The sequence below is a fragment of the Ohessyouella blattaphilus genome (assembly GCF_024721265.1).
GTDB lineage: Bacteria > Bacillota > Clostridia > Lachnospirales > Lachnospiraceae > Aequitasia > Aequitasia blattaphilus_A.
Window position 1 is genome coordinate 1 of record NZ_JAMXOC010000005.1, and the last position, 56,674, is coordinate 56,674.

Here is a 56,674-nt window from a genome sequence, read left to right on the forward strand (position 1 = left end):
TCATAAATGATCGCTAGATAACGTTCGCCACAATGAATCGTCCAGTTCGCCATGTGTGATTGCAGTTTTAGCAATCGGTACTTGCACAATAGATGTTTGCTCTTCGGCATCGATACCATTTGCCAGATAAGCTTGTCGTACTTTCTTTAGTCGATAGTAATAATTTGCCTTTGTAATTCCGTTAGCGTCGCACCAATCCTCAACGGTCACCTTATAAGGGCGATTGTTACAATCTTTAATCTGCTCGGCCCATTCCTGCAAACGGTATTGGCGAGCAATCATTGCTTCTGATTTTAACATAGACTGTTCTCCTTGTAGTCGGTCTAAAAAGTTAAGTTTCAACTATTTAGACTTAGTATTAAAAGTTCAGTCTATTGTCTCAAATATATACAAAACTGGCTAGGTACCGACTATGGAGCATTTACATACAATTGCCGATTATTTTGTATAACTTACTTTATTTTATATAATTTATCATAAATACACCTACTGTTCTTAGTAAATATGCTCATACCTTTTTAGATAAAAAGGAGCTACCATCACATCGGGTAGCTCCTAGTCTAGTCAAAATCATATGAAATTACTCACCAAATATTTCCATAAAATCCTTTACATTTTTCATAGCATCGCCCTTAAAGACCGCCGAGCCGGCCACGATTACATTAGCACCTGCGGCTAGGACTTCTTCAATGTTGTGAAGATAGATGCCACCATCCACTTCAATATCTATCTGGCGCGCATTCTTTTCCATTATTTCTCGCGCTTCTTTAATCCGCTCCAAGCTTTCTGGAATAAAGGACTGGCCGCCAAAGCCAGGCTCAACTGTCATTATCAGAAGCATATCGATATCCGTTAAGAACTCTTCAATGACTGTAACTGGCGTTCCTGGTTTAATAGATACGCCTACTTTCTTACCGACTGCTCTGATTTTAGCAATGGTTTCCTTAAGATTCTCGCAGGCCTCATAGTGAACCGTAATAATGTCCGCGCCAGCACTAGCAAAATCTTCTACGTAGCGAATTGGCTCCTGAATCATTAGATGTACATCCATCACTTGATCGGTATACTTTTTGATTGACTGTAACACAGGCATTCCAAAGGAAATACTTGGTACAAATAAGCCGTCCATCACATCAAAGTGAAGGTAGGCGGCACCGGCAGCGCTGGTTTTTTCGATTTCCTCTTTCAGGTAACCGAAATCCGCTGCCAAGATTGATGGTGATAATATTTTTTTCATTTCTTCCTCCAACGTATATTAAGTGTTGTCCACATTATACCAGTTTCTGTCTTGTACGCAAGACGTACTTCCCGTTTTTTGTCTTGCTAATAAGACAAAAAACACCCTAGGATCTTTCGTAGGCAATAAGCCGCGTCTCCTAGGGTATTTTTATACTATATTTACTTCTTTTGCTTTAGATAAGCTTCTCTTCCTTCTTCGTAGAGGTTATTTCCTTCGGTATCGATAATTACCACTAAAGGCATGTCTTCTACGTAGAGTTCCCGGAGCGCTTCCGCACCGAGATCCTCGTAAGCTACAAGTTCAGCTTTTTTAATACTCTTTGCCAGTAATGCGCCGGCACCGCCAATGGCACCAAAGTATACACCGTTGTATTTTTTCATCGCCTCTATGACTTCTGGAAGTCTTGCGCCTTTACCAATCATGCCTCTAGCGCCTACGCTCATCATCGTGGGGGCGTAAGCATCCATTCGCCCACTAGTGGTGGGGCCTGCCGAACCGATAACTTGGCCTGGCTTGGCTGGTGTTGGTCCAACGTAATAAATCGTAGCGTCTTGAGGGTTAAAAGGAAGTTCTTCGCCTCGCTCTAGGGCTTCACACATCCGTTTGTGACCCGCATCTCTTGAGGTGTAGATGGTTCCTGTTAGATAAACCGTATCCCCAGCTCGCAAAGTTTTTGCTTTTTCTTCCGTTAAGGGTAATTGAATATGCTTTTCCATTAGATCACCTCCGACGCATGTCTCGTTACGTGACAGTTGATATTAACAGCACAAGGCATGCCCGCAATATGAGTTGGCATGGTTTCGATATTAAGACCGATCGCCGTGGTCTTGCCGCCAAAGCCTTGAGGGCCTATTCCCAGTTCATTGACTTTATCTAGCATTTCCACTTCTAGATCCGCGTAATAAGGATCCGGATTTGCCGTATCAATCGGGCGCATCAAAGCTTTCTTTGCTAAAAGAGCGGCTTTATCAAATGTACCGCCAATCCCTACACCCACTACCATGGGAGGGCAAGGGTTCGGGCCAGCCGTTTCCACCACTTCAAGGATAAAGTCTTTAATTCCCTGTAAGCCGGCGGAGGGTTTAAACATCCGAATCATACTCATATTCTCGCTACCGAAGCCTTTCGGTCCCACGGTAACATTGATTTTGTCACCAGGAACGATTTCCGTATAAATCATCGCTGGGGTGTTATCGCCGGTGTTGCCACGGCGTACTGGATCTTTTACCACCGATTTACGGAGATACCCTTTATCGTACCCTCTTCTTACACCTTCGTTGATGGCTTCACTTAGGTCGCCACCAGTGATATGAACATCTTGGCCAATTTCTAAGAAAACACAGGCCATTCCTGTATCCTGACAAATCGGTACATTTTGTGCATCGGCAATCTCGTAGTTCTCGACGATTTGGTCTAAGACGCCTTTGGCAATATCCCAGTCTTCTCTAGAGCGGCAACATTCAATGGCGTTTTTCACATCCCCTGGAAGATGTTCATTGGCTTTAATACAAAGTGTTTCTACTACCTCTGTAATCTGACTTGCATTAATCTCTCGCATAGCTATTCCCTCTTATCTTTCGTGACGAGCATACCGCGGAAGCAAAAGTGGTGATACGTCATCGGTCTGAACCTGGGCTTCCTTAAGTTCCTCTTCATATGCTTGCAAATGATCGAGATTTAAGTTGCCAAGTGTAACCTCACCAGCTTTTTTCGCTGCTGCCTTACCCGCATTTCTACCGAATACTATTATATCTAATAAGGAGTTCCCCATCAATCGATTTCTTCCGTGAATACCGCCTACGGCTTCACCGGCTACTAAAAGGTTATCTAGAGCTGCGACAAAACCGTCACCGTTAATCTCTAGACCGCCGTTTTGGTAGTGAAGGGTAGGGTAGATTAAAATCGGCTCTTTACGCATATCGATGTCGTAGTTCATAAACATCCGTAGCATCGCCGGAATCCGCTTTTCAATGGTGCCCTCGCCCCCTAGCATTTCAATCATCGGCGTATCTAGCCAGATACCTTTGCCAATCGGCGTATCGATGCCTTTGCCATTAGCGCTACATTCGCGAATAATCGAAGCTGCTGAGACATCTCTCGTTTCAAGAGGGTGCATAAATGCTTCCCCTTCGCTATTTACCAGCATCGCTCCCAGTGAACGAACTTTTTCCGTTACTAGGGCGCCAAAAATCTGGGCCGGATAGGCTGCACCTGTAGGGTGATACTGAATGGTGTCCTGATAAAGAAGCGGTGCCCCGGCACGATACCCCATTACCAGACCATCGGCAGTAGCGCCGTAGTGATTAGAGGTGGGGAAGTCCTGATAGTGCAAGCGTCCAGCACCACCAGTAGCGATCACTACTGTCTTTGCCCGAGCTATGCAAAAGTCTCCCGTCTCCATATTTAGAAGAACGGCTCCTGCCACTTGGCCTTTATCGTCTTTTAAAAGCTCAATCGCTGAGGTAAACTCTACCACCGGGATCCCTAAGTTTAACACTTCGTCGCGAAGTGTCCGCATAATCTCTGCGCCTGAGTAGTCCTTACAAGCGTGCATCCGTTTTCTAGACGTACCGCCGCCGTGGGTAGTAACCATGTTACCTTCTGAGTCTTTATCGAACATAACCCCCAGCTCATTTAACCATTCAATGGCATCTGGTGCTTCCATAACCAGTCTTTTAAGAAGTTCTGGACGGGCGGCAAAGTGTCCGCCACCGAAAGCATCAAGGTAGTGCTGAACTGGTGAGTCATTCTCTTTGTCGGCCGCTTGGATACCACCTTCTGCCATCATCGTGTTGGCATCACCGATCCGTAGCTTCGTTACCATCATCACATTAGCGCCAGCTTCTTTGGCTTCAATCGCCGCCGAAGAACCGGCACCGCCACCACCGATTACGAGAACGTCCACATCGTAATCCACTTGGTTTAAATCGATCTTTTCGTTCAAAATACGACTATTGGAATGGAGGAGCTTACCTAGCTCTACGGGAATCTTTTGACCTTTGTTGGGACCTACTTTGATTTCCACAAAGCCTTCTTCCCGGTAATCTGGGTGAAACCCTTTTAAAAGCTCTTCTTTTTCCTCCGCGCTCATCCGCCGAGGCTCATTCTCCATCCGCTGCTGACGCGTCTCTTCAACCTTTTTGATTGATTTTTGCATTTCTTCTGTATACATCCTCGGTCCCCCTACTTTTCGATCTCTCTGCTATTGTAAAGTTCCTTCATCTCCGTAATCGGCTTTTCCATAATCTGCTCAATCAGTGAGTCAAACTCGCCGTGGATCACTTCTTCCACCCGCTTTTTCAGGTGCTCAGATTCGGGAGCGATATACTTACCGGTTAGGCGTCTCGCCAGCACACCTACCATGGGATGAGAAATTCCCGCCGGGCATCTGGTAGAGCAACAGCCACAGCCCACACAGTCAAAAGAAGCTTCTGCACATTTCTCGAACTCACCTCTCTGGGCGTAGGCGATGTACTGCATAACGTCCAAATCCTGGGTACAAGCCTTGGTACAGGCATTACAGCCGATACAGCTATAAATTTCCGGATATAGCTCCATCATGATTTGCTCAGTAGGCTTAATCTTCTCAATATCGTAGGTTCTTTTATCCGTTGGGAAAAAGGGAATACTGGCAACGTACATCCCTTCTTCTACCTGGGTCTGACAGGCGAGACACGTCTTTAATTCGTTCTTTCCTTTTACCCGGTAAATAGTGGCACAGGCTCCACAAAATCCGTGACGACAACCACAGCCCCGATTCAGAGTATATCCTGAATATTCCATGGCGGTCATAATGGTCAAGTCTGCAGGAACACTATATTTTTTTCCGTAAAAATAAACGTTTACCATTTCTTGCATTTTCTCTCCAATCCTTTCTAATACTCGTCAGGCATGCTATCTACTTCGTCACAGCGGAAAACTGGTCCGTCTTTACACACGTATTTGTCACCGATATTACAACGCCCGCATTTACCCACGCCGCACTTCATCCGCAGCTCTAAAGTCGTATACACCTGTTCCTTACTAAATCCTAGCTCTTCTAACGACTGGAGAACGAATTTAATCATAATCGGCGGTCCGCACACAAGGGCAGTTTTATCCGCAGAGAATCCCAGTTCCTTTAGGTAGGTAGGGACGAAGCCAACATTGCCATCCCAACCTTCTTGCTCTCTGTCGATGGTCAAATGGACGTTAACGCCTTCTGTCTTCATCCATACTTCTTGAATCTCTTTTAGCTGTACCAGATCATCCGCCGAACGGGAACCGTAGAGAATATCTACTTTGCCGTAGTTTTCCCGGTTATCCAGCACGTAGTTAATCACCGAGCGTAGAGGAGCCAGTCCAATACCACCTGCGATAAAGAGCAGATCTTTGCCCTTTAATTCTGTCTCTACTGGGAAATTATTCCCATAAGGACCGCGCACGGCGATTTCATCGCCTACCTCTAAGCCGTGAAGGTAATCCGTTAGGACTCCGCATTTTTTAATACTAAATTCCTGAAATTCGGTGTTGGTCGGAGAAGAAGTGATGGAGAACATCCCTTCGCTAATTCCCGGAGCGCAAACCATGGCACATTGACCTGGCATGTGCTCAAAAAGCTTGCCGCCGTCTGGGGCATTGACCCGAAAAGTCTTCACATCCGGAGTTTCTTGCCTGATATCGGTAATCACGCCAATCTGAGGAATCAAAGTATCTAAAGTATAATCTTTTTTACATGTACATTCACTCACTTTACCTACTCTCCTTTCTCCTCAAATTTCTTAATTACTTTAACGATATTAAGGGACGACGGACATTTGCCGACGCAGCGGCCACAGCCCACACAAGAATACATCCCCTCGTTATTGGTAGGGAAATACACCAATTTATGCATAAATCTTTGACGGAATCTCTGCATCTGGGTCGTTCTATTATTTCCATGAGCCATCATGGTAAAATCTGAATACATACAGGAATCCCAGCAGCGATACCGGTGCACGTTGCTTCCCGTATTATAATCCTTGATGTCATAACACTGACAAGTGGGACAGATAAAGGTACACGTTCCACAGGCTAGACAAGAATCTGCTAAGTTTTCCCAAACTGGTGAGTCAAACTTCTCATCGGTCATGCCAGCACCCCAGCCTTTTAAAGAAAGGTCTGCATAAGGAAGTTTCTCCACAATTTCCTGAGTCGCTTTTTTCATCGCCTCTACTTTTTCTTCATCGCCATCGGTAAAGAGCTCACTTATTTTCGCCGTCAGCGCAACTCCCTTTTCACTAACTGGTTGCCAGTAAAGCGCGTCTTTATCTAACCAAGTCTGGATGTCACCACCTGGCGTCGTGCAGTCGATATCAAAGACCTTGCAAAAGCAAGTTTCCTCTGGTTCACTACAGGCCATCGTAATGATCGTACCGTGCTCTCTTCTTGCCTTGTAATAGTTGTCCACCGGATCACTTAAGAAGACTTTATCTAGCACTTCTACGCCTCGGTAGTCACAGGCGCGCATACCGAAGATGACAAAGTCTTGCTCCTTTAAGGAGCCTAGCTCGATAGAAAGCTTCTTGCCGTCTTTCTTTACCGTATATAAATCCTCCCCTTGAGGGAAAAACGCATCTTTTGGCGACTTAACGGAGTTAAGGGCATCAAGACTGACTTCCGCTTCCTCACTCCACAGACCAAAGTTCACTTGATTACCACTGTTAATCGGCAGAATCAGCTCTTGTTCACTAGCTAATAGCTGGAATAATGCCGGTAATTTATCTCTTGCTATCTTATACATACATTATCCCCTTTCTACCGCTTCTTGTGGCTCTGCATCATCAAAGGTAAAGCTAGTAAGTGGCCCTACCGTTTCCGCATCCTCACCGGCTCTGAATTCACCGTATAATTCATCAATATCCTTGATAAACTTCCGGTTAAACAAATGGAGAGGAATGCCTTCTGGACAGACTCTTGAGCACTCGCCACAATCGGTACATCTGCCGGCTACGTGGAATGCCCGAATGATATGGAACATCTTTTCTTCAAAGGAATTGGCATTTAACTTCTGGGCGCTGTCGAATTTATCACTGTCAAACACACACTTCCGACAAGAACAAGCCGGACACACGTTACGACAGGCGTTGCAGCGGATACATTTGCTTAGCTCCTGCTGGAAAAAAGCAAATTTTTCTTCTGGAGACATCTTTTCAAGCATCTCCACTTCCTTAAATTTGTCTCGGTCACTGGTTTCTTTTGATTCGCCAATTAGCTCATCGTAAATCCGGTGCTCTTTTCCTTTGCATACGTGGCAGCGCTCAAGTAAGACGTCGCTGCGATTTAAGCTCTTATCACCATAAAGGGTTGCGATTTCTAGAGTATCACCGTTTGTGGTAATCTTCGTAATTCCCTTGACACCTTGTTCTTTGATTTTGGTGGTACTGAGTTTCCCGCTACAGCCCACACCAACAATATAAGCTTTCTCCCGGTCCACTCTATGTTCTTTTAAAAGCTGGTTGAAGCTATAGGTATCACAAGGCTTTAAGAAAACCAGGGTCTTCCCTTCCTTCTTCGCCGCTTCAATCATAAATTTGCTTAAATTAGCTGCGCAAAAGTCATCATAGATAAAGTCTGCTAGCTCTTCTTCGCTGGTAAAAAAAGCTGGTTCAGGATTATAGGAAAGGTCTCCTGCCTTCCAACCAAGCACCCGATTGATGCTTCCTGATGCTAATAGTTCTTTGCTTTTATTAATTAGTTCTTGCATCTGATATCCCCCAATCTCACATTTTCACCTAGAGAATGGATTTTCTTTGCAAAATCATTCATGGTTGTACTAAATTTCACACCTTCTGCAGCAGACACCCATTCCACTCGGGTACGACCGTTCTCCACACCGATGAAATCAAGCATAGAGAATAATAGGCTCATCCTTCTTCTGGTGTAGTAATTGCCCGTGGTGTAGTGGCAATCCCCAGGATGGCAACCACAGAGGATGACCCCATCGGCCCCTTTTTCAAAGGCCCGCAAAACGAACATGGGATTGACGCGGCAGGAACAAGGAACACGAATAATCTTTACGTCAGCTGGGTAAGCAAGGCGACTGCTACCGGCAAGATCGGCGCCGGCGTAGCTACACCAGTTACAACAAAAAGCCACAATTTTCGGTTTGAATTCTTTATTTTCTATCGACATATGGCATCTACCTCCGCTAAAATCTGTCTATTCGAGAATCCTTGTAAGTCCATCGCTCCTGAAGGGCAGGTTACGGTACAAGCGCCACAGCCCTGACAAAGAGCAGTATTCACAGCCGCCACTCGGCGATTCTCACGAATTCCGTGATCGTTAATTTCTTTTTCTTCATATGTAATCGCCCCGTAAGGACATACATTGGCACAGGTGGAGCAACCATTACAGAGAAGCTCGTCAGCCTTCGCCGTACAAGGATTGGTCATCAGCTTATCCTTTGCCAAAAGACCAATGGCTTTTACAGCGGCAGCGCCGGCTTGGGCTACCGTCTCCGGAATGTCTTTGGGCCCCTGGCATACACCGGATAAAAATACTCCGGCTGTAGGCGATTCTACCGGACGAAGCTTCGGGTGAGCTTCCGTTAAGAAGTCATTGGTATCGATACTAGCGGTTAGCATCGTCGCGATTTTTCTCACTCCCGCTTCCGGTTCGATGGCGGTAGCTAGGACCACCATATCTGCTTCTTTTAATATCTGGCGATTATCGAGAAGGTCAACGCCTTGTACCAACAGCTTGCCGTCAGCCTGTGGCATTACTTTTCCAACTTGACCTTTAATATAATTTACTTGGTACTCTTCTACAGCCCGGCGGTAGAATTCATCAAAATTCTTACCTGGGGTACGCACGTCGATGTAGAAGACGGTTACATTCACATCTGGGTATTTATCCCGAATCAGCATGGCGTGCTTGGCCGTATACATACAGCAGATCTTCGAGCAGTACTCTTTGCCCCTGCAGGTAACATCACGGGAACCTACACACTGAATAAAGACGATTTCTTTCGGTGCTTTGCCGTCGCTTAGTCTCTCTAAATGCCCTTTCGTTGGGCCGGCAGCGTTCATGACCCGCTCTAACTCTAAAGAGGTAATAACGTCTTTACTTTGGTTGTAGGCGTATTCGTCAAAATCATCTAGTTTAATCGTATCAAAACCGGTGGCAACCACGATTGCCCCGTAATTTTCCGTAATAATTTCATCTTGTTGCTCGTAATCAATCGCTCCTGCTTGACAGACCTTAGAGCAAACACCGCACTTTCCGGTTTTGAACATAATGCAGTTCTCTCTGTCAATTACCGGCACGTTAGGAATGGCCTGAGCAAAAGGTGTATAAATGGCACTTCTATTTTCTAAGCCCCGGTTAAACTCACTAGGCGTCTTTTTCATGGGACACTTTTCCGAACAAACACCGCAGCCGGTACACTTATCCATATCCACAGAACGAGCTTTTTTCTTAATATCTACGGTAAAGTCTCCCACAAAGCCACTGACTTTATCCACTTCACTGTAGGTATAAATATTTACCTTCTCATGAGCGGCCGCCTCTACCATCTTCGGAGTCAAAATACATGCCGAACAGTCTAGCGTCGGGAAGGTCTTATCAAGCTGTGACATTCTGCCACCGATACTAGGGGTCTTCTCCACAATGTCTACTTCATAACCGGCATCGGCAATATCAAGAGCCGTCTGAATACCGGCAATACCACCACCGATTACTAATGCCCTTTTCGTTACCCGGCTCTCCCCTGGCTCTAACGGCGCATTTAGATTCACCTTGGCAATAGCGGCTCTAGCGAGAATAACCGCCTTTTCCGTTCCTTCTTCAATATCCTTATGAATCCACGAACAGTGCTCGCGGATGTTAGCGATTTCCACCATGTAGGGGTTAATGCCCGCCCGCTTAGCGGCGTTACGGAAGGTGGTCTCGTGCATTCTCGGAGAACACGAACAGACAACAATCCCTGTTAGATTCTTGTCTTTTACCGCTTCTGCTATCTTCATTTGTCCGGCCTCGGAACACATATACTGGTAATCCTCGGCGTGAACCACCCCTGGCTCTAGCTTCGCATATTCTACTACTTTTTCCACGTCTACCGTCGCCGCAATATTACTGCCGCAATGACAGACAAATACTCCAATCCTTTGCACCCTTATTACCTCCTATATCTTCTAAATGCACTCACGAGTAATTGCTGAGGTAACTCAGGGTCTAATAGCTGGGTTACTTCTTCGGGACTTAGTAGCTCGGCCCCTCTTTTTCTTACTACCATTTGTCTTACCGTATCGATTAGGTTTCCTGGTTTTACGTCTCTTGGACAGCGTTCTACACAGGCAAAGCAGGTTAAGCACTGTTTAATCGATTCCGAGTTTAAAAGTGCTTCTAGATCGTCATTTAACACGTAAGATACAAACTGATGAGGTTTGATGTCCATCTCATTGAACGAGGGGCAGGATGCTGAACATTTTCCACATTTCATGCATTTATAGGGATTGACTCCGCTAATCGTCTTAACTTGTTCTTGCATTATCCTTCTACCTCCTCTTTTACTCCCAGCGCCTCCGCTAATAATTCTGTAAAATAATAGACCGGCATATCTACCTTGCTATTATTTTTATTTAGGTTATATAGACAAAGAGGACAGGCGGTAATGAGACTCTCAGCCTGGGCGCCCCCAGCAGACTCTACAATCTTCGTCACCATATCTTGCGTGCGCTCTTCTTCCTTTAACGAAATATAGCCTCCGCAACACTCGTTACGCAGGGGGTAAACCACTGGTGTGGCACCAATCGCCTTGATAAATTCCTCCATAATTGAGGGATTCTCGGCATTATCAAAAGCCATTACTTTACTAGGTCTTAACAGAAGACAGCCGTAATAGGCACCGATCTTTCTACCAGTCAATGGATTTACCACTTTTTCTTTAATCTTATCAAAGCCCACTTTATCCCTTAATAGCTCTAGGAAATGGATAACGCTGGTCTCGCCCTGATAAGGCTCTTCCAGTTCCATATAATTGTTGGCTCGCATCTGGATGTCGGATACGTTCGCCATGTCATCATTTACACGCTTGATAACGTGATGACAGGCCGAGCACATCGTCACTAGATCTTGTCCTTTTTCTTTGGCCGCGTTAAGCGCTCTGACCGACGAAAGCTTAGAGGCAATCTCATCCGTGGCGAGGGGGTAAACACCCCCGCAGCACTGCCATTCTTCTATTTCTTCTAGTTCTATGCCAAGAGCAATTGCAGCGCGCCTAGCATAGACATCTAAATCTTTTGCTTTTGTTTTCAGTGTACATCCCGGGTAATAACTATATGTCATACTTCCTCCTACCTTAGTCCCTTAGATTTCAATTCCGCTAATCACTTCTTTAAGAGCATTGGCACTGGCGTGCATCTTTTCCATCTCTTCGTCTGAAAGCTCTACCGGAACCTTTCCTTGAACGCCGTTTGGACCAACTAGTGTCAGCATGCTAAGACAGACATCTTCTACACCGTATTCACCATTCATCATGGTTGAAACCGTAGCAATCGAATCTGATGACGATAACAGCATGGCGCAAAGCTTCACGACTGACACGGCGATCGCATAGAATGTGGCTCCTTTATTAGCGATAATCTTTCCACCTGATTTTTGCACGTACTCCAGCATCCCCTCTTGATCCACCGGCTCTGCCTTCTTACCGTAGGCTTTCATAATCTTGGTGTAGTCATCAAAGTGAGCACCACCGATATCGGCACAAGACCAAGGGATAAATGAGGTATCGCCATGCTCACCGAAAACGTAGGCATGGATATTCTTCTGAGCTACTTCATAGTGCTGTGATAGACCAGTCCGCAGTCTAGCGGTATCGAGAAGGGTACCAGAACCGATAACCTGGTTCTCCGGTATACCAGATATTTTCGTAAATACGTACGTCATAATATCAACCGGATTACTAACGATTACGTATAAAGCCTTTGGGGCAACTTTAACAATCTCTGGAGCAATTCCCTTCATAATATTAACGTTTGTTTGGGTAAGTTCGATTCTCGTCTGCCCTGGTTTTCTGGCAATTCCCGAAGTAATTACTACGATATCGGAGTCTTTCGCATCCTCATACTCTCCCGCTACAATTGAAATCGGATCCCTAAAACACGTACCTTGAGCGATGTCTAGCACTTCGCCAGCTACCTTTTGCTTGTTGATATCGATCAACACAATCTCTGATGCCAAACTGTCCATTGATAGCGTATAGGCAATGGTCGCCCCTACACTTCCCGCTCCGATAATCGTAATTTTTCTACTCATAGCACCTTTTCCTCCTAAATTTTCGTTTATTTTTTAACGATTGCGTGGTAAAAAAAATGTTCCTTCCTAAAGAAGGGTTCGATTCACACTGTCCCTATTATTCCTCTTCGATAAAATTTTGTCAATAGGTTTTGCAAAAATAGATATATTTTTCACAGATTAGCCATGCAGAATTAAATATACTCGGTCTGGGGAGCTTGCTCACCAAAGACCAAGTATGTTTAATTCTATAGGGCGGAGCCCTTAAAGCGAGATGTAGCTGCCTCAGCAGCGCAGTCGAGCTGCATGGCCAATCTGTAGCTAATTATTTGCAGGAGCGAGAGGTAGCTTCCTCAGCAGTTGACCGAAATATCAAATACAAAAGACAGCATATAAAGGTACTATTTTTTTCCCATCCTCAAAGCCGAAATTTTTAGCTGAAACCTTAATCGCATAAGCAGGCTTAAAAGTCTCCATATACACCCGTAAGCTCTTAGCCTTCGTGTTGTCTGCTGCCTTAACTTCAATCGGGATAATCTTATAACCGCGCTGAATGATAAAATCAATCTCTGCACCTCGCTCTGACTCCCAATAATACGTTTTATATCCATTGATAGAAAGCTGCACTTCTACATAGTTTTCTGCCATCCCTCCTTTAAAATCGTTTAACTCATCCACCATATAAAGGATGTCATTCGGTGCTAGATTCTTTTTGGCACAAAGCAAGCCAAGATCAGAAACATAGATTTTAAACGCGTCAATATTTCGGTAGTTCTCAAGTGGTTTTTTAATCTGCTCTACCCTGTATATCTGTGAAACAATTCCTGATAATGTTAGCCACTCAATCGCATTTTCAAGCTCTGATGCACGCCCTCCTTTTTTTACTAACTTATACTGGAAGCGAGTATTCTTTCTTGACAATTGAACAGTGATATTATTATAAACAAGCCTTGTTTTTTTTATTTCATTAAGGTTATTATACTTGCTCATATCGTTAAGATAGCTTTCCAAAATAGTGTCCTGGGTATGCCGAATCAAAATATAATCCTTTGTTTCTACAAATTGTGTAACACACTCTGGCATCCCCCCAACAACAAGATATTGGCGATAAAGCTGTATTGCTATATCGTGAAGTGCAGAAGGCATGGGAGTATTGGTTGAAAAACAGTTCCTGATTCGCTCTACTAATTCCTCCTCCCCTAAAGCAAGCATAAATTCCTCTATATCCAATGGGTATAATGTTTTCATATCTACCTTGCCAACAGGAAAAGAAAAACTTTTTCTATTTACCGCCACACCAAGTAGACTTCCTGCCGCAATAATATGATAATCGGGAGCATCCTCACAAAAATACTTTAACGAAGTAAGAGCTCTTTCACAAAGTTGCACTTCATCAAACACGATGAGTGTCTTCTCTCTAATAATCGTTTGTCCAGCAATATGAGACAAAATAGGCACTAGATAGTCGGGGCTAATATCTTCTTCAAAAGTTTCATTTAACTTAGGACTCGTTTCAAAATTAAAATAGGCGACATTTTCATAATGAATACGCCCAAATTCCAAAATAGAATAGGTTTTTCCAACTTGTCTTGCGCCTTGCAAAATGAGAGGCTTTCTATATTTGCTTTCTTTCCAACTCTCTAAATATTCAATTATCTTTCTATACAAAGCGACACCTCCTTCCTAGATAGTATAATTATATTATCTTTCCCCGTAAAAAACCACTATTTTTTTCTTATTTTTACATTAAATTACACGAATAAAAACAAGTTAGCAACACTTTTCCTCGTGAAACTAACTTGTTTTACTATTATTCTCTATTCATTTTGCCATTTTTTCCCTAAATTATAATAGGAGAACGTCCCTTTTGCAAAAATCTTGCCCTCTTCACTTAGGACGGCAACATCATATACCGCTATGTTCTTCCCGTACTTTATTTCCTTGGCCTCACAATATAAAATATCCACGTTCAGTGCCGGCGATAAGAAATGCAAATCTCCAGAAAGGGTCGTCATTCGGTACCCTCTAGAGCTAGAGGCTCCGCCCCCTATCATATCCGCCAAGGTATAAAGGCAACCACCGTGAACCGAACGGAGGGCGTTGTAATGATGCTCTTCCACCTTCATTTCCCCTTTCGCGTACCCCTCTCGCACCTCTGTAGTACGTATGCCTAGAAGCTTCGCAAAAGGGTTATTCCGATAGCGATATTCCTGGATTTCATCAATTGTCATGTCTTTACTCATCGTTTTTCACCTCTTTTTTAGAATCGAAAGCTACTCGTATTCTAACATAAGGTGTTCGCTACTTCAAAAGATATCGACCATTTCCAATCTCCATGGTTTTACCATTCCACCAAATCTCACCTGAAGTATTTGGCGGTAATTTCACTTCCAGTTTCCCACTTTTTTTATCCCAGTCAATACTAATTTCACCATACCGCGACACATAAGATGTCTTCGCCCAGTCAAGGCCACAGTTAATGTCTGGAGCGATTTTAATCTTCCGATACCCGGCCTCCACAGCCTCTAAACCACCTATATGCTTATACATAAACTCACCAACACAACCAAATGCAAAGTGATTATAAGAGGAGTTTGTCCGCGTGCCATCTGGTCTAATTGCTTCCCAATTCTCCCAAATAGTCGTAGCCCCTTTAGTAACCGCATAGAGCCAGGATGGTGATTTTTTTTGAAATAACAGTGTATACGCTAGCTCTTTCTCACCCTCTTCGTATAGTGTTTCTAGCAAAAACGGTACGGATAGGAATCCTGTGTCAAGACAATCGTCATTCTCATGAACTAGGTTGACAAGGTGTCTTACACATGCTTGACGTTTGTGTTCGTCCACAAGTCGCATTCCTAGAGCCAATACATATAAGCCTTGTAAGTCATTGCGCATTCTGCCGTCTGAGCTAATGTACTTTATAGAAAAAGATGTACGGGTTTTTTGATTAAGCGCCAAATAATGTTCCGCCCTTTTCTTTTCTCCTAGCACATTACAGATATCTATCATAATCTCTGTGGTATATGCATACATGGCACTGGCTACTTCCTCTTTCGTTTTCATAGCCGTTTCCATCGGATTCCCAGTAGCTTTCATTATGCTAGGAATCAACCAATCACCAAAGTGAAACCCAGTATCCCACAAGCCCTCTTGTGACACCTTGCTTTCTACATAATCCATCCACCTACACATCATTTGAAAATTATCTTTCAGAACTTCCTTGCTTTGATATGCCTGATAAAGACGATAAGGGACTATTACGCAGGCGTCACCCCACCCCGCTGAGCTAACCTCATCTTGCCCCTCACCATCAATATATTTATTACTATCAATAGCTGGAATTACGTTTGGAATCTGTCCGTCCATCTTCTGCTCTAAACGCATGTCTTTAAGCCACCGTTTAAGAAATGCTAAAACATCCATGTTAAACGTCGCCGTTGGCGCGTATACCTGCATATCACCTGTCCATCCCGCACGCTCTCTTTGTGGACAGTCGGTGGGAACGAACAGCATGTTTCCTTGTTGACTACGATAGATATTTTCTTGTAACTGATTAATATCCTCATTCGAGGTCACGAAACTACCTGTGCGTTCAAGTCCGCCATCAATTACCCATATCTCAAAGTCCTCAGCCTTAGGATCCTTTATCCCTTCCAGTAAAACGTAGCGAAAACCATGAAAAGTAAATTTCGGTTTGTAGGTAATAATCCCTGTTTTATTTGGTAAAATCCTATCCTTTTGATTTTTATGTTGTCCCAGAATATTCTGCTGAAAATTACCATTTTGATCGAGTACTTCGCTGTGTTCAAAGGATATTTCCACCTCTTCCTCGCATGGACCCTCATATCGCGTAAAACCAACAATGTTCGCTCCAGCATCAAGAACAACTTCACCCTTTGGTGTACACAGAATCTCCGGTACAATCTTTTTCACAACCCTTGCTGGTGTTATACTCTGCCCTTGTAAAATATCAAATCCACCGACAGACGCCACTACCTGTTTCCACGAAGAATCATCAAAACCAGTTTTACTGTAACCCGTTAACTCTTTCGCCTGCACATAGTACTCACCCACAAATAAGTCACTGTAACGATAGCCGCCGTAGCTCCACTTAAAAGATTCATCTGTACCCAATAATTCCTTGGTCCCATCGGTATACGTGACTTCTATTTGTAAATAAAAGCTATTTCTTTCTCCGTACTGGTTGCCTACACCCATGAGACCAATCTTGCCAGTATACCAGCCGTCAGCAAGAATAACACCAATACCATGTCTCCCTGGAGTCAGTAATTTAGTCACATCATAAGTCTGATACTCTAGATGTTTGTTATAGGAAGTATACTCCGGCGCAAATAAGTGTGAAACACTCTGCCCATCTATCTGTAAATCATAGATTCCCTTAGCCGTCGCAAAAGCGACCGCGTGTTTTACCTCTTTTTCAATGCCAATCTCTTTTCGAAAATAAACCGGTGAATCTAGCACTTCTTCCGGCTTATCTAGCGACTTAACCGCGCCCGCAAAAATCGCTTCTGCGCTTACACAATCCACAATTTCTTTTCTAGCTTCACCGGTAGATATCCACTTCATCAACCAGCGACTCTCAATATTTCCCGTCTGCCATTTCGCAGTCGTACTACTCGCCTTTTCGCCATAATTATTAATACTTTCAGCTTCCCAAAAATATAACTGACCACTCTTTAGCTTTTCCCCTTGATAAGGAATATCGAAGGTTTTATCGCTTTTGATAAATCCTGTATCCCAGACCATACACTCCTCCAAATACACTCGCAACCGATAAGATACCTGATACGTATCCTGTTGATCAGAATCGAGCTTCCATGAAAACGTCGGCTTTGCATCATCAATACCTTGGGGAAAAGGCATATTATTACATTGCAAATCGTAAATTCTGTACATCTCTATTCCTCTCCTAATTTCCACATCGCTACACAAATGACACCAAGAATTGCTACTCCAGCCGGAATCAATGACCGAGATAAAAGAATTCCTGTAAGTGCTTCTTGAGTTTGTTGGGCATTGGCCACATATCCTGTCGCAGCTAACAAAAAGCTTACCGCTGCACTAGCAAGAGCTTGTCCAACTTTAATTGCAAAGGAATTCATAGAAAAACAAACCCCGTCTGCTCGAATACCTTTCGTACCACTAATATGTGCTGCTGTCTCTGCTAACATAGTGGTAATTGATACCATTAAAAGACCTGTTGCCAGACCGACAATTGCAAAGCACACAAAAACCACGGGAATACTATTTTTACCAGCCATAAAGACAACTACACCTGCTACTATGTTCATCCCGAAACCTACAAAACTAAGCTGTTTAGATGTAACCTTCTTCATAAGTGCCGGTGCTAAAATCGAAGTAATCATCCCTAGTCCCATGCTAATCGCCATATAAAGAGCAATTAGATCCGGTCTACCTAGGTAGTAAATCATATAGTATGTGCCCACCGTCGCCGGTAGAATCATACCGAAGGCACAGCATACCATCGACAAAAGAACCGCAATTAATGGCTTGCACATTACTCGTTTAAAGTTCTTAAATAGATTCGTCTCAACCTCTGCTTCTTGAATATTTACCTCTTTGGTTGAAATAAAGGTAATGACCGCGAAGACAACAGAAATAATGCCTACAATTACCATAAATTTTGGGAAACCAGCCTTTAAATTAGCTGGCTCTGTGCCACCACCTAATTTAATTACCGCATTATATGCCACCGCCGAGGATAAAAATAAGGCTAAGGTAGTAAACGTTCTCGCAACTCCGATTAACTTATTTTTTGTGTTTTGATTGCTTGATAAAGATGGCACCATCGACCAAAGGGGCACGTCATAAGCCGTAAAAATCATCCCCGTAATTGTATATGTTATCGCTGCATATGCCACCTTTCCTGTAGGGCTTAAATCAGGTGCTAGAAAACATAGTACGCAAAAAACAGATAACGGAAGCGCTGCCAGTAGCACATACGGTCTGTATCTCCCAAATCTTGTAACGGGACTTCTATCCGCGATCGCTCCCATCATCGGATCATTAATGGCATCCCATATCTTTGTCAATAAGAAAATCATTCCTGCCGCAGCTGCTGAGATACCAAATACATCTGTATAAAACAATAATAAATAGGATCCCATAACACCCAAAGCAAAGTCTTTTCCCAGGCTTCCCAAACCGTAACCAATAATTTGCAAGCCATTCATGTCTTTCTTTTCCATTTTCATATCCTCCTTGATATCTTTTTTTGAATATAACACACACGTTTTTTTTTGAAATTGGACACGGGGAAGAACTGCATGTGTACTTTGGTAAGATATCAATCACCAGCAATTGTTATTTCCAAAGAATTCTTATATACTGAAAAAAAGGACGGTGAATCTATGAGCCTACGCGCATTCAATCAATATATCGATATGTATTTGAAAGAAAATCCACTCCCTGATGATGCTCATTTTCAAGAGCTCATTCAGGCTAATTTAATTAAGGAAAACGAATCTCTATCCAGTTTTTCCTTGTCTACGTCTGATGACAACATCCTTGTGCAGCTGCATCCTTTTGTGGTAAGTCGCTATGTAGGAATTCATTATCATGACTATTTTGAACTTATCTATATTTCCCGAGGAAGATGTACCCAAACGATAAATGGCGTCTCTAGAGATATGAAAGAAGGGGATTTATGTCTATTAACCCCCAACGATCATCACGCTATCGCCACTAGCCATCCTAGTGATTTACTCTTTAACATTATTATTCGCCCTAGCTTATTTGAAGAATCCTTTTTTTCGCTAATCGCTGAGAACGATGTGATCAGCCGCTTCTTTTTGACGGCTCTTTTTACCCAATCTGCCGAACAATCGTATCTCTACTTTCCAAGGCACGAAAATACGAATTTGGCAAATCACATCCAATCTCTCATAAAAGAATGTTTTGAAAAAAATCTCGGCTACAAAAAATCAATGGAATGTTACCTTGCCCTACTTTTTACAGAACTGACCAGATGCCATAAAGATAGAATTGATAAAGAAAACTATGAAACTATGGGCAACAATCAGCTATCAGAGATCCTGGCCTACATCAACCTCCACAAAAAGGATATTACTCTAAATGCCGTTGCCAAAAAGTTTCATTACCACCCCAAATATCTTTCCGCGCTGATAAAAAAGTACACCAATAAATCTTTTTCTGAATTCCTGCAAGAAGCAAAACTTCATGAAGTCTGTTCCTATCTACGTAACACCACTCTTTCCATCGATGAAATCATTCAAATCATAGGATACTACGACCGCAGTTACTTCAATCGTCTATTTAAAAAAAATTATCATATGACCCCTAGCGAATATCGAGAAAAGGTGAAAAAATAAGCAAGAAAATCTTCAGATTTTCTTGCTTTTCCTTATTCCACCCTCTTAATAACTTTTGCCGGCACACCGCCCACAATCACTCCGCTTGGCACATCCTTTGTAACGACTGCACCTGCTGCCACAATAGCGTTTTCACCGATGGTCACTCCCGAAAGCACAGTCACATTCGCCCCAATCCAAACATTATCCTCAATGTTGATAGGTGCTGGATGAAGGTCTTTGCGCTTATCCGGAGTCATCCCATGGTTTAAAGTAGCTAACACCACATTATGACCAATCAGAACATCATTTCCGATGGTAATTCCCCCTTGATCTTGAAAATGGCAGCCAGAATTAATAAACACTCGCTTTCCTAGAGTAATATTTTTACCATTATCCGTGTAAAAAGGTGGAAACAGAGCAAAAGATTCATCCACCGCCTTACCAGTTAGTTCCGAAAATATCTCTACGATTTCTGCTGGCGTATGATAACTATTATTTAGTTTTGTGTATATTTTGATCGCTTCCTGTGACACTTGGTGCATATAATTATGCACTTCTGAACCACCATTAACAGGCTTTCCTGCGTTAAGGTGATCTAGATATGCCTGTAAATCCATTTGATTTCTCCTCTATTTCTATATATTCATTTACAAAATCCTATCAATATCCCTTGCCCCATATATTAATCTACGAACTTCCATCACGTCGTCAATCACTACATAGTAAACCACATAATTCCTTATATAGATTCGATAATACGGCAAACCACGTTCCCTCACAGATGAGAATGGTTCATAGGCAACAGGATTCTCGAGACGCTCGATTATAGCACTTTCTATATCATCAATTAAACGTACCGCTGCATCCTTGTTTTTCAATACCTCTCCAATATACTCTACACAGGAAAATAAATCCTTTTCAAAAATAGGTAAATATCGAAGCTTATAGGACCTACTTTCCATTCAACGCACTCCTAACATTGCTAAATACAGTTTCGTGAGAAAGCCTTTCCTCAGATATAGCTGCCTGTCTATCTGCTTCATCAAGTTTACGTTCAATGTCATCGACCAAGTTACTATACTCCTCTAAGCTCAAGACTACCATAGTTCCATACCCATTTTTTGTAAGATAAACAGGTTCTCCGCCTTTGACGATATCTTCAATCTCTGGAAATTTGTTCCTCAGATCTGAAACCGGTCTTATTTGTATCATTTAAACACCCCTTTCGTTTATCTGTATTCTATCATTATTTTATCACTTTTTTATCATTTAAACAATATCCCGCCTACAAACTCCGGAAATACTCCGGGCGATAGCTGGCATTTTCCCTTGCCGCTCTTATATCTGCTAACATAAGCTTCCGGTCTTCATTTAAGGTTCCTCGAAGAGAGACGTAGTTGGAGGCGTGATTAGCACGAAAAACCGTCCCCGGCGAATCGATATTCTCAATTAGCAGTTCCAGCTCTGTAAGGATCTCTTCCACATCTAGAAGCTTAAACTCGCCGCTATCTATTTGCGCCTTTAACTGGGTACCCTCTTCAAGCATTAAGGTCAAAAAGCCCACGTAATCTGGTTGCATTTTGCTAATGACTTCGGCGCAACCAAGAGCGTGCTCTTTTAGCCTCTCGCTACCTCCAAGACCAGAGATAAAGGTAACCGAAGTCTGAATTCCCGCTTCTTTAAGTCTTATACCGGCTTCTACTAGTTCGCTAGCGCTTACCCCCTTCTTAACCTGAGCGAGCACCTCTTCATCGCCACTTTCGCAGCCCATATAAACCATTAACAGTCCAGCTTTCCGGAGACGAGTAAGCTCTTCTACCGACTTACCTAGAACATCTGCCGGGGCACCATAGGCACTAACCCGTTCAACTTCCGGAAATAGTTCTTTGATTTTATCAAGAAGCAAAAGTAGGTCTGCCGTCTTAACAATCAAAGCATCGCCATCTGCTAAGAATATTCGTCGGACTTTTGTATTTCGATAGTGGTCTCTAGCCATCTCCAAATCTTGAATCACCTCATCAAGTGCCCTTACACGAAAATTCTTATCTTTGTACATGCTACAAAACGTACACGTATTTCTTGCACATCCCACTGTTAGCTGGATGATTAAGCTTCTCCCTTCGCTTGGTGGGCGGTAGATGGCACCTTCATATCTCATATACTACATACTCCTCTTCTTGCAAACCATTAGATAATACCCTGGTTTTTTTAGTTCTTCCACCTTACACAAGCTACACTTCTGGCAGCTGGCGCAGGCCCTGTCTTTAAAATCGGCAATCGAGCCGTATTCCATAATCAGCTTTATTGTAAGGTCTTTTAGCTCATTTGTATAGTCTACAAAATTCATTACCGCAAATCCATTCTCTTCTAAGAGTCTCGGTAGATCATCCCCTTCCAGGCTGTATAAGTCCGAAAGAATAAGAACCCCCTCAGCCTTTAAGCTTTCTCTTACGTTTCGTAAAATGGAAGCCGGATTCCTACTATCCGATAAAACACACTCCATCAACACCCCATCAAGCTGAGCTTGATAAGCAGATAGACTGGTTGACTCACCTACTTTAATCAGCAACTCTGGATCTAACTTAAGACCTGCAGCAATCATTTCCGGGGAAGCATCAAGACCTTGGACCTCTTCATAACCTGCGTCTCGCAGCCACTTGACTGTCTCGCCGGTGCCACAACCAAGATCGATCATTCTAGCCTTTTTCGTAAGACCGCTTAGTTTAAGCCCCGCCTCTGTTATACGAAAGCCACCTGGGCGAATCGGTCCTCCTGTTAACTCCTTTAAAGGACACACTGTTTCTGCTTTTCGGTAAAGGGGCGTCCCATCCATCGCCGTCAGATTATAGGCGCAGAAAGGCACTAGGTGCCCATCGCTACTGACAATATTGATATAGCACCTAGACAAACGTTCTAAATCCACCGTCCAGACGTCTTGAAAGGCCATGGCAGAAATTGCTAGCGTCTGGTTGTTTCGTTCCTGTAAAAAACGGTCAAGGGCCTCTAACCTAAAGCCCTTTCCGAGGCTAGGTTCACATATATCTTCTCGTTTACTCCACTTATTTGCCACTGCTTCTCTAGCCACATCACTACTGCAACTGCAGCCACAGTCCTGTTCTGGTTTTTTCACCGCCTCCCAGACACCATCCTTGATCCGATAGTCTGCGTTCACAGAACATAAGGGGTGCTCTGCCCGGCCATAGGAAAAATCCGCTGCCGCGACCTGTCCCTTCGTTTGCGCTTCTAGGTGTGCTAGTAATTCCGGTAAACTAATGTGAGCTCTGGCATCGGGTGCCTTCTCATACCGACCAAAGTAGCTAAGCGGTTGGAAGTGCACTCCTTTAACCGTCGGCATCTGGGAGGCTGCAAATTCTAGAATCTCTCCTAAGTGCTCTTCATTGCACCCCCGCATTACGGTGGGCACTAGGACCACCGGTAGCCCTACGGCCCGACAATTTGCTATAGCTGATAGCTTTTCTTTCACAATATCCCGGCCCCGCAATGTAATCACAGCTTCTGTTTGTAGGGAGTCAAACTGCAAGAACACGGTACTTAGTCCCGCTTCTTTAAGCCCTTGCAAATACTCGATATCCTTGCCGATTCGCAGACCATTCGTATTCAGCTGAAAGAACGAAAAGCCTAGCTCCTTCCCCAGCGTAATGATTTGGTCTAAGTCATCGCGCATCGTCGGTTCGCCCCCTGAGAGTTGAATATTAAAAGGGCCTCCGCGCTCTAATAACATCTCGTACCAACCGCGAATCTGCTTTAAAGAGATGGGTTCTTCCTTCCCTGCAGCAGAGGCAAAGCAGGTGGGACAACCTAGGTCACAAGTATCCGTCACTTCTAAAAGGACACAACAAGTAGCCTGTTTGTGATGCTCACACAGGCCACAATCATAGGGACATCCTTTCATTTTTTTATTTGCCGGATTCTTCGGTGGTTGCGGTTCATGAAGCTGCATACGCTCGTTAAAGCTTTGAACGCCGTGCAGGAAGAGGGTTTCGAAGGTGCCGTGATGCGGACACGTTTTTACAAACCAGACTTCTTCGCCTCTGGCTTCATAAGCCGCAGGAACTCTCTTTAAGCAGACGGGACACAAGCTTTTTGTTTGCTGAAGAATTTTACTGTGTTGGGTCAATACCGTGGGCCTCCAATATCTCTATACATTTAAGAAAGGTTTGCTCCATTATCCCTGGACAGACCTTTAAAATTTCCTCTATTTCAAAAGTTACAATGTCCCGGCAATCGAGACTGCCCCACTGAAGGGCGAACCATTCTACTAACTCTGCCCCGCACTCTCGATAGCCGGTGGGCTCGCTTTCCCCTTCCGCTCTTTCAAAGTATGAGGAAAGCATGGCGACGCCGCCAGTTAAGGTTCCACACGTTCGCTGAGCAAACATCCCTCCGCCAAAGGCTCCTAAGGCCCGGATGGTAAAAGGCTCTTCTCTTTCTCGCAGATCTAAAGATAACTGCATCATCACTTGGCTACAATGATAGCCATTTTGAATAAGTTCCATAATGCGTTCGCTTAATTCCACAATTTCCACCTCCTATATTCTCTTGACAACATGATATCATTTTGATATCATAAAAATATAAAATTGTTTACTCTCATAAAGCGAAAGGAGTTGCATATGAATGAAAAAATATTAAACAAGCAAAAAAACGGCATGCTCTGGCTTATCATCTTTACCATACTCTACTTCGTTGCCATTTTAGGTTGTGCCTTTGGTGGCATGATAGTTTCCAAAGGCGGACTTCCCATTTTACTAATTATTAGTATTGTCTGGCTAGCTATCGGCTGGCTCCCCTTCTGTGGCCTAAAAGTAGTTAAACCTCAGGAAGCGTTAGTACTTACCCTTTTCGGAAAGTACATCGGCACTCTTAAAAGCGAAGGTTTTTACTTTGTAAACCCTTTTTGCGTCAGCGTTAACCCAGCCGCTAAGACAAGACTAAGTCAAAGCGGAGACGTAGACGCTAGTGCCCAAAAGGCTTTCTCCTTCACAGTGAAAAACGATGCTACCACTGCAGAGTTAGCCAGTAAGAAAATATCGCTGAAGATTATGACCCTTAATAACAGTCGTCAAAAAATCAATGATTGCCTTGGAAATCCTATCGAAATCGGGATTGCCGTAATGTGGCGCGTAACCGATACCGCTAAGGCTGTCTTTAACGTAGACAACTATAAAGAGTACCTCTCCTTACAATGTGATAGCGCTCTTCGAAATATCGTTCGCCTTTACCCCTACGATGTCGCCACCAATGTTGACACCACCGGCGATGGTGTTGCTGACGATGGTAGTCTTCGCGGTTCTAGTGAAGTGGTAGTTTCAAGAATCCGCGATGAGATTCAGGAAAAAGTAAAAGGTGCCGGAATGGAAATCATCGAAGCGCGGATTACCTATCTAGCTTATGCTCCGGAAATCGCAGCGGCAATGCTACAAAGACAGCAAGCTTCCGCGATCATCGACGCCCGAAAGATGATTGTGGATGGGGCTGTCGGCATGGTAGAGATGGCCCTTTCACAACTTAGCGAAAAGGAAGTAGTGGAACTTGACGAAGAACGTAAAGCGGCAATGGTTTCCAATCTCTTGGTAGTGCTCTGTGGCAATCACGACGCCCAACCGATTGTAAATACCGGAACCTTGTATTAAGCTATGGCTGATACAAAGAAAAAGCAGGTTCCCCTAAGACTTTCGGAGACTCTTTATAACGCCCTTGCCGCGTGGGCTGAAGATGACTTTCGCTCCGTTAATGGACAGATTGAATATTTGCTTACCGAATGCGTCCGCCAACGAAAAAAGGATGGAAAGTACGTTTCCCAGCACTTAGACGAACCGCCAGAACTCGATATTTAGCTTTTCATTTTAAGCCTATCTCGTACCGACGAGGTAGGCTATTTTTTGCGATACCCCTCCTTGCCGCCCGGTAGTTATTCTTGTTCTTTGTTAATCTCACCTTCTAAGATTTGCCCCGTATAGGCGACTGGATCTTTCACCGTCGAATACGGCGGTGAGTAAGCAAGGTCTAAGTGGAACAAATCATCTACTGTCGCTTTGAAAGAAATCGCCGTTACAAAGACATCTAAGCGCTTATCCACGCCTTCGCCGCCAAAGATTTGCACGCCTAACAGTCGCTTCGATTTACGATCCGCCACCCCTTTGATAATCATTTCTTCGCCCCCTAGATAATTCACTTTATTGGGCTTAATGTTATGGCAAACCACTACCTCATAACCAGCTTTCTCTGCTTCTTTTTCCGATAGTCCTGTTAGTCCAATCGTCTTCTCAAAGAGTCTGAAGATTCCCGTTCCGAGAACACCTCTGTAGCTTAAATCGCCACCAGTTACCACCTCGCCGGCAATTCTTCCAGTCTTATTGGCCGTCGTACCAAGTGGGCGATAGACCGGCTTTTCTGTCAGCAGATGAGGCACTTCAATACAATCCCCACAGGCATATACATCTGGTAGATTGGTCATCATCTGGCGATTCACTTTGATGGCTTTCGTCTCTCCTAGCTCTACTCCCATGGCTGCTGCCACCTCAGTATTTGGCCGCACTCCGGTGGAAAGCAGTACAAAATCAGCAGGAATCTCCGTGCCGTCTTCTAAAATCACCGCTGTCCCCGTAATCTCTTTTGCAGAAACTCCTTTATACACCTTCACTTCCTTGGCTTCTAGATACTCTTCTACATAAGTCGCCATATCCACGTCTAACCCAGGCGTCACCGAGGGCAGTCGCTCCACTAAAGTCACCTTTAGCCCTAACGCTTTTAAGCTCTCGCACACCTCTAACCCGATAAAGCCACTTCCTACGATAACCCCTTCTTTAGGGTGACGCTCATCAAGAAAAGACTTGATGCGGTACATGTCTCTAATATTTCGCAAAGTAAATACCTGTTCAAGTTCTGCACCTATTATCGGTGGCATAACTGACCTAGCTCCCGTCGCAAAAATCAATTTATCATAAGTATCCTCGTACTCACGTCCGGTACTTAAGTCCTTAATCTGCAAGCTTTTTGTCTTCCCATCCGCTGCTAATACCTCATGGCGGGTCTTCACCTCAATATTGTACTTTTCCTTAAAGAATTCTGGACCTCTAGGAGTTAACTGCGCTCCGTCCTTTAACTCCCCACCGATAAAATAAGGAATCCCACAACCTGAATAAGAAATGTCTTCATCCTTATCATAGACAATAATCTCTGCTTCTTCGTTATTTCTTCTGGCCTTCGCCGCCGCTGCCGTCCCTGCGGCCACACCACCGATAATTACTATGCGCATATCCGTCCTCCTTCTACTTATCTTCAAGAGATTGCTCCACATGTAACATCCGCCCTCTGGCTAACTCCTCCGGAATATAGACCATCCCACACTTCGGACAGGCTGGTAAGCCTACTGGAAAGGCTGAATCCATATAGCTTAAGGTAACAGATCTAGTCTCTAGAGGTAAGTCACATTTCGCACAGCGCAAATTTACTTCTTCGTCATATTGATAATCTGCCATCACGACCTCCCTTTCGTCAGCGTATCGTCAAGCACAAACTCCATCCGGTGACTGTAGCTATTAAATACTTGATAGCCGGTCCCCTGAGGGAGATACTCTACCCAAAAGGTCACGTTACCGAGGCGGTAATAGGCGGTATAGTGTCCGCTCTCCGGGTCGATCAACCGCTCCTTGGTGGCCTCTGCGTGTCCAATCACTTGACGGATATCACTTTCAAGAATATGCGTCTTTTCTAGCTTATCTGCTAGTTCCTGATTGATGATTAATTCCATTTCTATTTGCTCTTCCACTTCTTCCTCCCACAGCTCCCTTAATAGTTCTATCTTTAACCGGCGCCGATTATCTTGGCGCTCACTATACGTAGGCGGTTCATGACGGGTCTTAGCACTTCCATCATAAAACACTTCCAGTAAATGATACGCTTCCTGACCCTGCATTAAAAAGCGGTCTCGGCAATTGACACAGTATGTAAGTATCGGTAGCTTGTCATCTTCACTTAGCTGCTTGAGAGCTACTTTTGTAATCTTCCCTGCCACCTCTTCGTCTACCACCGGCACCAAGCCGCCATAGCCGCAACAAGGGCTCTCTGCGGATAGGTCCGGCCGTTTCGTAAAATCAATCCCTAAGTGACTAGTCAGTTCGCTCACCACGGCTTTCGTCTTTTCGTCGTGCCGAGAGCCACAAGCGTGATGAAGAACCATCTGCCGGGAACCCTGCCCTCCCGGGCGCCACTCCTTTAATACCTCAAAAAGGCTCTTCGCTGCAATTCCCATCTCCGTCTTTAAAGTCTGCTGACAAGTGGGGCAAGCGGTAATCACCAGGGGCTTTCCTAAGTCTTCCCAGGCCAAGGTAATCTGCTCCTTAACCCTGGCAAACTGCTCTCGTTCACCTGCCCATTTTGCCAGAACGCCGCAACAAGATAGCATCAGACCCACGCCCCCGGGAAGCTCCATTTGCAGGTCCTGATACGTTCTTTTTACTAGGTCTGGTTCGGAAGCCGTTAGCTGACAACCAGGGAAGAAGAGGTACTTAGACGTGGAAAATCCCGGTTGGTGCTTAGCCATAAAATGATTCTCAGACATACTATAATCCATGTCTAGAAGACCGAATTCAAAGGCTGATGGCGGCATCTTTCCCGTTGCCACCATCTTCTCCCTGGCCGCTAAAAAGACTTTACTCATATCCAGACCGTTAGGGCAGATGGCCTCACACTGCTGACAAAGAGCACACGTATTAATCATCTTATTGGCGTGGTGAGTGCCCATAGCGATGGCTAGGTTATTATAAACCTCCCGGACATACTGTCTGGGGTTCTTTCCATATTCCTTTAAAAATCCGCATTTATCCACGCACATCTCACACTTACACTGAAGGCAGCGACTGGCTTCTTGAATCCCTTCTGCCTTTGTATAGCCGGTATCTGCCTCCGGAACTACTTGCGGTTTCTCGGTAACATTTTCGAGATTCGTAAAAAGGGTGGTCTCATAACTGCCTTCTCGTTCTCTACCGGCGCTAACATTCACTCCCTGGAAAAGACGATCCAGGGTCGTCCCAGCTCTGCGACCAGCGAATATCTCATAGACACTCCCGGGCGGCAAATTCGCATCCTCTTTTGTATCGATGACCAGCTTATCTTCACTTCCCGCAAGGGTAAGCGCCGTCGTGGCCACGTAGACGCCGTCAAAGTCTTCTCTCAGACTTTGAACGTTCGTAATTTCCGTATTCATTTCTAGCTTTACCTTTAAGCTAGTTAAAATCTTCATTTCACTTTCAAACACTTCTAAAGGTAGCTCTGTAGGTACGCCCTTTAAAAGCTTACCACCAAGGGTACCGGTTTTCTCAAAAAGCGTAACAGGATACCCTTTTTTAGCAAGGTAATGGGCCGCGCTTAGGCCTTTTAAGGACCCGCCGATAATCGCCACCTTTTTCCCCTTCTTCGGGATAAAAAGAGGCGCTTTCTCTGGTTTTCCTTCTGTCTTTGCCAGCATTTTTTCAAGCTCTGACATAAGTAGCGCTCCGCCAAAATCCTTTCTAAGACAGACCTTCTCACAAGGTGCTGGGCAAGTATAGGCCAGAATCAAAGCGAAAGGCGCTTGCTTCTGGTATAGCTTAAAGGCTCCTAAGGTGTCTCCACTACTGATTAGACGACAAATTTCCCGGCCATCGATATGAAGGGGACAAGTGCTCGCACAAGCCGCTGGTTCTTCCGCCGTACACAAGGCTTCCACTTGGTGAAGCACTTCTTGACTCGTAATATTTTCTAGGTTAATAGTATCCATTTTTGACATATCTACCACCTCTTAGCGATAAAGGGGCACCCATCTACTGGCACCCCTTTTCTCTATATCATACCGTATTCTTATTTGTTTGCCAATGCTTCTAAGACTTTATCTGGCTTCGCGGGAATCGCCGTAATTCTGGCGCCACAGGCCTGATAAATGGCATTTAGGATAGCTGGGTGAGGCGCCGTTAGTGGGCCTTCGCCAACACCTGATGCACCATAAGGTCCGCTTTCTCTAGGGGTCTCTACGTACTCAATCGTAAAGTTATCTGGCACATCTGCAATATAAGGAAGTCCACAGCCAGCTAGAGTGGTATGCTTTTCCAAATCCTCAAAGTCTTCTGTTAAAGCAAGACCAATGCCTTGAGCAATACCACCGTAGATTTGACCATCGGTCGTCGCCTTATTGATAACCGTACCGATATCCGCTACTGTATGGAAGCTAATCACTCTTACCTTACCGGTCTTCGTATTGACTTCCACCTCTGGCATAAAGAGCTCATACATGTAATTCGAGAATGGAGCTCCTTGGGCCGTCTCCATATCACAGTTACTACACATACTGGCTGCCCATTTACCCACGTAATGAGTAGGAATCTCTTTCGCTACCATTTCGTCATAAGTATAATAGGTGCCGTCCCCTTTATCCATCGCCTTTAGTAGAAGCTCTGCTCCTACGCGAATCGCATTTCCGGTAATAACGTTAGATCGGCTACCACCGGCTGGTCCTGAATTTGGCGTAATCGCCGTATCGTTCATCACCAGCTTAATATCCTCTGGTCTGACACCGGCTTTTCTTAAGGTTTCATGAGCCATGGTAAGGGCGCCTAGATCAGCTCCTTGTCCGTGATCTTCCCAACTAGAACCCACTAGCACTTTATTATCCGGCAACAGTTCCACAAAGGCTTCGGAAGAATCCACGCCGTCAAGGCCACAGCCGTATACTCCCAGACTTAAGCCCACGCCGTATTTAAGCTCTTCGCTACCTTCATTCTTTTTCTTACAGTTTTCTACAGCCTCGTAGTATTTTGGCTTAATCTTATCCATCATCTCTGGCAAGCTAAACACCTCTGGCACCTGACCGGTGATATTGGTACAGCCTGGACGATAGACGTTCTTATAGCGGAATTCAAAAGGATCCATATTACAAGCTTCCGCAGCAATATCCATTAAGACCTCGCTGGATACTTGGATTTCCGGTGCCCCGTATCCTCTAAAGGCTGAACCCCAAGCGTGGTTCGTACAGACAGTAACGTTCTCCGTGCTAATATTCGGAATATCGTAGCCAGCTCCGTGGTACTGAGCCAGTCTTAAGGTTAATAGATCGCCAAACTCTGAATAAGCCCCGTGGTCTAAGATATTTTTACCCCGCATACCTTGAATCTTACCCTCTGCGTCCATGGCTAATTCTAAGTGAGCAAAGGTCGGGCTTCTCTTACCGGTATACGTAATCATTTGATACATATCGTACACTAAGCTAACGGGACGGTTATCACAGGCGAGACAAGCAACGCCTAAGAGGCCTTCCATAGTCGGACTGAATTTGTAGCCGAAGGTACCGCCTGCTGGATTTTGAATGATTCTAAGCTTATCCATGGTTACGCCGATTCCCTCTGCTACCATGGCCGCATGGAGATGAATACCGATGGATTTCGAATGAATCGTCAGTCGTCCTTCCTCGTCAATATAGGCCTGACCACAGTCGGGCTCAAGAGGCAAGTGGGGCTGACGGCTACAATACCCGTCTACTTCTGCTATCGTGGCCGCTTTCTCGAATATTTCATCCATCTTCTCATATTCGCCCTTTTTATTATTAATCTGGAAGTATACATTAGGCGTACCCGGATGAATCTCGATGGCATCATCAGCCATAGCATCCAGAGCATTCATATAAGCTGGTAGCGGTTCAATGTCGACCACCACTTTGGCGGCTGCCGCTTTTGCTTGTTCTACCGTATCGGCGGCTACAATGGCAATTACATCACCAAACTGGAAGACCTTCTCGTCACAGAGAATCGGTCGGTCCCAGCCATCCCCTTTATTAGAGGGATACGTAATTAACCCGTTAATCCGGTTCTTTCCTTTTACGTCTTTATGGGTGATTACCTTATACACCCCTGGCATCTTTTCGGCTTCGGCATAATCTATGCTCTTAATCAAACCGTGAGAGATTTTGGCTTGAACTAAGCCTAGATGCAAGCTTCCTGTGGGCATACTAAGAGACATATCTGCGCCGAAGTTCCAGGTTCCCGTTACCTTCGCCACCCCTGATGGGCGGTGATAATATGTACCCGTAATCTTGTTATCCGTCGGCGTAAATAGTAAATCCTCTTTCTTCATCTCGCCTCGCATAACTTTAGCGGCGTCCATAACCGCGTTAACGAGAGGCTTATAGCCAGTACAGCGACACGCGTTGCGATTCTTCCCAAACCAATCTCGCACGTCCTCTCTGGTGGGTGATTCATTCTCTCGCAGCAGCTGCAGGGCACTCATAATAAAACCAGGGCTACAGAAGCCACACTGGGCACAGCCGTGAGCCATCCAGGCCAGCTGTAAAGGATGCAAATCCTCTGGCGTGCCGATGCCTTCAATGGTCTCGACAACCGCATTATCAGGAATATTTTTCATCTTCCTGGTACAAGCCCGTACCACTTTCCCGTCAAGGATAATCGAGCAGGCGCCACACTGACCGTTGCCACAGCCTACCTTACACCCCGTTAAGTGCATCTGGGCTCGGAGCACATCGGAGAGTAAACTCTCGCCGTCAGTGATAACCGTCTGGGCTATCCCATTTACCATTAGTACTCGTTTGTTCATACACAACCTCCTTTTTACCATTTTTATGCTATACTAAACGTAAACATGTAAGAGATCACATAGCGAGGTGAATATCATGAAAGATACCCATTCTGTAAAAGAAATGGCCAGAGAAATGGCCACCCTACTTAAAGACCAAGCAGCAGATTCTAAAGAACTCTCCCAGTTAACGAGAGAACTCTTCGATGAAATCACCGATTTAATTAAGGAAGAACAACCAGAGGCTACTCACCTTTTAGCCCCCAATGCCGTTGTGGAAATTATCGACCAGGATAGCCACGTCCTCTACCGCCGCTACTTAGAACTAGCCTTTGAGGAAACCGGCAATGGTCTGCGGCTAATGGGTGATGATATGGCGGGAAATCCAGCCGGAATCGTCTTCTTAAGCAACTCTGCTCTCGCCCAGATGAAGGACCTTCAAGGATCTGGTCCCGATAAACCGCGGTGCAATCATTAAAATTGATTTCTCAGCCTTTAATTATCTGAAATCTCTTTTCTCTTAATAATTATATCAGACTACTTAGCGTATTTCGATTTGTTTTTACATAACATTCGCTACCTTTAGGAGGACATATATGCTTGGTGCATTCATTATCGCCATCGATAACAAGACCAGAGAAAATCAGTACCACCCCCTCACCGAAGTAGGGGGTATTTCTGCCCTCAAGCACCTAGTTATCACTTTGCAAAAAAGTGAAATCTCCCCCATTATCATCGTCTCAAAAGAAAAGGTCGAGTGGGAAAATCACTTAATGAAAATGGGGGTTCTCTGCCTAGGGCCAGATGACCGGGACCCTGCGACCAAAGACTATTATCACGAGGCTCTCGCCCTTTTGCACACATCTTGTAGCCATGCGCTTTTAACCACCACTGACTACCCCCTATTTGGGGTAGAAACCATTAAGGCCCTACAAGAAGCCGAGGAAGCACCGGTGCTTCCCGCTTATCAAAGCACTTCTGGCTTTCCCCTTTACGTAGCGACCAAAGACTTACTAAAAATTTACGAAAGCGGCGAAGCCGGCACTCTTGAGGCTTTTTTGCACGGACTTACAAAAGACGTCCGCTTAGTGCCAGTTAACGACTCTGGTGTGATCGCCAACCTAGGCGCCTCTAAGCAGTGGCAAGAGCTTTTAGACCAGCATCGCCACACGGATTTTCGGCCTGTCACTAAGCTGATGATCGCTAAAGATTCCCCTTGCTTCGGGCCAGGAACGTATCAGCTTCTAGAGGCCATCGACACCTGTCACTCGGTTAGAAACGCCTGCCGACTAATCGGCCTTTCCTATAGTAAGGGCTGGCGCATGATCCACGAAATGGAAGAAGCCATCGGCCTAACAATGGTTGCCCGTAAAAAAGGCGGCGATGGCGGCGGCCAGGCTGCCCTCACCCCCAAAGGCCGACTACTACTAGAGCGCTACGCTCTCTATGTAAAAAGCTGTAACGAGGCCATCGAGGAAATATTCGACCAACAGTATTCTCGGCTCATGGAGGATCTAACAAACTATGAAGAATCAGCAGATTAAGGCCGCTCTAGAAGTGGCCCGCTACGCTCACAATCACAGCCCCTTCTACCGGGAACATCTAGCGGGTAAAAACCTAGAAGACTTTGAAACCCTGCCTTTTCTAACAGGGGCTCTTCTAAGGGAGCAGGGAGAACGCCTGCTGGCTACTAGCCTAGGGGAAGTGGCTCGTATTCGCACCTTTTCCACCTCTGGCAGCACCGGTTCACCCAAAAGAATCTTTCACGGAAATGATGACTTGGAACGGACCATCGCCTTCTTCGGCGAAGGCATGAAAAGGATTACCCCCGAAGGCAGTACGGTCTTTATTCTCATGTCGGATGCGAAGCCCGGTAGTATCGCCTCTCTCCTTAAAGAGGGGCTTTCTCGTTATCACCGCCAAGGGTTCATCCATGGTCGTCCCCAGCAACTAGAAGAAACAATTGCGGCACTAACAGCTGCCGACTGTCTCGTAGGCATGCCTGCCGACGTCTATTATTTATGTAAAAAAGCACCAGAGCTAAAAATTCCTTACGTGCTCTTAAGTGCCGATTACGTTGCTTCCGGGATTATTCGTACCCTTGAAGAGCTTTGGCAGGCCAAAGTCTACACTCATTACGGGCTGACGGAAACCTGTTACGGCTTAGCGGTACAGTGTCCCAAGCGCCGAGGCATGCACCTGCGAAGCGATGACTTCTACCTTGAAATCATCAATCCGGTGACTGAGCGCCTCTTACCTTTCGGCGAAGTGGGGGAAATCGTCCTTACGTCTTTGCAAAAATCGGTGATGCCACTAATTCGCTACCGGACAGGTGATCTAGGAAAACTCTCTGATACGCCTTGTCCTTGCGGCTACATAGGCCCTTCTTTAGAGGGCGTCTACGGACGCGCAGAGAATCGCAAAAGCCCCATAAACATCCACCGCTTAGACGACCTAATCTTGGCCGAAAAAGAGGTGTTTGCTTATGAGGCAACGTTAGCTGAGAATAAATTGTTGTTAACCATCGAAGGTGAGATCGACCTGGACAGGCTAGCGTCACGCCTTCCTCTCCCTGTAGAGGTCAGGCACACCGTCTGTCCCCCCTGGGAATCCTCTGGGAAACGCTCCCTTCACTTTCGGTAGCGCTCCTGAATCAGTTGACCGGCAATACTAATGGCGATTTCTGCCGGAGTTTTCGCGCCGATATCAAGACCAATTGGCGTCGTAATCCGCGCAAGAGATTCCTCGGTAAAACCCATTTCCTGAAGGCGGGCGAAGACACCTGCCTTCTTTTTTCGGCTTCCGATTACCCCGATATAACGAGCCCTGGTTCTAAGGGCTTCTGCGAGCACCCGTTGATCATCCTTGTGCCCCCTGGTCATAATCACCACATAGTCATCTGCCTGAATCTGCACCTTCCCAAGGGGCGCTTCCTGATTGATTAAAATGGTCTCTGTCGCCAAAGGAAATAACTCTGGCTGCGTAAACTCTTCCCGGTCATCAAGGACGATACAGGAAAAATCAAGGGGAGAGAGCACCGGTACTAAAGCCTGGGAAACGTGACCGCCGCCAAAAATATAGACTCGCTCACTGGCCTTTATTTCTTCGATATAATAGCCCTCATATGCCGCTAATTCTTCTTGCCTTTTAAGAAGACGCATCTCCCCACGAGAGCCCTTCTTCGTCTCTACCGCTAACCAGCCGCGCCTGCGCTCTTCGTAGAGCGCTTCGATTTCGGTACACAGCTTCAGAAAGCTCTCATCTGTACCAGCAATATACTTTTCATAGACGGTCACATCACCGCCACAAATCATTCCTAAATCCTGAATTTCATTTTGCTTTAGCTGATAGTAGGAGAGCTGGGACTGCTTCTTCGCTAAAACACTGAGGGCCGTCTGCTCGCTGACGTGCTCCACCTGACCGCCGCCAATAGTCCCTAGTACCCGGCCTGCTTTTGTCACTAGCATCTTCGCGCCCATCCCTCTAGGAGTCGAGCCACTACTACTAACAATCGTTACCAGCACCACATCTTCCCCTTGTTCTAGATATTCTTTTATACATGCAAATAGTTCTCTCATTTCTCCGCCTCCGAATATAAACAAAGGACATTCACTGGGGAGATTCCCAGCTCTTCTGGCATCTCTCCAGGAAAGCGGTCCTTTGGTATGCGCCACCATAAGTCTTTTGACTGAGGGTTTTGGTCTACGTATTTAAACTGAATAATCCACTCAAAAGGCTCCTCCATCATCCCCGTTTGCTGAACTGAGTAACGATTGGACTTGACTTTGGGTCCAAAATAGTGGGCCCGAATACCGATGGCCTGCAAATCTTCCCTAACGGCTTCTTTCGTCTCTAGGCGAATTCCCCACTCAGGGACTTCCACTTCATAGTCCGAGCACTTCTTCGCCGCTGCAATATTCTTACAACCGGTAATCAAAGCGCCGGTAATCGTCTCGGGGCTGGCAAACACTTCCTTGGTTCCTTTATGCGTGAGAATCTTTCCCTCGCCCATCAGCGCCATCTGCTCACACATGTGATACCCTTCGTTGCGATTATGAGTTACCATCAGCACCGGCCTGGCATATTCTCGCAAAAGCGCCTTTACCTCTATTTGCAGCTTACTGCTTAAATGGGCATCAAGGGCCGAGAAAGGCTCATCCAGTAGTAATAGTTTTGGCTGATTTACCAGAATCCGGGCTAGCGCCACTCTTTGCTGCTGACCACCGGATAGCTGATTTACCTTTTGCTTCTCCAGTCCCTGTAGCTGTAGAAGTTCTGCTACCTCTAGGAGGCGTTTCTGCTTCTCCGCCTTGTCCTTAAGGTGATGCAGGCCACAGAGGATGTTCTTCTCCACGTTCATATTGGGAAAGAGGGCATAATTTTGAAAAAGATACCCCACTCTTCGCTTCTGAGGCGGTAGATTAATCTTCTTCTCGCTATCAAAAAGGGTGACGCCATCTAGGACAATCCGCCCAGTATCTGGCGTCTCTATGCCAGCGATGCACCTAAGGGTCATGCTTTTGCCACAGCCAGAGGGTCCTAAAATACCAGTAATCCCTTCCTTTGTCTGGATATCCACTCTTAAATGAAAGGAGCCTACCTTTTTTTCAATCTTAACTTCTAACACTTTGCCCGCCTCCAATCGTTTTGTCCCTTTTCCATAATATTAACAATCAAAAGGACCACCGCCGAGATGGCCAGATTAAGCAGGACCCATTTGGTGGCGCCGGCGTTGTCGCCGGTGCGCCAAAGCTGATAAACGGTGGTGGAAATCGTCGCCGTCTTTCCCGGGGTATATCCTACCAGCATACTGGTCGCCCCGTACTCTCCTAGCGCTCTAGCAAAGGCTAAGACCGAGCCCGCGATAATTCCTTGGCGACAGTAAGGCATCCGAATCCGCCAAAAGATATAGGTATTCGATAAACCAAGAGTCTGCCCGGAATAACTAAGGGTCTCATCAAAGCTTTCAAACGCCCCTCTGGCCGTTCGGTACATCAGCGGAAAGGCTACCACTGAGGCCGTAATTACGCCGCCTTGCCAAGTCATCACAAACTGAATACCCTGCTCTTTTAAAAGCTGTCCCAAGGGTCTATTAACCCCCAAAAGCAATAATAGAAAATACCCCACCACTGTAGGGGGAAGCACCAAGGGGAGGGTCAGAATTACATCCAACACCCCCTTGATGATTTTTGGCAACTTCGCAATATAGTATGCGGCAAATATTCCTAAAAAAAATACGATTACACTACTAAGCAGCGCAATTCGCAAAGAATTTCCTAACGGAAACCAGTCCATAACTTCCCCTCGCTTCTCCTAAAAGGCCTTCGTAAAGCCTACTTTTTCAAAAATAGCTACCGCCGCGTCGGTCTTTAAAAACTCCAGATACGCCTTAGCTGCCTCTTCTTGCTCTGTCCCTTTAATAACGGCTGCCGGATATAACACCTTGCCGCACATGTCTTCTGTCGCCGCATCCACAATCTCTAAATCAGCGCTAAAGGCATCGGTACAGTAGACTACGCCCGCGTCCACGCTGCCTTCACTAATCCAGGTGGTCACTTCTTTCACATTGCTTCCGTAACTAATCTTTCCCGCCGCTGCTAGGGCACTTTCGTCTAAGGAAAAATACGTCAGAATCTTCTGAGTATACTGTCCTACCGGCACGTCGCTGTTGCCCATGGCAAAAAGCATCTCCTCACCACTAAGCTTCTGACCTAAGTCTTCAAAGCTAGTAATTCCCTTAGGATTTTCTTCCGGCACACAAAGCGTCACTTGATTAAGAAGTAGATCCAATCGGGTACCCGCTGCTAGAAGTTCCCCTTCTTCAAGGGCATTCATCTGCTTTTCGCCAGCTGAGATAAACACATCACACAAGGCTCCCTCTTCAATCTGGGTCTGAAGCGTCCCCGAAGAGTCGAAGTTAAAAGAAAGCTTTACATTCGGAGCCTCCTCCTGATAAAGGGCTTCAATCTCTTGCAGTGTCTCGGTCATGGAAGCGGCGGCAAATACCGTCAATTCGATTTCTTCAGATGCTTCCTCACTTGGCTTTTCGCTCTCGTCCGCTGCCGGTGTTTCTTTGCCCCCGCACGCTACGAGACTGACCAAAACCATGGCCAGCACTAATACAGCTACTACTTTGTTTCTCATAAATCGTTCCTCCTTTGCTATTCGCAAAATGTATTTAACAAACGTGGCTTTACACGTATTGTTAGCTGCTTTGTACGGTCTCCTAGTTCACCGGACTCCCGCACTCGCCACCGATTCCTTGTAGCAACTCTAATCCATGTTCAATTGTATTCATAAAGGCGTCCATACTCTCCATACAGGCTTTCGGACTTCCTGGCAAATTCACGATTAAGGTTTTCTTACGGATAACCGCCCGTCCTCTTGAGAGCATCGCTTTCCTAGTTATCTGCATCGAAGCGTAGCGAATGGCTTCCGCCACTCCTTGGGCTTCTTTGTCTGCTACCGCAAGCGTCGCTTCCGGAGTCATATCTCTAGGGGCAAACCCCGTTCCCCCAGTAGTCAAAATCAAATGGGGAAACCGCTGATCGCAGAGCCTAATCAGCTCCTTCTTAAGTAAGGCCTCCTCATCGGGAATTAGGATTTCTTCAATCACTTCGTAGCCCGCTTCCTTTAGTCTTCCTGCAATAGCCGGTCCACTTTTATCTTCCCGCTCACCGGCCGCCCCTTTATCACTTAAAGTGATAACTGCTGCCCGCAGCGACATCTTCTCCAAACCTGCAGCAATCTCCATCTCATCGCCGACGGCAATCGTTCCCGAGTGAAGAACTCTCGCAAATACGCCTTCCCGGGGCATAATACAGTCCCCAACCTTTTGATAAATCTGACAATGAGTATGGCACTCCTTGCCGATTTGGGTCATTTCCAGAATCACTTCACCGCAGGTAAGCCTAGTTCCTACCGGTAATTCTCGAAAGTCGATCCCTTCCACAATGATGTTTTCGCCAAAAGCGCCGGGCAACACACCGGCTCCTTTTTCATTAAACGCTCTGATTTTATCACCGCTTATAAGACTTACCTGGCGATGCCAGTCCCCGCCGTGGGCGTCTCCTTCTAGCCCGAACCCTTCTTTAAAGAAGCCGGACTCTATATTTATCTTCTGGGTTCCCTTTTTTTCACTTTTACATACTGCTAATACTTTCCCCATCCTAGCCTCCAATTTCATTCATCCGTCGGTATTCGGTAATCTGCTCCTTCTCCTGAAAACTATGAGCTCGGGGTTTTCCGTAGATACACACTTTCATCGCCTCAGTTAACTCAGCAGTAGAAGCCCCTGCCCTTAATAGGTTCCGCAAATCCGTTCCCGCTTCATAACAAAGACACGGCTTTAGCATCCCTAACGAAGTAAGGCGCACCCGGTTACATTCATCGCAGAACCGATGACTAATGGCATCGATAAAGCCAATCTTTCCCTGTAAGCTCTCAGACGTATAATAATGTGCCGGACCATTACCGGTTTTCTCAGAAGTGGCTTGCAAATCCGGCCACCGCTCTTTTAAGATATTAAGCGCTGGATCCATTTGCGGGCCCTTAAGAAGAGCCCCCTCACCGATTGGCATTAGTTCAATAAAGCGAACGTCTACTGGATACTCTCTAGCAAGGCTTGCTAGCTTTATAATATCGGGCCGGTTCTCTTTAAGCAGAACCGCATTCACCTTCATCTTAATGCCCAGCTCTACGCCCCGCTCTAGTACCTTTATAATCCCTTTCACCGTACTAAGATTCGTACCGGTTATCTGCCGGTATCTTTCCTCATCTAAAGAATCGATGCTAATATTAATGCCATCAATACTACTTTGTTTCAGCTCCGAAAGATGCTCATCCAAAAAGATACCATTGGTGGTCAGGGTTACTTGTTCTACCCCGTTTAAAGACTTAAGACGACGAATAAAATCAGGACAATCTTTGCGCGCCAGCGGTTCGCCGCCGGTGATCTTATACTTCTTAATGCCCAGCAAGACCCCCGCTTCACAAATCTGCAAAATCTCTTCATAGGTCAAAATATCCTGGTGAGCGCCTTTTATAACGCCCCTTGGCATACAGTACAAGCAGCGCATATTGCACCGGTCCGTAACCGAGACCCGCATATATTCAATTTCGCGATTATACTGGTCTTTCATAGTGGCCGCTTTTTCCTCCTTCTTTTTCTAGGAGAACAATCTCTCCTATCGTCATTCCTTTATCCACTGCTTTACACATATCATATATGGTCAAAAGAGCGATACTCACACCCGTTAATGCCTCCATCTCCACCCCAGTCTTCCCTTCACAGGTTACCTGACAGGTAGCAAGGATCGCGTTTTCTTCCTCTAATAGAGAAAATGTCACTTTACTGTTGGTAAGGGCTAGGCTGTGACAAAGAGGAATCAAATCGGCCGTCTTTTTTGTTGCCATAATGCCGCCGATTTGCGCCACACCTAAGACATCACCTTTCTTTGCGCTTCCGTCTTTCACCATTTGAAAGCAAGCACGACTCATATAGATTTTTCCCTGAGCTCTCGCCCTCCTACTGGTGCTTTTCTTATCGCCCACCTCTATCATAACCGCATTGCCTTCCCCATCAATGTGTGTAAGTCCCATACCTACACCCCCTTCCAGAAGGTACAATTAGGAAAATGGCAAACCTCACAGTTCTGGCAAAGACCCCCATCACCTAGGCTTGCTAGCCACTCCTTCGTTACCGGAATCCCCGCTAAAAGAAGGGGCAGTACCAGATCAAAAATCGTCTTCTTCGCATACATCACACAGCCCGGCAATCCCAAAATAGGGGTCTGCTCCTTGGTATACGCTAGCATAAACATCGCTCCTGGGAGGACTGGGGCACCGTAGCTAACAATCTCTGCTCCCGTATTCTTAATCGCCAGAGGCGTCTTATCGTCTGGATCTACACTCATACCGCCAGTGCAAAGAACTAATTCTACGCCTTCTGCTAGCATCTCCTGAATCGTGCTGGTAATCTCCTCATGATTATCATCAAGAATCCGGTGGCTTTTTAGCTCACAGCCAAAAGCGGCCATTTTATCCACCAAAACAGGGGTAAACGTATCTTTAATCCGCCCTTTAAAAACTTCGCTTCCTGTCGTAATCACTCCGTATTTGACCTTCTTTAAAGGCAAAAGCTCTAAAAGGGGCTTATCCCCCATTAACGCCTTCGCTGCTAACATCTTCTCTTCTTCAATTACTAAAGGAATCACCCGGGTTCCGCATAATTTATCCCCTTCTTTCACTACCATTCCCGAAGGAATCGTAGCGATCATCAGCTCACCGAGAGCATTTAATTGATGCAGTCGTTCCTTATCAATTTTTAAAAGCCCGGGAATTTCCGCAATTAATTCAATTTTCCCTTCTTTTGGTAATGTTGCCCTCATGTGGCTCCCCTGGGCAATCTCGCGCAAAATCTCGGCGGCCTCATTCTCGTGCAACATCCCTTCTACTTGTTCCCACACGTAGAGGTGTTCCTTTCCGATACTTAACAAGACCGGGATATCCTCTTCCCTAACTACGTGACCTTTCCGAAAGACAGCATCCTTAACACCGCCTCTTACTATCTGGGTTATATCGTGACACAAAACGTGTCCTACGGCATCCTTCGTCCTTACTTCTTGCATCTTCTTTCCTCCCCATTTCTTCATGTGTTAATTATCGCTCATTACTGACTATTTGACAAATATTTTCTGACTTTTTGGTAATATGGCACAATACTTGCCAAAACCCCTGGTAACCGATAAGATGAAAGAATCGAGAAAAGCGAAGGAGAATACATATGAAAACAATCGGACTCATCGGGGGCATGAGCTGGGAAAGCACCCTCACCTACTACCAAACGATTAACGAAGAAGCCAAAAAAGCGCTGGGCGGTCTGCACTCTGCCAAGCTACTCTTATATAGTGTGGACTTTCATGAAATTGAGGAATGCCAAGCAAGCGGGGACTGGGGGAAAAGTGCCGAAATTCTCGCCGACGCGGCAACCCGGCTAGAAGGTGCTGGCGCTGATTTTATCGTTATTTGTACCAATACGATGCACAAAGTAGTCCCAGAAATCCAGATGCGTATTCAGATTCCTATCCTTCATATCGCCGATGCTACTGCTAAAGTCCTTAAAGAAGATCAGATACAGAAAGTTCTTTTACTGGGGACGAAGTACACGATGACCGAGGTCTTCTATAAGGAGCAACTCCAAAAGGCCGGCTTTGAAGTGCTTATCCCCGGCGAAGAGGAAATCGAAGAGATCAACCGGGTGATCTACGAAGAACTCTGTCTCGGACAGATTCGCGAAGAATCCGCCGCCTATTTTCTTCAGGTAATTGAAGAGTATACTGCCCGCGGTGCCGGTGGCGTCATCCTCGGTTGTACGGAAATCGGACTGCTAATCAAGCCTGATAACTGTCCCTGTGCCGTCTACGATACGGCCCTTATCCATGCGAAAGAAGCCGCTAAAAAAGCAATCACCGATTAATGGTGATTGCTTTTTCGTACCTATTAACTCAAGCCGTACTTCTCAATTTCATTTCTAATATACTCTTTAAAAGTTGTCGGTTTTCGTCCAAGTAACCAGGTGAGCACATTGCCGTTACCAGCAATTCCGTAGTCCCCATAAGTCTCCGACAGACATTTAAAGGCCTTTACAAAGTAACTATCGTACTTGCCATTTCCAAAGTATTCAATGATATTCTCCACCGGGACTTGATTGCACACCGCTGTTCGTCCCGTCACCTCATTAAATAATTCGACCATATCTACCGGCGATAAAAAGTCATTGCCGACTAGCTCATAGGTCGCATTTTGATGACCGTCTTCGCTCAATACTTTCGCGGCAACCTCACCCACATCAGCGGCATCCACGTAACTAAGCTTTGTGGTCTTCGTGTAGAAGCAATTATAGGCTCCCGTCTCCCAAACCATTGGAATCGAAAAGTTATGGTTATAATGCATCGGTTGCAGGATGGTGTAGTTCAAATTGTGAGACAAACCCTTATAAACTAGATATTCCTCAGCATACAACTTCTGGGTATGTTGTAGCAGGGTAGACATATTAGGATGGGTCACTGACATCATGACGAATTGTTTGACACCAGCTTCAATAGCGACATCAATACACAGCTTTGCCATATCGGCTTCGTCGTAGACAAATAGCGGTGGCATGTAAAGCACCTGGTCACAACCAGTCATCGCTTTTTCAATCACCTCTCGGTCGCGGCAATTGCCAACCATGGTCTCCTTAACCCCAATTTCTTTTAAGTTCTCGACCTTTTCTGAGATATCCAGAGCCCGAACATCTAACCCTCTTTTTACAAGTTGCGGAATCACATGACTGGCGGCGCCGCCAGCTGCACAAGTTACTAAAATCATACGCTTCTCTCCTTTTTCTTTTATTGTATATTTTACATTGATTTGTTACCATGAATTTAAGAACACCCCCAGCAAAAGGAGGTTTTTATGGATATCGAACAACTGCAATCGTTTCTTACTTTGTCCCAGACGCTTAATTATACGAAAGCGGCTGAGACTCTCTTTATTACCCAACCCACTCTCTCCCGCCACATCAAACGGCTAGAAGCAGAGCTCGGTTGTCAACTGTTTAATCGCAATACCAAGCAAGTCACCTTATCCGATAAGGGACAAGCGTTTCTTAAACATGCTGCCAATATCTTGCTAGAGTATAACCGCGGTCTCTCCCACATTACCGATGAACCAAGTCAAAGTGCAGATACTCTTGATTTTGGCTTTCTTCGCGGCGGTACAGAAAACTCTCTCTTGGCTATATTGCAGGATTTTGCTGCTGCCTACCCAGCCATTCAAATTAAGCTTCACGACGGCAATCACAATGATCTCTTAACGGCTCTAAGAAACGGAACTCATGATTTTACCTTAACCATGGGCAGTACGCTTGCTGGTGATGCCAACCTAGAGACACTTCCCCAAAGCACTCTGACTACCGTGCTAATTGTCCCTAGAGACCATCCCCTTGCCGAGAAAACCAGCGTTAGCTTTCACGACTTTTACGACCAGCCTTATCTCTGCGTTCATAAGCATATTACGAAGGCCTGGTATGACTACGTCATTAGTCTTTACTTAAGCAATGGCTATTTTCCCTTGCACAGCGGCACCTGCGATAGCGTAATCACTCTATTAATGATGGTCTCTCTAGGTAAGGGCGTAACAATTTTAACCGATGGGTGCCGAGATGCGATGCCAGACAACCTAGTCGCTATTCCTATTCAGAATGTGCCTTCAATGAGCATGGTCATCGGCTACGCTCGTAAGAATATTAATCCTGCCGTGCCTCTTTTTATCGAATGGTTCAAAAAAAGACCCTGATGCTATGTTCATCATAACACCAGGGTACTTATCATTTGAAATTCAGATCTGGAATAAAGTTATGCCGATCCTAAATAAAAGTTCAGTCTACCAAAAAGGCCCTTTCGATAATCATCGTAATTGTGATGTGGCTTTTCTACCCTTGCTTGGCAATCTCCCTGCTAGAGGCTTTCATTCTCTTATCCCAGAGTTGTTTATATCTTCCCTGCTCCTTAAGCAAGCTCTCGTGAGTGCCCCTTTCGATAATATGCTTATCCTCTACTACTAGAATCTGATCGGCCTTTTTAATCGTTGATAGGCGATGAGCAATCATAATCAAGGTTTTATTTTTGATGAGCTCATCAAGAGCCATCTGGATGTCATGCTCGTTATCGGGATCCACACTGGCTGTGGCCTCATCCAGGATAATAATAGGAGCGTCTTTTAAGATTGCCCTAGCAATAGACAAACTCCGAGGCAATAAGCTAGGCTACGGCGAACGCTTTGACGCCGGTTTTTATGCGATGGGTGACCTCGCCTTAGCCATTGTGGGAATCATCACCCTGCCCATCGGCTGCTTACTAGGCGGTCTGACGATGAGCATCACCTCTACTCCTATCGGAACCTGTGAGCTCGTTCTCAATCTTTTGCCCGTCTTTATATATGAATAACCGGGGCAAGCTCATCAACATCGCTTTCGCGGTCTCCGGTTCCTTCGTCTTAGGAGACGTCCTCGCCTTTACCGGCGGTGCTAACCCAGAGATGGTCTTCCCAGTAATCGTAGCTAAGCTCTCCGGTGGTATCCTGGCGATTGCCTTAACCTTATTCTTACTCAAACGGGGAAAGATAAAAGTAGATTAAAAAGGTAGAAAAAAGCTCGGTAAGTCAAATGCTTACCGAGCTTTTCAGCTTTTCCATCACATAATATAACGGTTTAAATAATACTAGCGTAACTACCACATTGCCAACCGCGTGCAATATATCAAACATAAGGCCGGCACTCCACCACGCTAACCCAGCGCCAATCCCGCCGGCTACGATGTAGGGAATCGCGCAAAGGGCGCCAAAGGATAAGCCAAAGAAGCCACTGATAATCGCCCAGATAATTACGCTATCGTTTTTTCTAAATAAAAAAACAATCAAATAGAGAATTGTCCAGACGTACAGATACATGACCCACCAAAGGCCAAAGCCATACATTAGCCCCTCTAACAAAGCAAAGGCATAGATAACATATAGCGTCATCCGACCAAAGACCAGCGTGAAAATAATGATTAGCAGTGATACTAACTCGATGTTAGGCAGGAAGCCAAGGGCCACCTGAACCGTAAAGAGAAGAGCCGCTAAAAGGGCTGAAACCACTAGCTTAATAACACTTAATCTCATATTATTCTCTGATTTATCCATCTCATTATTCATCAATGGTATAGACGATTTTAAAGACATCGCCATCTGCCACTGGCTGCTCACTTATACCGTAATTGCAGTACTCGTCATTTACGTAAAACGACCAATAGGCACCGTTTTCCTCAAAGGAAGCTTTCTCATCGTTAACCGTATCGACCATAAGACCGTACTCGCCCTCTTCACCGGCGTACGTTAGGCCTTCGGCTTCGTCCATCGCTTCTTGCAGGTACTCAGCATCCGTCTGCACTTGATACGTCTCTTCGCTCGCGTCCTCAGCGACTACCACAATCTCTACTGCTTTCGCCCCTGTCTTTACCTCTGGCTTTAGCAAGTTATAGCCTACTAGAGCCAAACTAATAGCCGCGATCAAGGCGATAACGCCAATAATAATTTTCTTGTTCTTACTTTGATTTTTCATCTTTCATTCTCCTTTTTGTAGCATCTTTTAGTTTTGAAATATTCCAAGCCGCTACAAAATCATAGAATGATTTCCCATTAACAACTTGGCCATATTCCCGTAGCCGTCCAAATTAATTTAAAAGCGGGTGTTCTGACTTAGGCATAAACCGTGATATTCCGCCTTCCCATAGCTTTCGCTACAGTGACCTAATGGAATATCACTCCTCCAATACAGCAACGGGTATTGCGCAGGATTCTCACCTGCTTCCCCTGTCTTTTAAATTGTTAACAAATTTGGCACCTCTCTATTTTGCTTTTGTTTTGTCTGTAAGTCAAGCCTTAGTTATGATTTCCCTCAGTAAGATCTAGGAGCCAGTCTCTAGCATTGATACGGCGTATTCCTGCGTACTGCACCTCTGGATCCTCGTCAAGAGTTAGTAAGATTTTGGGATAGTGGTCGCGAATAGCTTTTAAAGGTCTCAATTCTCGCTCCAGTGTTTGTTCTTCCCTAGCCGTCAATGCAACCTGAAAATAGGTAGTTCCCATGTTGTTTTGTGCAACAAAATCAACCTCGAAACTATCAACCTTCCCTACATAAACATCATATCCTCGTCTTAGCAGTTCTAGATATATCACGTTCTCCAAAATATGTCCCATATCCATTTGACGTTTTCCTAATAGCATATACCGAAGGCCAATATCTACAACATAATATTTTTCAAGAGTTTTCAGATATTGTTTTCCTTTGATATTATATCGTTTTGCCTGGTAAATAATATAACTTTCCGATAAACACTCTAGATATTTTTCTACCGTCTTTGCGTCAATCTTTCTCCCGCCTGAAGTCATCGTATCTGCAATTTTCTTTGATGAAAGTGGATTCCCAATATTATCGAACACAAAACGCAACACGCTTTTAAGCATCATCGTATCTGTGATTCTCTTTCGTTGCACAATATCTTTTACAACAATCGTATTATAAATCCCTTCCAAATAATCGCGAATTTCTTCTGGCTGTCCTTTCAATTCTAAAGTATATGGAAAAGAACTCGCCTCGAGATATTCCGTATATTTGATACCACGCTCATTCATATTTCCCGTACTTTCAATATACTCCTTAAAAGAAAGAGGAAGCATTTCAATCTGCACATATCTTCCCGAGATAAGTGTTGCAATTTCACTGGACAGCATGTATGCGTTAGAACCTGTTATGTACATATCTACATTTTTCTTTATAAACAGACTATCAACTACTTTTGGAAAGTTTTCAATATTTTGAACCTCATCTAAAAAAATATAGGTCATCTCGTCTTGCACAAGTCGTTCTTTCAAATATGTATACAATTTTTTGTAATCACACAACTCTTCATAATCTATATCTTCAAAATTAATTGCTATAATCTGCTCTTTTTTAACACCATTCTCTAGTAGCCAATCTTGATAAATCTCTAATAGAGTAGATTTTCCGCATCGCCTAATACCCGTAATAATTTTTATTAGCTTCTTTTCTCTAAATGCAATTAATTTATTTAAATATTCTGTTCTTCGTATAACCATAACATCCCCTCCCTTTTCTATATATTATCCCAAAATTCACAAAAAATCAATAGTTTTAGGAGTGCAGTCCCAAAACTATTGATTTTCTCGTTTCTTTCAGTGCGCTGCGTTGCTATCTTCCACAATAATTATCTTTATTCTACCCAGGTTTGTCCTTCCTCTAACTGACATCTAAAGATCCGCCCGTTATTTTTCTCATCTTTTGCCTGATGATATTTAAATATCATCGTCTTCTCAGCCTCTAAGCCAATCATCTCGATTTTGCCGGTCTCATGAGACATCACATAACGAAAGCTTTTTCCCATTCCGTTCTGTATGTTCTTTGCTGCTTCGACAATCTTATACGCCTGGAGAAGCGGTACCTGAAAATGAGCACCTACGCCAGATACCGGTCGGCACTGAAAGACGTAATAAGGGACTACCCCTATCGCCGTCAGGCTTTTCAGGAGCTTTCCTAAGGTAGCACCATCGTCATTGACTCCTTTTAAGAGCACCGTCTGATTGCGGACAATCACCCCGCACTCATATAACTTTCTTACCGCCGCCTCCACCTCTTCGGTAATCTCATTGGGGTGATTAAAGTGAGTGGCCACATAGATTTGCTTGCGCTGACTGTATTTTTTTAAGATTTCCCACAAGTCTGGATCGCTATTAATACGCTCCGGAAAAGTCACTGGCGTCCTAGTTCCAAAGCGAATGTAGTCCAAATGAGGGATAGCAGTATAGGTCTCTAGATATTTTCCCAACTGTTCATTATCCATTAAAAAACTATCGCCGCCGCTGATTAATACATTGCTCAGCTCGGTATGGGCTTTCACATACTCCGCGACTGTGTCGAAATTCTTGGCGATTTCTTTCTCCGAAATCCCTACTGCCCGCTTCCGAAAGCAGTACCGACAATACATCCCGCAGACGTTCGTGGAGAGAATCAGAGCCGTTTCTTTATATTTATGCTGTAAGCCTGTTGTCTTCGTATTAGAGGTTTCGCCACTAGTATCAAAGCTCCCCGTCATGTCTAGCTCTTCGAGCGACGGGATACACATCTTACGAATCGGGTCGTGTTCATCTTCCCAGTTAATCAACGATAAGTAATACAAAGAGATGGACATGGGAAAACGACTTACAATGGTCGTTAAGCTCTCTTGCATATCTGGTGACAAATCAAAATACTTGCAAAGTTCCGGTATCGAGGTAACGTTGTTTCTCAAACTGTCTTTCCACATAGCTATCACCTTAGCTTTCTACATATTTTTCACTCTTTTCATCATATATACATTTTAGACCTGTTTTCACTATATCGCAACTGTGGCCTTTCGATGCGAACTTGCTTTTTCGTGCAGAATCCCACTTCTCCAACTTGCTTTTTCGTGTAGAATCTCGTCTTGTCAACTTGCTTTTTCGTGATTTCAATGTTAAAATCACTTATAATATCAATGTTTTTGGTGGTTGAAGGGATGTGATTGGAAATGTCTACAAAAAAAGGTACGCTAAAAAGAAAAATATACTCTCGCCTTCTTGAGTGGAAGCAAAATAGTAACGGTGAAACGGCTCTTATGATTGATGGTGCAAGGCGTGTGGGCAAGAGTTATCTTTGTAGGGAATTTGCCACAAAAGAATACCGAAGTCATATTATTATTGATTTTGGAAATGTCTCCGGCGAAATTCTGAATATGTTTAATAATGAAAGCGATAACCTGGATTTGTTCTTTGCAAAACTATCCGCCTATTATGGTACCGCTTTATATAATCGTGAATCCGTAATAATCTTTGACGAAGTACAACAATTTCCACGTGCCCGTCAACTAATTAAGTACTTAGTTGAGGATGGGCGCTTTGACTATATCGAAACCGGATCGCTCATACGCCTCAAAAAGAATGTCCAAGACATTATCATTCCTTCAGAGGAAGAACATATCGAAATGTTCCCTCTTGATTTCGAAGAGTTCCTATGGGCTTTAGGCGATGAAGTTACTGCCCCTCTAATTAAAAAGTGCTTTGACACCCTACAACCGCTCGGACATGCTTTACACCAAAAAATAATGAATGACTTCAGACAATACATGTTAGTCGGCGGCATGCCTCAATCTATTCTCGCCTACCTATCTGAAAAAAACTTTGAAAAATCGGATATCGCTAAACGGCGAATTCTTCAACTTTATAAAGACGATGTTTCGAAATTTGCTGAAGGGTATGAAGACAAGGTCTTTGCTATTTTTGATGGAATTCCTGGGCAGCTCTCAAAAAAGGAAAAGAAATATAAACTGTCCTCACTTTCCAAGGAGGCACGTTTTAGAAGCTATGAAGACTCCTTCATTTGGCTAAACGAGGCGATGATTATTAACACCTGTTATAATGCCACCGATCCGAGTATCGGATTGGCTTTAAGTTCTGATCACACCACTCAAAAATGTTATATGGGTGACACGGGTCTTCTTATCACTCAAACTTTTATGGATAAACCATATGCCGAGAATGAACTCTATAAGGCAATACTCTTTGATCGGTTAAGCATCAATGAAGGGATGATTATGGAGAATGTGGTTGCCCAAATGTTGCGCCGCAATGGTCACCGTCTATATTTTTACTCAAGAAACGATGCCACAAATAGGGCCAACCATATGGAAATAGATTTTCTAATAACTGCTGGTAACAAGATTTCCCCCATTGAAGTTAAATCCGGAAATTATAGATTCCATTCATCACTAGATAAATTTAAGCAAAAGTTTTCAAAAAAGCTAGCTAACTCCTATATTCTCTATCCAAAAGACGTAATGATAAAAGACGATATTATTCATCTGCCACTATATATGGCAATGTTTTTATGATTTCCACTGCCCAAAGTGGCAGATTTAAACCCAATCCTCTTGCTTATAATCAGCCATTGATGCACGAATAGCCATCTTTGGATGGTACTTTTCACAGAAAGCTTTCAAGCTTTTCGCCTGTAAGTTGGTCTCTGCCTTAACTTCAATAGGGATAACTTCTCTTCCTATGCTAATCAGAAAATCTATCTCGGCACTGCCTCTATCATTGGTCCAATAATATGTACTCACACTCTTAATTGTTTTTAACTACATAAAAAGAGAGTGGGTATTTACCACCACTCTCCTAGAAACTAACGGCGCAAGCCTTAGTAACAAATAATTATATTCAATTACAAATACCAACTCCAAGTAACATAAATCTTCTATCTATCTTCTAAATCAAATTATAATGTATGCTTACCCCGCAGGGAGCATAATAAACTGATACTCTCTTCTGTAATCAACGACAGCATATATCGTAACCTCCCCCTCTGCTTTATTGAATTTATAGAAAACAAGGTGCTTTTCGACTACCAATACGCGATATCCTTGTTTTTTAATTGTCTGGTTTCTCGGCACACTGCCTGCCTCAGGGAATACTATTAACTGTTCAATTGACTTTTCCATCTTCCCTATGTACTTCAAAGCCACTTCATTGCTTCCCGATTCCTCCGCGATATATAGGGCTAACTCCCGCATTTGCGAATCTGCTTTTTCTGTTATATTGACCCTATACATTCTCTTCACCATTTAGCATGCTTCTTAATGAGGCAAAGGTATTATCTATTGGCATCACTCGACCATTTCTCACATCATCTTCGGCCTCTGCCAATGTTCTGTATAGTTCTAATTCCGCCTCCATCTGCTTATATGTTTGAAGCGCCATAATGGCGGTATCACCGCGACCATTTACCGTAATAATCACCGGTTCCTTACTTTCTTTACACTGTCTAGATATATCGTTATAATGATTTCGCAAATCTGATGATGGTCTAATGTCTGCTTGCATAACAAACACCTCGCTTTCTTTTATAGTCATATTTTATCATAATTTGACTACTTGCTCAAGCGCTGGTTCCTCTAAGTTGCAACTTTTCGGTGATTTCGAAAAAAAGTTTTATTGTAGGTCAAACTGTATTCTCAATATTTCTTCCTTACCCTTGACCATATAAAGAAATTTATGTATAATTTTTGTATAAAGGAGGTGTTATCATGCCAACAATTCGTTCAAGCGCAGATTTACGCAATAGATACAATGAAATCTCTACTTTTTGCCACGATTCTTCCGAACCAGTTTTCATCACCAAAAACGGTAAAGGAGACCTTGCCGTTATGAGCATTGAGGCTTATGAACAACTGGTCGGACGCCATGAATTATATGGACTGATACAGGAAGGACTTTCCGATGTAGCAGAAGGAAAGACCCGCCCATTCTCCGAAGCGATGTCTGATTTAAGGAGCCGGCGTAAACGATGAACTATTATATTCATATCACAGCGGCTGCCGAAAGAGACATGGAGCGTTCAGCAGATTATATTGAATTTGTCCTGAAGAATCCCCAGGCTGCTGATAATTTGCTGGATGAGGCGGAACGCCAGATTAATGCCCTGACACAGTTCCCAGAGAAGTTCGCTCTAGTAGATGATAAACTACTTGCTTCATGGGGTATTCGCTTTACAAAGGTAGACAATTATCTTGCTTTTTATATTATTGCGGAAGAAGAACAGCAAATTTATGTTATAAGATTCTTATATGGTAAGAGTAATTGGGCTTCTATCCTGAAAATCTCCCGGAAGGTATAACTCTCCCGTGTGCAGTCTTGCTTTCATACTCATAATGCATTACTCCTTTCATCATGTTCTCAACTACCGAAGGCGAAGACGACTGCCTCATAAGGCCTCAAGGTCATTTCTTTTTTACATTCTTCAGCTAAATAATTTGAAATCATAATTTTGCCACTCTCAATAGCAAACTCTTCTGGTATGGTAAATGCCGTCGCTTCTTTTGAATAATTACATAAAACTAAAATTCTTTTCTCATCAAGTTCTCTCTTAAAGGCAAAAATCTTCTCATCTGCACGGCTAATTGCTGTGAAATGACCATATACAATAACTTCATTTTCTTTTCTAAGCCGAATTAGCTTTTTATAATATTGAAAGACCGAGTCCCGTTCTTTCATCTGACGCTCTACATTGATTCTACTGTAGTTTGAATTTAAATTAATCCATGGCGTACCTTCTGTAAACCCCCCATTTTTTTTATTATTCCACTGCATAGGTGTCCGGGCATTATCTCTACTACGAAGCTTTAGGCATTCCATCATTTCTTCTGGTTCCATCCGTTTTGCTCCAGTTAATTCTTCATAATACTGCAAGCTTTCTATGTCTCTATACATGGTGAGGTCTTCAAAGTAAGCATTGGTCATACCGATTTCTTCTCCCTGATAGATGTAGGGCGTTCCTTGCATCATATGAATACAGGTCGCTAGCATTTTCGCCGATATCTCCCTGTACTCCTCACTGTCATCGCCAAACCTTGAAACACTTCTGGGTTGATCATGATTTCCTAGATAAAGGCTATTCCAGGCCTTCCCTTGAAGCTCTTCTTGCCATTTTATCATGATTTTTTTATATTCTCTAAAATCATAGCGATTAGTGGTCCATTTACCATAAGGACCATCCCCAATACTTACATGCTCAAACTGAAATACCATATTTAATTCATTAGCATCTTCTCCAGCATACTTTTTCGCCTCTTCAATAGTGACACCAGCGGTTTCGCCAACCGTCATAATATCATGCCTCGCCAACACTTCTCTATTCATTTCCTGCAGATATTCGTGAATGCGAGGACCATTCATATAATAAGGTGAGCCATCTCCATAAAGTCCTCCATATTCTTTTCCCTCTGGGAAGCTTTGATCCTTTGAAATCATGCTGATTACATCCATACGGAACCCATCAATTCCCTTTTCACACCACCAATTCATCATTTCATAAATATCATTTCGAACGGCTTCATTCTCCCAGTTAAGATCCGGTTGCTTTTTGGAAAAACAATGCAGATAGTACATGCCCGTTCGGTTATCATATTCCCAAGCTGAACCGCCAAATGTGGCGCCCCAGTTATTTGGCTCTTTCCCGGCTTTCGGATATCTCCATATGTAATAATCACGATAGGGATTCTCTTTTGATTTTTTACTTTCCACAAACCATGAGTGTTCATCCGATGTATGATTGACCACCAAATCCATCAGAATCTTTAGACCTTTCTCATGCGCTTTCTCGATTAATTCATTAAAATCTGCCATCGTTCCATAGTCACCAAGGATTTTACGGTAATCAGAGATGTCATATCCATTATCATCTAAAGGAGATTCAAAAACCGGCGAAAGCCATAATACATTTACACCTAGCTCTTTCAAGTAATCTAGTTTTTCAATAATGCCTTTAATATCTCCTATACCATCACCATTGCTATCTTTAAAGCTTCTGGGATAGATTTGATATACAATACTTTCTTTCCACCAATTTCGTTTCATTTTAACCTCCAGACATTTCAAAATTTATTTTACAGCTCCTGCTACTACCCCATTCATAATCCATCTTTGACAGAATACATAAATGATTAATACGGGCGCCAATACAAGCAAGTAGGATGCAAAAGCGTGATTATAATCCACCGAAAACTGCGTCTTAAATACATATTGTGCAAGTTGTAATGTTTGTTGACTAGGTTCACTTAATAACACTAATGGCATTGTAAAATCATTCCAAGTCCACATAAAAGAGAGAATTGCCACTGTTGCTGTGGTTGGCTTTAGGGTTGGGAAGATAACATACCAAAACGTTTGAACCGGGTTGGCTCCATCTATCTTTGCCGCTTCATCTAGGGCCTCAGGTATATTTCGAATCGCACCACTATAGAGAAATGTATTCATTGGCATGCCAAAAACAACATAAAGAAACGTAATTCCAACCACATTGTCTAAATGAAAGGTATTTGCTTGAACCACTAATGGAAGCATTAATACGCTAAAGGGAATAAACATCGCACTCACAAAATAGTAGTAAACAATTGTAAAAAACTTGCTTTTCTTTCGGTTTCTAGTAATTGCATAGGCGACGAACGAATTTGTCATCAACGTAAATACCAGATTTACAATAGTTATAAAAGCAGTGTTACGAAATTTAACCGGGAAATCCGTCATCTCCCATGCTTCTATAAAATTTCTAAGACGCAGCGTCTTAGGAAGGGCTAACACGTTATGCATATCTCCCGGATCACGGATTGCAATCATAACCGTCATGTATAAAGGTAGTAATATCACAAACAAGATCCCCATAATGAGCAATATCGTAACAATCCAATTATATTTTTCTTTCACTTTCTTTTTTTTCATCGGAGTTTATCCTCCCTTTTTTCAAGAACTTTCAACTGGAAGAAAGCAATTAATACCACTATAATAAAGAGAACAACGGCATTGGCAGACTGATACGCAAACTGTCCGCCGCCAAAGCCCTTCTTGTATATCAAAACCGCAATGGATGTTGTTGTCGTTCCCGGTCCTCCATTTGTCATGGCCATAATTTGATCATATACCATCAAGTAATTTTTTGCCGACAGTACCATGTTGATGGTAAAAGATGGGGCAAGCAAGGGGAAGGTGATTTTCCAAAAACGCTTTATTCCAGCGGCTCCGTCAAGGCTTGCAGCTTCGTATACATCCGTGTCAATTGACTGAAGACCTGCTAAATAAATCAACGTATTAAAAGCACATCCAATCCAAACAGACACCACAATAATTCCCCACATTGCCCGGTTAGTTCCCAATACGTTTACGGATAATTCCTGAATTCCAAGAGCCTTACCGGCTCCAGGAATTAAATTAGCAAAAATATAGTTAAAGATAAACCCGACAATTAGTGTTCCTAGCATATACGGCAAAAAATAAAACGCTTTGATTGTATTCTTAAACTTTATCTTTGCGTTTAAGGCGCATGCAAGAATCAGACTGATGGTATTTACTAATATTGTCGTGATAACAGAAAATCGAATTGTAAAGCTGTACGCATTTACAATATCTCTATCTGTAAGCAAATGTACATAATTTCGTAGACCTACGAAGTTCCACTCGCCATATCCTCTCCAATCAGTAAAGCTATAAAATACGCCTCTTAAAAATGGAATGGTATGAAACAGGAAAAATAAGATCCCCATCGCACATACTGCGATATAGCACGTTGGATGCACCTTTGTATTTTTTCTGAAGTTCTTTTTTCTCATCTCTTATCCCTTCATTTACTTACTATTCGACATTTGCCACATCATATTTCTCATCACATTGCTCTAACAGAGTTCGAATATTTTCTTTGTCGTCCATACCATTTACATAATTCAAAGAGAATTCCGACAAAAGAGAAGAAAGGTCAAAACCTGATGGGTAATAATGATCCGGGAAATTCGCAACCTTTCCATTCGTTAAGTCCTCTAGAATCCCATTTACCGATGGATCTTGTTGTTCAACTCCTTCAATTGGCGAAAACGCAAATTGATCATCAATATATCTTTGAGCGTTTTCTGGTTTTAGCATAAATTCAACAAACGCCTCAGCCACTTCCTTATTCTCACTGGAAGTAGAAATAGCTAACAGTACATCCACACCTGACGTAACATAATTTTTAGACTCATCACTTGCCGCCGGAAAAGCAAACATATCCACTCTGAAATCCTGATTTGCATTGTGGAACTGATTAATT

The 56,674-nt window shown here is 44.1% G+C and carries 62 protein-coding genes and 1 riboswitch (1 of these 63 cut by a window edge); of the genes, 13 read left to right on the forward strand and 49 right to left on the reverse strand.

The genetic code is table 11. The features are described 5' to 3' along the window. From NHH16_RS05010 to NHH16_RS05095, 18 genes are all read right to left on the reverse strand, one after another. Window positions 1-300: a hypothetical protein gene (locus NHH16_RS05010; RefSeq protein WP_262068491.1), complete on the reverse strand. Its 300-nt coding sequence runs from the start codon at window positions 298-300 to the stop codon at window positions 1-3. Between the two features lie 280 nt (window positions 301-580). Next, window positions 581-1,237 carry a ribulose-phosphate 3-epimerase gene (gene rpe, locus NHH16_RS05015; RefSeq protein ID WP_262068492.1) on the reverse strand — a complete coding sequence of 219 codons (657 nt, stop codon included), beginning with the start codon at window positions 1,235-1,237 and terminating at the stop codon, window positions 581-583. A gap of 161 nt (window positions 1,238-1,398) precedes the next feature. Then, entirely contained in the window at window positions 1,399-1,956 is a 558-nt protein-coding gene (locus NHH16_RS05020; RefSeq protein WP_262068493.1) for a Fe-S-containing hydro-lyase, read from the reverse strand. Then, the gene (locus NHH16_RS05025) at window positions 1,956-2,798 is read right to left on the reverse strand and encodes a fumarate hydratase (RefSeq protein ID WP_262068494.1); all 843 of its coding nucleotides are present in this window, start codon (window positions 2,796-2,798) and stop codon (window positions 1,956-1,958) included. The genes NHH16_RS05020 and NHH16_RS05025 overlap by 1 nt, the downstream gene beginning before the upstream one ends. A 12-nt stretch (window positions 2,799-2,810) precedes the next feature. Then, a complete protein-coding gene (locus tag NHH16_RS05030) occupies window positions 2,811-4,412 on the reverse strand; it encodes an FAD-dependent oxidoreductase (RefSeq protein ID WP_262068495.1) in 1,602 nt (533 codons plus the stop codon). A gap of 11 nt (window positions 4,413-4,423) precedes the next feature. Then, on the reverse strand, window positions 4,424-5,098 hold the full coding sequence (locus NHH16_RS05035) for a 4Fe-4S dicluster domain-containing protein (RefSeq protein WP_262068496.1): 675 nt from the start codon (window positions 5,096-5,098) through the stop codon (window positions 4,424-4,426). 17 nt (window positions 5,099-5,115) lie between these two features. Beyond that, complete coding sequence (locus NHH16_RS05040) at window positions 5,116-5,970, reverse strand: FAD/NAD(P)-binding protein (protein ID WP_262068497.1); 855 nt, start codon at window positions 5,968-5,970, stop codon at window positions 5,116-5,118. Window positions 5,971-5,975: 5 nt separating this feature from the next. After that, window positions 5,976-7,001, reverse strand: a complete 1,026-nt coding sequence (locus NHH16_RS05045) for a 4Fe-4S dicluster domain-containing protein (RefSeq protein WP_262068498.1) — start codon at window positions 6,999-7,001, stop codon at window positions 5,976-5,978. A gap of 3 nt (window positions 7,002-7,004) precedes the next feature. Continuing rightward, the gene (locus NHH16_RS05050; protein ID WP_262068499.1) at window positions 7,005-7,964 is read right to left on the reverse strand and encodes a 4Fe-4S dicluster domain-containing protein; all 960 of its coding nucleotides are present in this window, start codon (window positions 7,962-7,964) and stop codon (window positions 7,005-7,007) included. Beyond that, the gene (locus tag NHH16_RS05055; protein ID WP_262068500.1) at window positions 7,952-8,392 is read right to left on the reverse strand and encodes a hydrogenase iron-sulfur subunit; all 441 of its coding nucleotides are present in this window, start codon (window positions 8,390-8,392) and stop codon (window positions 7,952-7,954) included. Before NHH16_RS05055 ends, NHH16_RS05050 begins: the two co-directional genes overlap by 13 nt. Further along, window positions 8,383-10,371, reverse strand: a complete 1,989-nt coding sequence (locus NHH16_RS05060) for a CoB--CoM heterodisulfide reductase iron-sulfur subunit A family protein (RefSeq protein ID WP_262068501.1) — start codon at window positions 10,369-10,371, stop codon at window positions 8,383-8,385. Before NHH16_RS05060 ends, NHH16_RS05055 begins: the two co-directional genes overlap by 10 nt. Window positions 10,372-10,376: 5 nt before the next feature. Continuing rightward, window positions 10,377-10,748, reverse strand: coding sequence for a 4Fe-4S dicluster domain-containing protein (locus NHH16_RS05065; protein WP_262068502.1), 372 nt, complete (start codon window positions 10,746-10,748; stop codon window positions 10,377-10,379). Further along, window positions 10,748-11,545, reverse strand: a complete 798-nt coding sequence (locus NHH16_RS05070; protein ID WP_262068503.1) for a CoB--CoM heterodisulfide reductase iron-sulfur subunit B family protein — start codon at window positions 11,543-11,545, stop codon at window positions 10,748-10,750. Before NHH16_RS05070 ends, NHH16_RS05065 begins: the two co-directional genes overlap by 1 nt. A 21-nt stretch (window positions 11,546-11,566) precedes the next feature. Then, on the reverse strand, window positions 11,567-12,514 hold the full coding sequence (locus tag NHH16_RS05075; RefSeq protein WP_262068504.1) for an L-lactate dehydrogenase: 948 nt from the start codon (window positions 12,512-12,514) through the stop codon (window positions 11,567-11,569). A gap of 351 nt (window positions 12,515-12,865) precedes the next feature. Then, window positions 12,866-14,161 carry an ATP-binding protein gene (locus NHH16_RS05080; protein WP_262068505.1) on the reverse strand — a complete coding sequence of 432 codons (1,296 nt, stop codon included), beginning with the start codon at window positions 14,159-14,161 and terminating at the stop codon, window positions 12,866-12,868. 149 nt (window positions 14,162-14,310) lie between these two features. Further along, window positions 14,311-14,736: a PaaI family thioesterase gene (locus tag NHH16_RS05085; RefSeq protein WP_262068506.1), complete on the reverse strand. Its 426-nt coding sequence runs from the start codon at window positions 14,734-14,736 to the stop codon at window positions 14,311-14,313. Window positions 14,737-14,794: 58 nt separating this feature from the next. Next, a complete protein-coding gene (locus NHH16_RS05090) occupies window positions 14,795-17,413 on the reverse strand; it encodes a glycoside hydrolase family 78 protein (RefSeq protein WP_262068507.1) in 2,619 nt (872 codons plus the stop codon). A gap of 2 nt (window positions 17,414-17,415) precedes the next feature. Then, window positions 17,416-18,726 (reverse strand): MFS transporter, encoded by a 1,311-nt coding sequence (locus NHH16_RS05095; protein ID WP_262068508.1) that lies wholly within the window; start codon window positions 18,724-18,726, stop codon window positions 17,416-17,418. A 162-nt stretch (window positions 18,727-18,888) separates the two neighbouring features. On the opposite strand from NHH16_RS05095, the gene NHH16_RS05100 reads away from it, so the two are divergent. Further along, window positions 18,889-19,869, forward strand: coding sequence for an AraC family transcriptional regulator (locus tag NHH16_RS05100; RefSeq protein WP_262068509.1), 981 nt, complete (start codon window positions 18,889-18,891; stop codon window positions 19,867-19,869). 32 nt (window positions 19,870-19,901) lie between these two features. Here the strand turns inward: NHH16_RS05100 and NHH16_RS05105 are convergent, their stop codons facing one another. The 6 genes from NHH16_RS05105 to NHH16_RS05130 form a co-directional block, all read right to left on the reverse strand. After that, on the reverse strand, window positions 19,902-20,468 hold the full coding sequence (locus NHH16_RS05105; RefSeq protein ID WP_262068510.1) for a DapH/DapD/GlmU-related protein: 567 nt from the start codon (window positions 20,466-20,468) through the stop codon (window positions 19,902-19,904). 30 nt (window positions 20,469-20,498) lie between these two features. Then, the gene (locus tag NHH16_RS05110) at window positions 20,499-20,813 is read right to left on the reverse strand and encodes a type II toxin-antitoxin system RelE/ParE family toxin (RefSeq protein ID WP_262068511.1); all 315 of its coding nucleotides are present in this window, start codon (window positions 20,811-20,813) and stop codon (window positions 20,499-20,501) included. After that, window positions 20,803-21,063, reverse strand: a complete 261-nt coding sequence (locus NHH16_RS05115; protein ID WP_262068512.1) for a type II toxin-antitoxin system Phd/YefM family antitoxin — start codon at window positions 21,061-21,063, stop codon at window positions 20,803-20,805. Before NHH16_RS05115 ends, NHH16_RS05110 begins: the two co-directional genes overlap by 11 nt. 73 nt (window positions 21,064-21,136) lie before the next feature. Further along, complete coding sequence (locus NHH16_RS05120; RefSeq protein WP_262068513.1) at window positions 21,137-22,009, reverse strand: radical SAM protein; 873 nt, start codon at window positions 22,007-22,009, stop codon at window positions 21,137-21,139. 3 nt (window positions 22,010-22,012) lie between these two features. Next, a complete protein-coding gene (gene trsS, locus NHH16_RS05125) occupies window positions 22,013-23,989 on the reverse strand; it encodes a radical SAM (seleno)protein TrsS (protein WP_262068514.1) in 1,977 nt (658 codons plus the stop codon). Beyond that, entirely contained in the window at window positions 23,973-24,389 is a 417-nt protein-coding gene (locus NHH16_RS05130; protein WP_262068515.1) for a DVU_1555 family C-GCAxxG-C-C protein, read from the reverse strand. Before NHH16_RS05130 ends, trsS begins: the two co-directional genes overlap by 17 nt. A gap of 96 nt (window positions 24,390-24,485) precedes the next feature. Here NHH16_RS05130 and NHH16_RS05135 point away from each other — a divergent pair, with 96 nt between their 5' ends. Together NHH16_RS05135 and NHH16_RS05140 are read left to right on the forward strand one after the other, a co-directional pair. Beyond that, window positions 24,486-25,505 carry an SPFH domain-containing protein gene (locus NHH16_RS05135; protein WP_262068516.1) on the forward strand — a complete coding sequence of 340 codons (1,020 nt, stop codon included), beginning with the start codon at window positions 24,486-24,488 and terminating at the stop codon, window positions 25,503-25,505. Between the two features lie 3 nt (window positions 25,506-25,508). Next, entirely contained in the window at window positions 25,509-25,709 is a 201-nt protein-coding gene (locus NHH16_RS05140; RefSeq protein WP_262068517.1) for a type II toxin-antitoxin system antitoxin, read from the forward strand. A gap of 74 nt (window positions 25,710-25,783) precedes the next feature. Here NHH16_RS05140 and NHH16_RS05145 read toward each other — a convergent pair whose 3' ends face one another. The 4 genes from NHH16_RS05145 to NHH16_RS05160 form a co-directional block, all read right to left on the reverse strand. Next, window positions 25,784-27,130 carry an FAD-dependent oxidoreductase gene (locus NHH16_RS05145; protein WP_262068518.1) on the reverse strand — a complete coding sequence of 449 codons (1,347 nt, stop codon included), beginning with the start codon at window positions 27,128-27,130 and terminating at the stop codon, window positions 25,784-25,786. Window positions 27,131-27,143: 13 nt separating this feature from the next. Continuing rightward, window positions 27,144-27,353, reverse strand: coding sequence for a DVU_1557 family redox protein (locus tag NHH16_RS05150; RefSeq protein ID WP_262068519.1), 210 nt, complete (start codon window positions 27,351-27,353; stop codon window positions 27,144-27,146). After that, window positions 27,353-29,641, reverse strand: coding sequence for a pyridine nucleotide-disulfide oxidoreductase/dicluster-binding protein (locus NHH16_RS05155; protein ID WP_262068520.1), 2,289 nt, complete (start codon window positions 29,639-29,641; stop codon window positions 27,353-27,355). The genes NHH16_RS05150 and NHH16_RS05155 overlap by 1 nt, the downstream gene beginning before the upstream one ends. Before the next feature lie 71 nt (window positions 29,642-29,712). Then, a complete protein-coding gene (locus NHH16_RS05160; RefSeq protein ID WP_262068521.1) occupies window positions 29,713-32,451 on the reverse strand; it encodes a molybdopterin-dependent aldehyde oxidoreductase in 2,739 nt (912 codons plus the stop codon). A gap of 76 nt (window positions 32,452-32,527) precedes the next feature. Between NHH16_RS05160 and NHH16_RS05165 the strand changes: the two genes are divergently transcribed. From NHH16_RS05165 to NHH16_RS05175, 3 genes are all read left to right on the forward strand, one after another. Next, a complete protein-coding gene (locus tag NHH16_RS05165; protein WP_262068522.1) occupies window positions 32,528-32,908 on the forward strand; it encodes a hypothetical protein in 381 nt (126 codons plus the stop codon). A gap of 118 nt (window positions 32,909-33,026) precedes the next feature. Beyond that, window positions 33,027-33,974, forward strand: a complete 948-nt coding sequence (locus NHH16_RS05170; protein WP_262068523.1) for a winged helix-turn-helix domain-containing protein — start codon at window positions 33,027-33,029, stop codon at window positions 33,972-33,974. After that, window positions 33,955-35,073: a DVU_1553 family AMP-dependent CoA ligase gene (locus tag NHH16_RS05175; protein WP_262068524.1), complete on the forward strand. Its 1,119-nt coding sequence runs from the start codon at window positions 33,955-33,957 to the stop codon at window positions 35,071-35,073. The genes NHH16_RS05170 and NHH16_RS05175 overlap by 20 nt, the downstream gene beginning before the upstream one ends. On the opposite strand, the gene xdhC is transcribed toward NHH16_RS05175, so the two are convergent. The 8 genes from xdhC to NHH16_RS05215 all read right to left on the reverse strand — a co-directional run bounded on the left by xdhC (window position 35,061) and on the right by NHH16_RS05215 (window position 42,059). Further along, window positions 35,061-36,008, reverse strand: a complete 948-nt coding sequence (gene xdhC, locus NHH16_RS05180; RefSeq protein WP_262068525.1) for a xanthine dehydrogenase accessory protein XdhC — start codon at window positions 36,006-36,008, stop codon at window positions 35,061-35,063. The two genes, NHH16_RS05175 and xdhC, sit on opposite strands and share 13 nt — an antisense overlap. Then, window positions 36,005-37,057, reverse strand: a complete 1,053-nt coding sequence (locus NHH16_RS05185) for a sulfate/molybdate ABC transporter ATP-binding protein (protein ID WP_262068526.1) — start codon at window positions 37,055-37,057, stop codon at window positions 36,005-36,007. Before NHH16_RS05185 ends, xdhC begins: the two co-directional genes overlap by 4 nt. Continuing rightward, the gene (modB, locus tag NHH16_RS05190; protein ID WP_262068527.1) at window positions 37,051-37,725 is read right to left on the reverse strand and encodes a molybdate ABC transporter permease subunit; all 675 of its coding nucleotides are present in this window, start codon (window positions 37,723-37,725) and stop codon (window positions 37,051-37,053) included. The genes NHH16_RS05185 and modB overlap by 7 nt, the downstream gene beginning before the upstream one ends. 18 nt (window positions 37,726-37,743) lie before the next feature. Beyond that, the gene (gene modA / locus NHH16_RS05195) at window positions 37,744-38,574 is read right to left on the reverse strand and encodes a molybdate ABC transporter substrate-binding protein (RefSeq protein WP_262068528.1); all 831 of its coding nucleotides are present in this window, start codon (window positions 38,572-38,574) and stop codon (window positions 37,744-37,746) included. A gap of 82 nt (window positions 38,575-38,656) precedes the next feature. Continuing rightward, window positions 38,657-39,598, reverse strand: a complete 942-nt coding sequence (locus NHH16_RS05200; RefSeq protein WP_262068529.1) for an MOSC domain-containing protein — start codon at window positions 39,596-39,598, stop codon at window positions 38,657-38,659. Window position 39,599: 1 nt separating this feature from the next. Then, window positions 39,600-40,571 carry a GTP 3',8-cyclase MoaA gene (moaA, locus tag NHH16_RS05205; RefSeq protein WP_262068530.1) on the reverse strand — a complete coding sequence of 324 codons (972 nt, stop codon included), beginning with the start codon at window positions 40,569-40,571 and terminating at the stop codon, window positions 39,600-39,602. Then, window positions 40,555-41,031 carry a cyclic pyranopterin monophosphate synthase MoaC gene (gene moaC / locus NHH16_RS05210; RefSeq protein ID WP_262068531.1) on the reverse strand — a complete coding sequence of 159 codons (477 nt, stop codon included), beginning with the start codon at window positions 41,029-41,031 and terminating at the stop codon, window positions 40,555-40,557. The genes moaA and moaC overlap by 17 nt, the downstream gene beginning before the upstream one ends. 2 nt (window positions 41,032-41,033) lie before the next feature. Further along, entirely contained in the window at window positions 41,034-42,059 is a 1,026-nt protein-coding gene (locus NHH16_RS05215) for a molybdopterin-binding protein (RefSeq protein ID WP_262068532.1), read from the reverse strand. 155 nt (window positions 42,060-42,214) lie between these two features. On the opposite strand from NHH16_RS05215, the gene NHH16_RS05220 reads away from it, so the two are divergent. Then, window positions 42,215-42,907 (forward strand): aspartate/glutamate racemase family protein, encoded by a 693-nt coding sequence (locus NHH16_RS05220; protein WP_262068533.1) that lies wholly within the window; start codon window positions 42,215-42,217, stop codon window positions 42,905-42,907. Between the two features lie 23 nt (window positions 42,908-42,930). Here the strand turns inward: NHH16_RS05220 and NHH16_RS05225 are convergent, their stop codons facing one another. Continuing rightward, on the reverse strand, window positions 42,931-43,800 hold the full coding sequence (locus NHH16_RS05225) for an SDR family oxidoreductase (RefSeq protein ID WP_262068534.1): 870 nt from the start codon (window positions 43,798-43,800) through the stop codon (window positions 42,931-42,933). An 87-nt stretch (window positions 43,801-43,887) separates the two neighbouring features. Between NHH16_RS05225 and NHH16_RS05230 the strand changes: the two genes are divergently transcribed. Next, a complete protein-coding gene (locus NHH16_RS05230; protein ID WP_262068535.1) occupies window positions 43,888-44,769 on the forward strand; it encodes a LysR family transcriptional regulator in 882 nt (293 codons plus the stop codon). 136 nt (window positions 44,770-44,905) lie between these two features. Here NHH16_RS05230 and NHH16_RS05235 read toward each other — a convergent pair whose 3' ends face one another. Beyond that, window positions 44,906-45,151: a hypothetical protein gene (locus tag NHH16_RS05235; protein WP_262068536.1), complete on the reverse strand. Its 246-nt coding sequence runs from the start codon at window positions 45,149-45,151 to the stop codon at window positions 44,906-44,908. Between the two features lie 7 nt (window positions 45,152-45,158). Here NHH16_RS05235 and eutH (NHH16_RS05240) point away from each other — a divergent pair, with 7 nt between their 5' ends. Both eutH (NHH16_RS05240) and eutH (NHH16_RS05245) read left to right on the forward strand, forming a co-directional pair. Continuing rightward, window positions 45,159-45,419, forward strand: coding sequence for an ethanolamine utilization protein EutH (gene eutH / locus NHH16_RS05240; RefSeq protein WP_262068537.1), 261 nt, complete (start codon window positions 45,159-45,161; stop codon window positions 45,417-45,419). Then, the gene (gene eutH, locus NHH16_RS05245; RefSeq protein WP_262068538.1) at window positions 45,412-45,609 is read left to right on the forward strand and encodes an ethanolamine utilization protein EutH; all 198 of its coding nucleotides are present in this window, start codon (window positions 45,412-45,414) and stop codon (window positions 45,607-45,609) included. Before eutH (NHH16_RS05240) ends, eutH (NHH16_RS05245) begins: the two co-directional genes overlap by 8 nt. Window positions 45,610-45,633: 24 nt before the next feature. On the opposite strand, the gene NHH16_RS05250 is transcribed toward eutH (NHH16_RS05245), so the two are convergent. The 4 genes from NHH16_RS05250 to NHH16_RS05265 all read right to left on the reverse strand — a co-directional run bounded on the left by NHH16_RS05250 (window position 45,634) and on the right by NHH16_RS05265 (window position 49,334). Continuing rightward, entirely contained in the window at window positions 45,634-46,155 is a 522-nt protein-coding gene (locus tag NHH16_RS05250) for a hypothetical protein (RefSeq protein ID WP_262068539.1), read from the reverse strand. 4 nt (window positions 46,156-46,159) lie between these two features. Beyond that, window positions 46,160-46,573, reverse strand: a complete 414-nt coding sequence (locus NHH16_RS05255; protein WP_262068540.1) for a DUF4430 domain-containing protein — start codon at window positions 46,571-46,573, stop codon at window positions 46,160-46,162. 105 nt (window positions 46,574-46,678) lie between these two features. Beyond that, window positions 46,679-46,874, reverse strand: a riboswitch (cobalamin riboswitch). A 19-nt stretch (window positions 46,875-46,893) separates the two neighbouring features. Beyond that, window positions 46,894-48,111, reverse strand: a complete 1,218-nt coding sequence (locus NHH16_RS05260) for an ATP-binding protein (RefSeq protein WP_262068541.1) — start codon at window positions 48,109-48,111, stop codon at window positions 46,894-46,896. A 134-nt stretch (window positions 48,112-48,245) separates the two neighbouring features. Next, window positions 48,246-49,334 carry a KamA family radical SAM protein gene (locus tag NHH16_RS05265; protein WP_262068542.1) on the reverse strand — a complete coding sequence of 363 codons (1,089 nt, stop codon included), beginning with the start codon at window positions 49,332-49,334 and terminating at the stop codon, window positions 48,246-48,248. Between the two features lie 243 nt (window positions 49,335-49,577). Between NHH16_RS05265 and NHH16_RS05270 the strand changes: the two genes are divergently transcribed. After that, entirely contained in the window at window positions 49,578-50,936 is a 1,359-nt protein-coding gene (locus NHH16_RS05270; RefSeq protein WP_262068543.1) for an ATP-binding protein, read from the forward strand. 24 nt (window positions 50,937-50,960) lie between these two features. On the opposite strand, the gene NHH16_RS05275 is transcribed toward NHH16_RS05270, so the two are convergent. The 3 genes from NHH16_RS05275 to NHH16_RS05285 all read right to left on the reverse strand — a co-directional run bounded on the left by NHH16_RS05275 (window position 50,961) and on the right by NHH16_RS05285 (window position 51,924). Continuing rightward, the gene (locus tag NHH16_RS05275; RefSeq protein ID WP_316043926.1) at window positions 50,961-51,164 is read right to left on the reverse strand and encodes a DUF4143 domain-containing protein; all 204 of its coding nucleotides are present in this window, start codon (window positions 51,162-51,164) and stop codon (window positions 50,961-50,963) included. A 168-nt stretch (window positions 51,165-51,332) separates the two neighbouring features. Then, window positions 51,333-51,665 carry a type II toxin-antitoxin system RelE/ParE family toxin gene (locus tag NHH16_RS05280; RefSeq protein ID WP_262068544.1) on the reverse strand — a complete coding sequence of 111 codons (333 nt, stop codon included), beginning with the start codon at window positions 51,663-51,665 and terminating at the stop codon, window positions 51,333-51,335. Next, window positions 51,646-51,924 carry a type II toxin-antitoxin system Phd/YefM family antitoxin gene (locus tag NHH16_RS05285; RefSeq protein ID WP_262068545.1) on the reverse strand — a complete coding sequence of 93 codons (279 nt, stop codon included), beginning with the start codon at window positions 51,922-51,924 and terminating at the stop codon, window positions 51,646-51,648. The genes NHH16_RS05280 and NHH16_RS05285 overlap by 20 nt, the downstream gene beginning before the upstream one ends. Before the next feature lie 203 nt (window positions 51,925-52,127). On the opposite strand from NHH16_RS05285, the gene NHH16_RS05290 reads away from it, so the two are divergent. Then, entirely contained in the window at window positions 52,128-52,391 is a 264-nt protein-coding gene (locus NHH16_RS05290; protein WP_262068546.1) for a type II toxin-antitoxin system Phd/YefM family antitoxin, read from the forward strand. After that, window positions 52,388-52,717, forward strand: a complete 330-nt coding sequence (locus tag NHH16_RS05295; protein WP_262068547.1) for a type II toxin-antitoxin system RelE/ParE family toxin — start codon at window positions 52,388-52,390, stop codon at window positions 52,715-52,717. The genes NHH16_RS05290 and NHH16_RS05295 overlap by 4 nt, the downstream gene beginning before the upstream one ends. A gap of 59 nt (window positions 52,718-52,776) precedes the next feature. On the opposite strand, the gene NHH16_RS05300 is transcribed toward NHH16_RS05295, so the two are convergent. The 4 genes in view from NHH16_RS05300 to NHH16_RS05315 are tightly spaced (at most 24 nt apart) and all read right to left on the reverse strand, a layout consistent with a single transcriptional unit that may run on beyond the window. Continuing rightward, a complete protein-coding gene (locus NHH16_RS05300; RefSeq protein ID WP_262068548.1) occupies window positions 52,777-54,456 on the reverse strand; it encodes a glycoside hydrolase family 13 protein in 1,680 nt (559 codons plus the stop codon). Window positions 54,457-54,480: 24 nt separating this feature from the next. Beyond that, on the reverse strand, window positions 54,481-55,317 hold the full coding sequence (locus NHH16_RS05305; RefSeq protein WP_262068549.1) for a carbohydrate ABC transporter permease: 837 nt from the start codon (window positions 55,315-55,317) through the stop codon (window positions 54,481-54,483). After that, the gene (locus tag NHH16_RS05310) at window positions 55,314-56,201 is read right to left on the reverse strand and encodes a carbohydrate ABC transporter permease (protein WP_330643460.1); all 888 of its coding nucleotides are present in this window, start codon (window positions 56,199-56,201) and stop codon (window positions 55,314-55,316) included. Before NHH16_RS05310 ends, NHH16_RS05305 begins: the two co-directional genes overlap by 4 nt. Window positions 56,202-56,223: 22 nt before the next feature. After that, a protein-coding gene (locus tag NHH16_RS05315; RefSeq protein WP_262068550.1) for an ABC transporter substrate-binding protein crosses the window boundary here: on the reverse strand, window positions 56,224-56,674 show its 3' portion. It continues 803 nt past the right edge of the window; 451 of the gene's 1,254 nt are visible here — the last part of the coding sequence; the start codon falls outside the window, past its right edge; the stop codon is at window positions 56,224-56,226.

Bases quoted from the DNA above. Each gene is read 5' to 3' on its own strand.
- NHH16_RS05085 (WP_262068506.1), bottom strand. From the start codon at position 14,736: ATGAGTAAAGACATGACAATTGATGAAATCCAGGAATATCGCTATCGG.
- NHH16_RS05310 (WP_330643460.1), bottom strand. From the start codon at position 56,201: ATGAGAAAAAAGAACTTCAGAAAAAATACAAAGGTGCATCCAACGTGC.
- moaC (WP_262068531.1), bottom strand. From the start codon at position 41,031: ATGGGACTTACACACATTGATGGGGAAGGCAATGCGGTTATGATAGAG.
- NHH16_RS05280 (WP_262068544.1), bottom strand. From the start codon at position 51,665: ATGGTGAAGAGAATGTATAGGGTCAATATAACAGAAAAAGCAGATTCG.
- NHH16_RS05265 (WP_262068542.1), bottom strand. From the start codon at position 49,334: ATGTGGAAAGACAGTTTGAGAAACAACGTTACCTCGATACCGGAACTT.
- NHH16_RS05035 (WP_262068496.1), bottom strand. From the start codon at position 5,098: ATGCAAGAAATGGTAAACGTTTATTTTTACGGAAAAAAATATAGTGTT.
- NHH16_RS05110 (WP_262068511.1), bottom strand. From the start codon at position 20,813: ATGGAAAGTAGGTCCTATAAGCTTCGATATTTACCTATTTTTGAAAAG.
- NHH16_RS05295 (WP_262068547.1), top strand. From the start codon at position 52,388: ATGAACTATTATATTCATATCACAGCGGCTGCCGAAAGAGACATGGAG.
- NHH16_RS05145 (WP_262068518.1), bottom strand. From the start codon at position 27,130: ATGCGCATAGTAATTATCGGTGGTGTGGCCGCAGGGACGGCAGCGGCG.
- NHH16_RS05250 (WP_262068539.1), bottom strand. From the start codon at position 46,155: ATGGATAAATCAGAGAATAATATGAGATTAAGTGTTATTAAGCTAGTG.
- NHH16_RS05010 (WP_262068491.1), bottom strand. From the start codon at position 300: ATGTTAAAATCAGAAGCAATGATTGCTCGCCAATACCGTTTGCAGGAA.
- NHH16_RS05300 (WP_262068548.1), bottom strand. From the start codon at position 54,456: ATGAAACGAAATTGGTGGAAAGAAAGTATTGTATATCAAATCTATCCC.
- NHH16_RS05230 (WP_262068535.1), top strand. From the start codon at position 43,888: ATGGATATCGAACAACTGCAATCGTTTCTTACTTTGTCCCAGACGCTT.
- moaA (WP_262068530.1), bottom strand. From the start codon at position 40,571: ATGAAAGACCAGTATAATCGCGAAATTGAATATATGCGGGTCTCGGTT.
- modB (WP_262068527.1), bottom strand. From the start codon at position 37,725: ATGGACTGGTTTCCGTTAGGAAATTCTTTGCGAATTGCGCTGCTTAGT.
- NHH16_RS05120 (WP_262068513.1), bottom strand. From the start codon at position 22,009: ATGAGATATGAAGGTGCCATCTACCGCCCACCAAGCGAAGGGAGAAGC.
- NHH16_RS05200 (WP_262068529.1), bottom strand. From the start codon at position 39,598: ATGGGGAAAGTATTAGCAGTATGTAAAAGTGAAAAAAAGGGAACCCAG.
- NHH16_RS05285 (WP_262068545.1), bottom strand. From the start codon at position 51,924: ATGCAAGCAGACATTAGACCATCATCAGATTTGCGAAATCATTATAAC.
- NHH16_RS05175 (WP_262068524.1), top strand. From the start codon at position 33,955: ATGAAGAATCAGCAGATTAAGGCCGCTCTAGAAGTGGCCCGCTACGCT.
- NHH16_RS05090 (WP_262068507.1), bottom strand. From the start codon at position 17,413: ATGTACAGAATTTACGATTTGCAATGTAATAATATGCCTTTTCCCCAA.
- NHH16_RS05170 (WP_262068523.1), top strand. From the start codon at position 33,027: ATGCTTGGTGCATTCATTATCGCCATCGATAACAAGACCAGAGAAAAT.
- NHH16_RS05150 (WP_262068519.1), bottom strand. From the start codon at position 27,353: ATGGCAGATTATCAATATGACGAAGAAGTAAATTTGCGCTGTGCGAAA.
- NHH16_RS05165 (WP_262068522.1), top strand. From the start codon at position 32,528: ATGAAAGATACCCATTCTGTAAAAGAAATGGCCAGAGAAATGGCCACC.
- xdhC (WP_262068525.1), bottom strand. From the start codon at position 36,008: ATGAGAGAACTATTTGCATGTATAAAAGAATATCTAGAACAAGGGGAA.
- NHH16_RS05030 (WP_262068495.1), bottom strand. From the start codon at position 4,412: ATGTATACAGAAGAAATGCAAAAATCAATCAAAAAGGTTGAAGAGACG.
- NHH16_RS05055 (WP_262068500.1), bottom strand. From the start codon at position 8,392: ATGTCGATAGAAAATAAAGAATTCAAACCGAAAATTGTGGCTTTTTGT.
- NHH16_RS05140 (WP_262068517.1), top strand. From the start codon at position 25,509: ATGGCTGATACAAAGAAAAAGCAGGTTCCCCTAAGACTTTCGGAGACT.
- NHH16_RS05135 (WP_262068516.1), top strand. From the start codon at position 24,486: ATGAATGAAAAAATATTAAACAAGCAAAAAAACGGCATGCTCTGGCTT.
- NHH16_RS05220 (WP_262068533.1), top strand. From the start codon at position 42,215: ATGAAAACAATCGGACTCATCGGGGGCATGAGCTGGGAAAGCACCCTC.
- NHH16_RS05260 (WP_262068541.1), bottom strand. From the start codon at position 48,111: ATGGTTATACGAAGAACAGAATATTTAAATAAATTAATTGCATTTAGA.
- NHH16_RS05070 (WP_262068503.1), bottom strand. From the start codon at position 11,545: ATGACATATAGTTATTACCCGGGATGTACACTGAAAACAAAAGCAAAA.
- NHH16_RS05160 (WP_262068521.1), bottom strand. From the start codon at position 32,451: ATGAACAAACGAGTACTAATGGTAAATGGGATAGCCCAGACGGTTATC.
- NHH16_RS05075 (WP_262068504.1), bottom strand. From the start codon at position 12,514: ATGAGTAGAAAAATTACGATTATCGGAGCGGGAAGTGTAGGGGCGACC.
- NHH16_RS05100 (WP_262068509.1), top strand. From the start codon at position 18,889: ATGAGCCTACGCGCATTCAATCAATATATCGATATGTATTTGAAAGAA.
- NHH16_RS05115 (WP_262068512.1), bottom strand. From the start codon at position 21,063: ATGATACAAATAAGACCGGTTTCAGATCTGAGGAACAAATTTCCAGAG.
- NHH16_RS05225 (WP_262068534.1), bottom strand. From the start codon at position 43,800: ATGATTTTAGTAACTTGTGCAGCTGGCGGCGCCGCCAGTCATGTGATT.
- NHH16_RS05045 (WP_262068498.1), bottom strand. From the start codon at position 7,001: ATGTATAAGATAGCAAGAGATAAATTACCGGCATTATTCCAGCTATTA.
- modA (WP_262068528.1), bottom strand. From the start codon at position 38,574: ATGAGAAACAAAGTAGTAGCTGTATTAGTGCTGGCCATGGTTTTGGTC.
- NHH16_RS05025 (WP_262068494.1), bottom strand. From the start codon at position 2,798: ATGCGAGAGATTAATGCAAGTCAGATTACAGAGGTAGTAGAAACACTT.
- NHH16_RS05155 (WP_262068520.1), bottom strand. From the start codon at position 29,641: ATGTCAAAAATGGATACTATTAACCTAGAAAATATTACGAGTCAAGAA.
- eutH (WP_262068538.1), top strand. From the start codon at position 45,412: ATGAATAACCGGGGCAAGCTCATCAACATCGCTTTCGCGGTCTCCGGT.
- NHH16_RS05215 (WP_262068532.1), bottom strand. From the start codon at position 42,059: ATGCAAGAAGTAAGGACGAAGGATGCCGTAGGACACGTTTTGTGTCAC.
- NHH16_RS05270 (WP_262068543.1), top strand. From the start codon at position 49,578: ATGTCTACAAAAAAAGGTACGCTAAAAAGAAAAATATACTCTCGCCTT.
- NHH16_RS05065 (WP_262068502.1), bottom strand. From the start codon at position 10,748: ATGCAAGAACAAGTTAAGACGATTAGCGGAGTCAATCCCTATAAATGC.
- NHH16_RS05255 (WP_262068540.1), bottom strand. From the start codon at position 46,573: ATGAAAAATCAAAGTAAGAACAAGAAAATTATTATTGGCGTTATCGCC.
- NHH16_RS05305 (WP_262068549.1), bottom strand. From the start codon at position 55,317: ATGAAAAAAAAGAAAGTGAAAGAAAAATATAATTGGATTGTTACGATA.
- NHH16_RS05105 (WP_262068510.1), bottom strand. From the start codon at position 20,468: ATGGATTTACAGGCATATCTAGATCACCTTAACGCAGGAAAGCCTGTT.
- NHH16_RS05095 (WP_262068508.1), bottom strand. From the start codon at position 18,726: ATGGAAAAGAAAGACATGAATGGCTTGCAAATTATTGGTTACGGTTTG.
- NHH16_RS05020 (WP_262068493.1), bottom strand. From the start codon at position 1,956: ATGGAAAAGCATATTCAATTACCCTTAACGGAAGAAAAAGCAAAAACT.
- NHH16_RS05290 (WP_262068546.1), top strand. From the start codon at position 52,128: ATGCCAACAATTCGTTCAAGCGCAGATTTACGCAATAGATACAATGAA.
- rpe (WP_262068492.1), bottom strand. From the start codon at position 1,237: ATGAAAAAAATATTATCACCATCAATCTTGGCAGCGGATTTCGGTTAC.
- NHH16_RS05050 (WP_262068499.1), bottom strand. From the start codon at position 7,964: ATGCAAGAACTAATTAATAAAAGCAAAGAACTATTAGCATCAGGAAGC.